The organism is Arthrobacter sp. ATA002 (genome assembly GCF_026898095.1).
GTDB lineage: Bacteria > Actinomycetota > Actinomycetes > Actinomycetales > Micrococcaceae > Arthrobacter_B.
On sequence record NZ_CP114015.1, the window covers coordinates 2,974,055 to 3,031,725 of the forward strand.

Annotated in this window: 47 protein-coding genes and 6 pseudogenes (2 of these 53 running past the window's edge); 27 read left to right on the forward strand and 26 right to left on the reverse strand. The window is 65.4% G+C overall.

All coding sequences use genetic code 11. The features are described from left to right. From OL239_RS14690 to OL239_RS14705, 4 genes are all read left to right on the forward strand, one after another. A protein-coding gene (locus OL239_RS14690) for an acyl-CoA carboxylase subunit epsilon (RefSeq protein WP_268909527.1) crosses the window boundary here: on the forward strand, positions 1-45 show its final stretch. It extends 216 nt beyond the left edge of the window; 45 of the gene's 261 nt are visible here — the last part of the coding sequence; its start codon lies beyond the left edge, outside the window; it ends in the stop codon at positions 43-45. Between the two features lie 205 nt (positions 46-250). Then, complete coding sequence (locus OL239_RS14695; protein ID WP_268911781.1) at positions 251-1,945, forward strand: DUF885 domain-containing protein; 1,695 nt, start codon at positions 251-253, stop codon at positions 1,943-1,945. A 273-nt stretch (positions 1,946-2,218) separates the two neighbouring features. After that, a complete protein-coding gene (locus tag OL239_RS14700; RefSeq protein WP_268909528.1) occupies positions 2,219-3,601 on the forward strand; it encodes a dicarboxylate/amino acid:cation symporter in 1,383 nt (460 codons plus the stop codon). Between the two features lie 284 nt (positions 3,602-3,885). Further along, a complete protein-coding gene (locus OL239_RS14705; RefSeq protein WP_268909529.1) occupies positions 3,886-4,518 on the forward strand; it encodes a Maf family protein in 633 nt (210 codons plus the stop codon). Between the two features lie 162 nt (positions 4,519-4,680). Here OL239_RS14705 and OL239_RS14710 read toward each other — a convergent pair whose 3' ends face one another. Next, complete coding sequence (locus OL239_RS14710) at positions 4,681-5,448, reverse strand: hypothetical protein (RefSeq protein WP_268909530.1); 768 nt, start codon at positions 5,446-5,448, stop codon at positions 4,681-4,683. Positions 5,449-5,824: 376 nt separating this feature from the next. Here OL239_RS14710 and OL239_RS14720 point away from each other — a divergent pair. Further along, positions 5,825-7,688 (forward strand): annotated as a pseudogene (locus tag OL239_RS14720) (acetyl/propionyl/methylcrotonyl-CoA carboxylase subunit alpha). 140 nt (positions 7,689-7,828) lie between these two features. Here OL239_RS14720 and OL239_RS14725 read toward each other — a convergent pair. Then, positions 7,829-9,232: an MFS transporter gene (locus OL239_RS14725; RefSeq protein ID WP_268909531.1), complete on the reverse strand. Its 1,404-nt coding sequence runs from the start codon at positions 9,230-9,232 to the stop codon at positions 7,829-7,831. A gap of 658 nt (positions 9,233-9,890) precedes the next feature. After that, positions 9,891-11,293, reverse strand: a pseudogene (locus OL239_RS14730) (NAD(P)H-quinone dehydrogenase). Between the two features lie 115 nt (positions 11,294-11,408). Here OL239_RS14730 and OL239_RS14735 point away from each other — a divergent pair. Both OL239_RS14735 and OL239_RS14740 read left to right on the forward strand, forming a co-directional pair. Further along, positions 11,409-12,209 (forward strand): purine-nucleoside phosphorylase, encoded by an 801-nt coding sequence (locus tag OL239_RS14735; RefSeq protein ID WP_268909532.1) that lies wholly within the window; start codon positions 11,409-11,411, stop codon positions 12,207-12,209. Positions 12,210-12,251: 42 nt separating this feature from the next. Continuing rightward, a complete protein-coding gene (locus OL239_RS14740) occupies positions 12,252-14,012 on the forward strand; it encodes a phospho-sugar mutase (RefSeq protein ID WP_268909533.1) in 1,761 nt (586 codons plus the stop codon). 28 nt (positions 14,013-14,040) lie between these two features. Here OL239_RS14740 and OL239_RS14745 read toward each other — a convergent pair whose 3' ends face one another. From OL239_RS14745 to OL239_RS14755, 3 genes are all read right to left on the reverse strand, one after another. Further along, entirely contained in the window at positions 14,041-15,669 is a 1,629-nt protein-coding gene (locus OL239_RS14745; RefSeq protein ID WP_329609243.1) for a putative bifunctional diguanylate cyclase/phosphodiesterase, read from the reverse strand. Continuing rightward, positions 15,662-15,958 (reverse strand): STAS/SEC14 domain-containing protein, encoded by a 297-nt coding sequence (locus OL239_RS14750; RefSeq protein WP_268909534.1) that lies wholly within the window; start codon positions 15,956-15,958, stop codon positions 15,662-15,664. Before OL239_RS14750 ends, OL239_RS14745 begins: the two co-directional genes overlap by 8 nt. A 343-nt stretch (positions 15,959-16,301) precedes the next feature. Then, the gene (locus OL239_RS14755; RefSeq protein ID WP_268909535.1) at positions 16,302-17,261 is read right to left on the reverse strand and encodes a hypothetical protein; all 960 of its coding nucleotides are present in this window, start codon (positions 17,259-17,261) and stop codon (positions 16,302-16,304) included. Positions 17,262-17,492: 231 nt separating this feature from the next. Between OL239_RS14755 and OL239_RS14760 the strand changes: the two genes are divergently transcribed. From OL239_RS14760 to OL239_RS14775, 4 genes are all read left to right on the forward strand, one after another. Next, positions 17,493-17,627 carry a hypothetical protein gene (locus tag OL239_RS14760; protein WP_268909536.1) on the forward strand — a complete coding sequence of 45 codons (135 nt, stop codon included), beginning with the start codon at positions 17,493-17,495 and terminating at the stop codon, positions 17,625-17,627. A gap of 115 nt (positions 17,628-17,742) precedes the next feature. Beyond that, positions 17,743-18,417, forward strand: a complete 675-nt coding sequence (deoC, locus tag OL239_RS14765) for a deoxyribose-phosphate aldolase (RefSeq protein ID WP_268909537.1) — start codon at positions 17,743-17,745, stop codon at positions 18,415-18,417. A gap of 39 nt (positions 18,418-18,456) precedes the next feature. Next, on the forward strand, positions 18,457-18,708 hold the full coding sequence (locus tag OL239_RS14770; protein WP_268909538.1) for a hypothetical protein: 252 nt from the start codon (positions 18,457-18,459) through the stop codon (positions 18,706-18,708). Between the two features lie 202 nt (positions 18,709-18,910). Further along, a complete protein-coding gene (locus OL239_RS14775; protein WP_268909539.1) occupies positions 18,911-19,054 on the forward strand; it encodes a hypothetical protein in 144 nt (47 codons plus the stop codon). A gap of 32 nt (positions 19,055-19,086) precedes the next feature. On the opposite strand, the gene mfd is transcribed toward OL239_RS14775, so the two are convergent. Continuing rightward, entirely contained in the window at positions 19,087-22,719 is a 3,633-nt protein-coding gene (gene mfd / locus OL239_RS14780; RefSeq protein ID WP_268909540.1) for a transcription-repair coupling factor, read from the reverse strand. 537 nt (positions 22,720-23,256) lie between these two features. Continuing rightward, complete coding sequence (locus OL239_RS14785) at positions 23,257-24,660, reverse strand: M28 family peptidase (protein WP_268909541.1); 1,404 nt, start codon at positions 24,658-24,660, stop codon at positions 23,257-23,259. A gap of 713 nt (positions 24,661-25,373) precedes the next feature. Here OL239_RS14785 and OL239_RS14790 point away from each other — a divergent pair. From OL239_RS14790 to nhaA, 4 genes are all read left to right on the forward strand, one after another. Beyond that, positions 25,374-26,072: a hypothetical protein gene (locus OL239_RS14790; RefSeq protein ID WP_268909542.1), complete on the forward strand. Its 699-nt coding sequence runs from the start codon at positions 25,374-25,376 to the stop codon at positions 26,070-26,072. 179 nt (positions 26,073-26,251) lie between these two features. Further along, complete coding sequence (locus OL239_RS14795; protein ID WP_268909543.1) at positions 26,252-26,755, forward strand: DUF2505 domain-containing protein; 504 nt, start codon at positions 26,252-26,254, stop codon at positions 26,753-26,755. Between the two features lie 3 nt (positions 26,756-26,758). Next, on the forward strand, positions 26,759-26,908 hold the full coding sequence (locus tag OL239_RS14800) for a hypothetical protein (RefSeq protein WP_268909544.1): 150 nt from the start codon (positions 26,759-26,761) through the stop codon (positions 26,906-26,908). Between the two features lie 138 nt (positions 26,909-27,046). Then, complete coding sequence (gene nhaA, locus OL239_RS14805) at positions 27,047-28,447, forward strand: Na+/H+ antiporter NhaA (RefSeq protein ID WP_268909545.1); 1,401 nt, start codon at positions 27,047-27,049, stop codon at positions 28,445-28,447. Positions 28,448-28,466: 19 nt separating this feature from the next. On the opposite strand, the gene OL239_RS14810 is transcribed toward nhaA, so the two are convergent. The 5 genes from OL239_RS14810 to OL239_RS14830 all read right to left on the reverse strand — a co-directional run bounded on the left by OL239_RS14810 (position 28,467) and on the right by OL239_RS14830 (position 31,977). Then, positions 28,467-29,069 carry a hypothetical protein gene (locus OL239_RS14810; protein WP_268909546.1) on the reverse strand — a complete coding sequence of 201 codons (603 nt, stop codon included), beginning with the start codon at positions 29,067-29,069 and terminating at the stop codon, positions 28,467-28,469. Next, positions 29,066-29,956, reverse strand: a complete 891-nt coding sequence (locus OL239_RS14815; RefSeq protein WP_268909547.1) for a hypothetical protein — start codon at positions 29,954-29,956, stop codon at positions 29,066-29,068. The genes OL239_RS14810 and OL239_RS14815 overlap by 4 nt, the downstream gene beginning before the upstream one ends. A gap of 41 nt (positions 29,957-29,997) precedes the next feature. Further along, positions 29,998-30,768 (reverse strand): signal peptidase I, encoded by a 771-nt coding sequence (locus OL239_RS14820; RefSeq protein WP_268909548.1) that lies wholly within the window; start codon positions 30,766-30,768, stop codon positions 29,998-30,000. Between the two features lie 115 nt (positions 30,769-30,883). Then, positions 30,884-31,336 (reverse strand): hypothetical protein, encoded by a 453-nt coding sequence (locus OL239_RS14825; protein WP_268909549.1) that lies wholly within the window; start codon positions 31,334-31,336, stop codon positions 30,884-30,886. Positions 31,337-31,425: 89 nt separating this feature from the next. Continuing rightward, positions 31,426-31,977 (reverse strand): alternate-type signal peptide domain-containing protein, encoded by a 552-nt coding sequence (locus tag OL239_RS14830; RefSeq protein WP_268909550.1) that lies wholly within the window; start codon positions 31,975-31,977, stop codon positions 31,426-31,428. Between the two features lie 275 nt (positions 31,978-32,252). Between OL239_RS14830 and OL239_RS14835 the strand changes: the two genes are divergently transcribed. The 4 genes from OL239_RS14835 to OL239_RS14850 all read left to right on the forward strand — a co-directional run bounded on the left by OL239_RS14835 (position 32,253) and on the right by OL239_RS14850 (position 35,804). After that, positions 32,253-32,828 carry an arsenate reductase/protein-tyrosine-phosphatase family protein gene (locus OL239_RS14835; RefSeq protein WP_268909551.1) on the forward strand — a complete coding sequence of 192 codons (576 nt, stop codon included), beginning with the start codon at positions 32,253-32,255 and terminating at the stop codon, positions 32,826-32,828. After that, positions 32,828-33,340 carry a VanZ family protein gene (locus tag OL239_RS14840; protein WP_268909552.1) on the forward strand — a complete coding sequence of 171 codons (513 nt, stop codon included), beginning with the start codon at positions 32,828-32,830 and terminating at the stop codon, positions 33,338-33,340. Before OL239_RS14835 ends, OL239_RS14840 begins: the two co-directional genes overlap by 1 nt. Before the next feature lie 270 nt (positions 33,341-33,610). After that, positions 33,611-33,973 carry a hypothetical protein gene (locus OL239_RS14845; protein WP_268909553.1) on the forward strand — a complete coding sequence of 121 codons (363 nt, stop codon included), beginning with the start codon at positions 33,611-33,613 and terminating at the stop codon, positions 33,971-33,973. A 121-nt stretch (positions 33,974-34,094) separates the two neighbouring features. Beyond that, entirely contained in the window at positions 34,095-35,804 is a 1,710-nt protein-coding gene (locus tag OL239_RS14850) for a sensor histidine kinase (protein WP_268909554.1), read from the forward strand. On the opposite strand, the gene OL239_RS14855 is transcribed toward OL239_RS14850, so the two are convergent. From OL239_RS14855 to OL239_RS14865, 3 genes and pseudogenes are all read right to left on the reverse strand, one after another. Then, positions 35,801-36,193, reverse strand: coding sequence for an MBL fold metallo-hydrolase (locus tag OL239_RS14855; protein ID WP_268909555.1), 393 nt, complete (start codon positions 36,191-36,193; stop codon positions 35,801-35,803). The genes OL239_RS14850 and OL239_RS14855 overlap by 4 nt on opposite strands. Continuing rightward, on the reverse strand, positions 36,139-36,528 hold the full coding sequence (locus tag OL239_RS14860; RefSeq protein ID WP_268909556.1) for an MBL fold metallo-hydrolase: 390 nt from the start codon (positions 36,526-36,528) through the stop codon (positions 36,139-36,141). Before OL239_RS14860 ends, OL239_RS14855 begins: the two co-directional genes overlap by 55 nt. Before the next feature lie 126 nt (positions 36,529-36,654). Next, positions 36,655-37,565: pseudogene (locus tag OL239_RS14865) on the reverse strand (response regulator transcription factor). Positions 37,566-37,685: 120 nt separating this feature from the next. Here OL239_RS14865 and OL239_RS14870 point away from each other — a divergent pair. Next, entirely contained in the window at positions 37,686-39,353 is a 1,668-nt protein-coding gene (locus OL239_RS14870; protein WP_268909557.1) for a sensor histidine kinase, read from the forward strand. Between the two features lie 35 nt (positions 39,354-39,388). On the opposite strand, the gene OL239_RS14875 is transcribed toward OL239_RS14870, so the two are convergent. The 3 genes and pseudogenes from OL239_RS14875 to OL239_RS14885 form a co-directional block, all read right to left on the reverse strand. Then, positions 39,389-39,802, reverse strand: a complete 414-nt coding sequence (locus OL239_RS14875; RefSeq protein WP_268909558.1) for a hypothetical protein — start codon at positions 39,800-39,802, stop codon at positions 39,389-39,391. Between the two features lie 578 nt (positions 39,803-40,380). Next, positions 40,381-40,852 (reverse strand): annotated as a pseudogene (gene sufU / locus OL239_RS14880) (Fe-S cluster assembly sulfur transfer protein SufU). After that, positions 40,853-41,209: pseudogene (locus OL239_RS14885) on the reverse strand (aminotransferase class V-fold PLP-dependent enzyme); the annotation flags it as partial. It lies immediately after the preceding pseudogene. Between the two features lie 247 nt (positions 41,210-41,456). On the opposite strand from OL239_RS14885, the pseudogene OL239_RS14890 reads away from it, so the two are divergent. Continuing rightward, positions 41,457-42,769: pseudogene (locus tag OL239_RS14890) on the forward strand (UDP-glucose dehydrogenase family protein). 24 nt (positions 42,770-42,793) lie between these two features. After that, positions 42,794-44,425: a glycosyltransferase family 39 protein gene (locus OL239_RS14895; protein ID WP_268909559.1), complete on the forward strand. Its 1,632-nt coding sequence runs from the start codon at positions 42,794-42,796 to the stop codon at positions 44,423-44,425. On the opposite strand, the gene sufU (OL239_RS14900) is transcribed toward OL239_RS14895, so the two are convergent. From sufU (OL239_RS14900) to OL239_RS14925, 6 genes are all read right to left on the reverse strand, one after another. Then, positions 44,403-44,867 (reverse strand): Fe-S cluster assembly sulfur transfer protein SufU, encoded by a 465-nt coding sequence (gene sufU / locus OL239_RS14900; protein WP_268909561.1) that lies wholly within the window; start codon positions 44,865-44,867, stop codon positions 44,403-44,405. The two genes, OL239_RS14895 and sufU (OL239_RS14900), sit on opposite strands and share 23 nt — an antisense overlap. After that, positions 44,864-46,183, reverse strand: a complete 1,320-nt coding sequence (locus tag OL239_RS14905) for a cysteine desulfurase (RefSeq protein ID WP_268911783.1) — start codon at positions 46,181-46,183, stop codon at positions 44,864-44,866. Before OL239_RS14905 ends, sufU (OL239_RS14900) begins: the two co-directional genes overlap by 4 nt. A 122-nt stretch (positions 46,184-46,305) precedes the next feature. After that, complete coding sequence (locus OL239_RS14910) at positions 46,306-47,097, reverse strand: hypothetical protein (RefSeq protein WP_268909562.1); 792 nt, start codon at positions 47,095-47,097, stop codon at positions 46,306-46,308. After that, complete coding sequence (locus OL239_RS14915; RefSeq protein ID WP_268909563.1) at positions 47,094-47,663, reverse strand: glycerophosphodiester phosphodiesterase; 570 nt, start codon at positions 47,661-47,663, stop codon at positions 47,094-47,096. Before OL239_RS14915 ends, OL239_RS14910 begins: the two co-directional genes overlap by 4 nt. Before the next feature lie 115 nt (positions 47,664-47,778). Continuing rightward, complete coding sequence (locus OL239_RS14920; protein WP_268909564.1) at positions 47,779-49,137, reverse strand: O-antigen ligase family protein; 1,359 nt, start codon at positions 49,135-49,137, stop codon at positions 47,779-47,781. Continuing rightward, entirely contained in the window at positions 49,134-50,600 is a 1,467-nt protein-coding gene (locus tag OL239_RS14925) for a polysaccharide biosynthesis tyrosine autokinase (protein WP_268909566.1), read from the reverse strand. Before OL239_RS14925 ends, OL239_RS14920 begins: the two co-directional genes overlap by 4 nt. Positions 50,601-50,933: 333 nt before the next feature. Here OL239_RS14925 and OL239_RS14930 point away from each other — a divergent pair, with 333 nt between their 5' ends. The 5 genes from OL239_RS14930 to OL239_RS14950 all read left to right on the forward strand — a co-directional run bounded on the left by OL239_RS14930 (position 50,934) and on the right by OL239_RS14950 (position 55,856). Further along, positions 50,934-52,100, forward strand: coding sequence for a glycosyltransferase (locus tag OL239_RS14930; protein ID WP_268909567.1), 1,167 nt, complete (start codon positions 50,934-50,936; stop codon positions 52,098-52,100). Beyond that, positions 52,097-52,852 (forward strand): oligosaccharide flippase family protein, encoded by a 756-nt coding sequence (locus OL239_RS14935; protein WP_268909568.1) that lies wholly within the window; start codon positions 52,097-52,099, stop codon positions 52,850-52,852. Before OL239_RS14930 ends, OL239_RS14935 begins: the two co-directional genes overlap by 4 nt. Continuing rightward, positions 52,756-53,586: an oligosaccharide flippase family protein gene (locus OL239_RS14940; protein ID WP_268909569.1), complete on the forward strand. Its 831-nt coding sequence runs from the start codon at positions 52,756-52,758 to the stop codon at positions 53,584-53,586. Before OL239_RS14935 ends, OL239_RS14940 begins: the two co-directional genes overlap by 97 nt. Positions 53,587-53,603: 17 nt before the next feature. After that, positions 53,604-54,602 (forward strand): glycosyltransferase family 2 protein, encoded by a 999-nt coding sequence (locus OL239_RS14945; RefSeq protein WP_268909570.1) that lies wholly within the window; start codon positions 53,604-53,606, stop codon positions 54,600-54,602. A gap of 303 nt (positions 54,603-54,905) precedes the next feature. Then, positions 54,906-55,856 carry a right-handed parallel beta-helix repeat-containing protein gene (locus OL239_RS14950; RefSeq protein ID WP_268909571.1) on the forward strand — a complete coding sequence of 317 codons (951 nt, stop codon included), beginning with the start codon at positions 54,906-54,908 and terminating at the stop codon, positions 55,854-55,856. 155 nt (positions 55,857-56,011) lie between these two features. Here the strand turns inward: OL239_RS14950 and OL239_RS14955 are convergent, their stop codons facing one another. Continuing rightward, positions 56,012-57,671 carry the 3' portion of a PKD domain-containing protein gene (locus OL239_RS14955; protein WP_268909573.1) on the reverse strand. It continues 506 nt past the right edge of the window, so 1,660 of the gene's 2,166 nt are visible here — the last part of the coding sequence; its start codon lies off the right edge, out of view — the gene reads right to left on this strand; the stop codon is at positions 56,012-56,014.

Here is a 57,671-nt window from a genome sequence, read left to right on the forward strand (position 1 = left end):
GCGCCCAAGCCGGGGCCCGGTTCCTGGCGGCGCAGCTTCCGCTGACCGCGCAGCTTCCGCTGACCGCGCCCCGCCGCTGACCGCGCAACGGCGGGAGCGGCGGGCGCGGCGGGAGCGGCGGGCGCGGCGGGAGCGGCGGGCGCGGCGGGCGCGGCGGGCGCACGTTACACCACCGGCTGCGAACGCGAGATGAACGCCGGGTTCGCGTTAGGCTTCACCTGTGACCCAACAGACTCCTTCCTCAGATCCCCTGTCCTTCGCTGGTTCGCACAACCGCCAGCCGACCGCCATCGACGCCGTTGCCGATGCCTTCACCGAATCACTGCTGCAGCTGGATCCATCCCTCGCCACCTCGCTGGGTATCCCCGGGCGTGAGACCGAATACGCGGATTACTCCCCCGCAGGCCTGGAATCCGTCGCGGAAGCCATCCGGGAAACCCTGGAGCGGCTCGACGGGCTCCAGCCGGCCGACGACGTCGACAGCGTCACCCTCGATGCCATGCACGAGCGGCTCGGCCTGGAACTGGAAATCCACGAGTCCGGCTGGAACCTCTCGGACCTGAACAACATCGCCTCGCCCGCCCAGGAGATCCGGTCGATCTTTGACCTCATGCCCACCGCCACGGTGGAGGACTGGCAACACATCTGCGGCCGGCTGCACAACGTCTCCGACGCCGTATCCGGCTACATGACCTCTCTGCGCGCCGGCAGGGAACGCGGACTGCTGCCCGCGAGCCGCCAGGTGCAGATTGTCATGGAACAGACCGCCAAGTACGCCGAGGACGGCGGCTTCTTTGACGACTACACCGCCAAGGCCGCACTGCCCGACGGCGGGGCCCTCCCGGAGAGCCTCACCGCCGCCCTGCGGGCCGGCGCCGACTCCGCCCGCGCCGCCTACCGCAACCTTGCCGCATTCCTGGAAACCGAACTGCTGCCGGGGGCTCCCGAAAAGGACGCAGTGGGCCGGGAGCGTTATGCCCTGATGTCCCGCCGTTTCCTCGGTTCCGCCGTGGACCTGGAGGAGACCTACCAGTGGGGCGTGGAGGAACTTGACCGGATCATCGCCGAGCAGGAAGCCGTAGCCGAGCAGATTCGTCCCGGAGCCTCCGTCGAAGAGGCCATGCGCCTGCTGGACGAGGATCCCGCCCGGCAGCTGCACGGCACGGACGAACTTCAGGCCTGGATGCAGGGCCTGGCTGACCGTGCCGTGGCCGACCTCGCCGGTACGCACTTTGACATCGACGGGCCCATGCGTGAGATCGAGTGCATGATCGCCCCCACGCAGGAAGGCGGCATCTACTACACCGGCCCCAGCGACGACTTCTCCCGCCCGGGCCGCATGTGGTGGTCCGTTCCCGCCGGCGAGGACACCTTCACCACGTGGAAGGAGACGACCACCGTTTACCACGAGGGCGTTCCCGGACACCATCTTCAGATTGCAACGGCGACGGCGGCCCGCGGACTCCTCAACAACTGGCGCCGCAACATCTGCTGGGTGTCCGGCCACGGCGAAGGCTGGGCACTGTACGCCGAACGGCTGATGGACGAACTGGGCTACCTCAGCGACCCCGGGGACAAGATGGGCATGCTCGACGCGCAGCGCATGCGGGCCGCCCGCGTGGTCTTCGACATCGGCGTGCACCTGGAACTGGAGGTTCCCGAGCGCTGGGGCTCCGGCATCTGGACGGCTGAGAAGGGCTACGAGTTCCTGAAACAGAACCTTGCGATCTCCGAGGGACAGCTGAACTTCGAGTTCACCCGCTACCTCGGCTGGCCGGGCCAGGCCCCGGCCTACAAGCTGGGCCAGCGCCTGTGGGAGCAGATCCGGGACGAGGTCCGCAGCCGCGAGGGCGAGAACTTCGACCAGAAGGATTTCCACACGCGGGCACTTTCCCTGGGTTCGGTCGGCCTGGATACCCTCCGGCGGGCACTGCTGGAGGCTTAGCCGGCGGGGCAGGGCCGCAGCGCTCACCGGCAGCCCCAAACCGGACCCATCCGCGCGACATTCCTCACAGCAGGATCCGGAATAACCCCCGGAACGGGCCATTCACCGCCACGTTCCGGGGTTTCGCCTGCTCGGCGCGAAACACCCAGTTTTCTTGACGTAACATTTCGCAACCGACGGTCGAATCTGGTAAGAGTCCGGCACTACTATCTTCAAGTGACCACACAGACTCCCTCCCCTAAGACTTCCTCCGGCCGCAGGTTGCCGCGGTGGATGACTGCATTCGGGCCGCAGATCATCATCGCTCTCATTGTTGGCCTGCTGCTGGGCCTGCTGGCCAAGAACATGGGCACCGTCGGCGACGGTGAGCCCAACTGGCTGACGACCACGCTGAACACCATCGGCACGAGCTACGTCTCGCTGCTGAAGGCCGCCGTCGTCCCCCTGATCTTCACCGCCGTCGTGAGCTCGATTGCCAACCTGCGCGAGGTGTCCAACGCCGCCCGCCTGGCCTGGCAGACACTGCTCTGGTTCGCCATCACGGCGCTCATTGCCGTGGTGATCGGCATCCTGCTGGGTGTGATCATGCAGCCCGGCGCCAATGCCGACGCCGAGCCGCCCGCCGAGTACGAAGGCGGCACCGGAAGCTGGATGGGCTTCCTGACCGGTCTGATCCCGGCGAACTTCATGGGCCTGACAGCCTCTTCCACCGCCGTCGACCCGGAAACCGTCACCACGGCACTGAACTTCAACGTGCTGCAGGTACTGGTCATCGCGATCGCCGTCGGCATTGCCGCCCTGAAGGTGGGCAAGCCCGCTGCTCCGTTCCTGGCCCTGAACGCCTCTGCCCTGGCCGTCATCCAGAAGGTCCTCTGGTGGATCATCCGCCTGGCCCCGCTGGGTACCGTGGGTCTGATCGGCCGCGCCGTGGCCACCTACGGCTGGGACACCATCGGCTCGCTGGGCATGTTCGCGATCGCCATCTACGTTGGCCTGGCCATTGTCCTGTTCGTGGTTTATCCGGTACTCATCAAGGCCCACGGTCTGTCCATCCGCCAGTGGTTCTCCGGCGCCTGGCCGGCCATCCAGCTGGCCTTCGTTTCGCGCTCTTCCGTGGGCACCCTGCCGCTGACCCAGCGGGTGACCGAGCGGAACCTGGGCGTATCCCGGGCCTACGCGTCCTTCGCCGTGCCGCTGGGTGCCACCACCAAGATGGACGGCTGCGCCTCGATCTACCCGGCCATCTCCGCCATCTTCGTGGCGCAGTTCTTCGGCATTGACCTGGGCTTCACCGATTACCTGCTGATCGCCCTGGTGTCCGTACTGGGTTCGGCCGCGACCGCCGGAACCACCGGCGCCGTCGTCATGCTGACCCTGACGCTCTCCACTCTGGGCCTGCCGCTGGCCGGCGTGGGCCTGTTGCTGGCCATCGACCCGATCCTGGACATGGGCCGCACCGCCGTGAACGTGGCGGGTCAGACCGTGGTCCCCGCGATCGTCGCCAAGCGCAACGGCCTGCTGGATGCGAACATGTACAACGCCAAGCGCACCGGTGATCCGTTCGCGGACGACTCCTCCGAGATCGCCGACGAAGTGACCGAGGCCGTCGAGGACACAGTGCCCGCCACTGTTCCCGCCGCTCCCCGGACGCGCTGATTCACGCGGAGCGCTGAGCGAGGCGGAGCACTGAGTGACTCGTTGCTGCTGAGTGACTCGTTGCTGCTGAGTGACTCGTTGCTGCTGCCGCGAGGGCCGTCCCGGATATCCGGGGCGGCCTTCCGCGTTCGGCGGGCTATTTCCGGCGGGCTGCTCCGGCGGGGCCGGCCCGGCGACGCGTCCCGGCGGGACTTCCCGGCGGGACTTCCCGGCGGGACTTCCGGCGGGCCGGTGCATGGGCCCCATGCACCGGCCCCATACACGGGCCCGGCTAGGCTTGAGGGGTGACTGACCTGAATCTCATCCTCGCTTCCGCTTCCCCCGCCCGCACCAAGCTGCTGACCAACGCCGGAATCACGCACAGTGTCCTCGTGTCCGACGTCGACGAAGACGCCGTCACCGCCCGCTACGGCACCTCGGACCCGCATGACACCGCCCTGCTGCTCGCCCGGGCCAAGGCCGAAGCCGTGGCCGGGCTGCCCGAGGCCGAGGGATCCCTGGTGATCGGCTGCGACTCGGTTTTCGAGTTCGACGGCGAAGCCCACGGCAAGCCCTGGGAGCCCGAAGTTGCCCGCGAACGCATCCGCCGGATGAGCGGAAACGTGGGAGTGCTGCATACCGGGCATTGGCTGGTCGACTGCCGCGACACCGAAGATGACGGTTCGGGTGCGACGCTCGGCGGCGTCAGCTCCGCGTCCGTGCATTTCGCGAAGCTCACCGACGAAGAAATCGATGCCTACGTTGCCACCGGTGAGCCGCTGCAGGTGGCCGGTTCGTTTACGATCGATTCCCTGGGCGGGGCCTTCATTGAGAAAGTCGACGGCGATCCGCATGCCGTGGTCGGGCTTTCCGTGTCGATGCTCCGCGAGCTGCTCGCAAGCGCCGGCGTGAAGATCACGGACCTCTGGGACCGGTAAGACATCCTCCCCGGCATCCGTTGTACAGATAACGGGCCCATCCCGGCTCCGGCGGCATCCGTTGTACAGATAACGGGCCCATCCCGGCTCCGGAACCCCGTTATCTGTACTAGCGATGACTCCGGGAAAAGGAATGACCCGTTTAGGACGGGCGCCAACCTGCTATGGCCAGGCCACGGCGCACCTTTGCGCTAACAGCGCGGTGCCCCGAGCCAGATCCGTTTTGCTGATTTTCACCTGCACCCAGCCGAGCTCAGCCGTCTTCAAATCCCGATAGTGGTCCCGGGCCTGCTGCTCTGCGGTGAGATGGTGCGCGCCGTCGTACTCCAGACAGGTCCGATATTCGTTACAGCCCAGGTCCACCCAGACCTGCGCTTTTCCGCCCTTGTCACGAATGGCGACGTTAGGTACGAATTCCGGCATGCCCGGATCTTTCGACAGCATGAGCCGCAGCAGGGTTTCGCGTGGCGAGTCCACCCCCACACGAAGACAGTCCAGCGCCGACAGGCATTTACGCAGATGGGCAACACCTTTCCTGCCCTCTATAAAGGCCCGGAGGTCTTCCAAGGGGACGAGTGCGTGCCGCGGCGGACCGAAACCCCGATGGTGCTCGCTTACTATCTGATCGCCCGTGACAATGAGCTCTTCCACAGACAGCAGTCCGGCAAGGTCGAGCCAAGTACGCGCTATCCCGGTCACGGCCAGGCCCGCAATCGTGCCCGTGTCTTCAGCGCTCAGGTCCAAACGGTGGCCTTCAACATTTCTCCTCCGAGGTGCACTCTTCCCAGGCCCGCGGCTCAGGTGCAGCACGGGTTCTTCCTCCAGCCGCCGCGGCAGCACCAGGCCGTGGAGCCTTGCCGCGGTGGAATGGCTGATGACTGCATCCGGCAGCAGGTCCAGGTACGGCCGGCAGCTCATTGCAAGGTTCACCGCCGCGCCCCGCGGAATTCGGATGGAACGGCTCGGAGTGCGGAGATCGGAGGCACGAAGCCGATCAACCCCTACCCCCAGCGCTTTAGCTTCGACGACGGTGAATGGTTGCTCCCCCAGTCGGGGAGGAAGCGCGTTCGGATGTCTCATGCATTCCATAAACCATCTTCGGCCGGGTTGACGACCGCCAATGGGTTCCGCGGTGCATAACCGGATCAACGCATCCAGCTGTGCAGGGATACCCGGACTAACCGAACCCGATTGTAGGGTCCCCACAACGAAACGCATCGTCCCACGCACAAACAGCACGCATTATGGCCGGAAACCACAAAACCGCGCTAGGCTCCGAACAGATCAAAAGGAGCCAGTGCATTCAATGAGCCAGTTCAACCCCGCGCCCGCCGGCGACCCGCAGAACCCGCAACTGACACAGCAGACGGAGCAAACGCAGCAGGTCCGGCGCATCACCAAAGTCCTGATCGCCAACCGCGGTGAAATCGCGGTCCGCGTCATCCGGGCCGCCCGGGACGAGGGCCTGGCGTCGGTCGCCGTCTACGCCGATCCGGACCGCGACGCCCTGCACGTCCGCCTCGCCGATGAGGCATACTCCTGCGCGGCAGCACAGCGGCGGAGTCCTACCTGGACATGGGCAAGATACTCGACGCCGCCCGCAAGTCCGGCGCGGACGCCATCCACCCGGGGTACGGGTTCCTGTCGGAGAACGCCGAGTTTGCCCAGCGCGTCATCGACGCCGGCCTGACCTGGATCGGACCTTCCCCGCACGCCATTTCCTCTCTCGGCGACAAGGTGCAGGCCCGCCATATTGCGGCCAAGGTCGGCGCACCGCTGGTTCCAGGTACTGCCGATCCGGTAAAGAACGCCGCCGAAGTCCTGGACTTCGCCGACGCGCACGGCCTGCCGCTGGCCATCAAGGCTGCCTTCGGCGGCGGCGGCCGCGGCATCAAGGTGGCCCGCACCCGCGAGGAAATTCCGGAAATGTACGACTCAGCGGTCCGCGAGGCCACCGCCGCCTTCGGCCGCGGCGAGTGCTTCATCGAACGTTTTCTGGATGCCCCGCGGCACGTCGAAACCCAGTGCCTCGCCGACGCGCACGGCAACGTCGTCGTCGTCTCCACCCGTGACTGCTCGCTGCAGCGCCGCAACCAGAAGCTCGTCGAGGAAGCACCGGCACCGTTCCTCACCGAGGAACAGAACGAGCGCCTCTACGCCGCGTCCAAGGCCATCCTGCGCGAAGCCGGGTACCAGGGCGCGGGAACCTGCGAGTTCCTCGTCGGCACCGACGGCACCATTTCCTTCCTCGAGGTCAACACCCGCCTGCAGGTTGAGCACCCCGTGTCCGAGGAAGTCACCGGCCTGGACCTGGTCCGCGAGCAGTTCCGGCTGGCCCGCGGCGAGGAGCTCGGCTACGGCGACCCCGAGGTCCGCGGCCACTCGTTCGAGTTCCGCATCAACGGCGAGGACCCGGGCCGCAGCTTCATGCCCGCCCCGGGAACCGTGGAGACCTTCAAGCTGCCCTCGGGTCCGGGCGTGCGCGTGGATTCGGGCATCGAAGCCGGCGAAACGGTGGGCGGAAACTTCGATTCGATGCTGGCCAAGCTAATCGTCACCGGCGCCACACGCGAGCAGGCCCTGCAGCGCGCCCGCCGGGCCCTGGCCGAAATGGAAATCACCGGCATGCCCACGGTGCTGCCGTTCCACGCCGCCGTCGTCGCTCACCCAGATTTCGCCCCGGCGGACGGGCCGTTCGCCGTGCACACCCGCTGGATTGAAACCGCGTTCAATAACACCATTCCGGCCTGGTCAGGGACCTGGCCTCACAGCACGACGACGGCGGCCGCCAGCGCGTCACCGTCGAGGTGGGCGGCAAACGGCTCGACGTCGTGCTCCCGGCCGGCCTGGGTGGCTCCGGCAACGGCAGCAACGGGGCGGCCGGGCGGGGCGCAGCCAACGGAAAGGCCCGCAAGACCTCCCGCACCCGCGGCGGAACCAACCCGGCAGCCACCGGCGAGGCCCTGACCTCCCCGATGCAGGGCACCATCGTCAAGGTGGCCGTGCAGGAGGGGGCGCAGGTCGCCGAAGGTGACCTCGTCGTCGTGCTCGAAGCCATGAAGATGGAGCAGCCGCTCACAGCGCACAAGTCCGGCACCGTGTCAGGCCTCAGCGCCCTGCCCGGCGCGACGGTTTCCGCCGGTGCCGTGATCGCCTCGATCCTGGACTAGCGGCGCCAGCCCCGCGAGGCGGAGCAGCGCGGGCCCCGGCCAGGCGGAGCAGCCCCGGCGTGCCGCGGCCCCTTTCCGGCACAGCAAAAACGGCTCGGCCCCTTCCGGGGCCGAGCCGTTGTCGTTGGAACGCCGGACCGCTAGCTGGAGTGGTTCGTGTAGTCCACGTCTTTGGTGTCCTTGGTGACGAACAGGGCGATCAGCGTCAGTACCGCCATCGAGGACAGGTACACGCCCACCAGCCACGGGCTGCCGTCCGCTGCCTGCCACAGGGCCACCGCGATGAACGGGGCCACGGCGGCACCGAGGATCGAGGAGACGTTGTAGGCGATGGCGGAGCCGGTGTAGCGGACGTTCGTGGGGAACAGTTCCGGCAGCATGGCGCCCATCGGCCCGAAGGTCAGGCCCATCAGCGTGAAGCCGATGATCAGCAGGGCCATCACGCCTACGGTTCCGCCGTCGAACAGCGGCGCAAAGGTGAAGCCAAAGAGGAAGATTGCTGCAGTCACGGCCAGCAGTGTCTTGCGCCGGCCGAACTTCTCGGCAAGCGGCCCGGAGACCAGGGTGAAGATACCGAAGAATACGACGCCGATGATCAGCATGACCAGGAAATCGTTGCGGGCATAGCCCAGTCCGGCGGCGAAGCTTTCCGGATCGAAGGTCTTTCCGGCTGACTCGGCGGCGGCGCGCGCGGCGTCCTCGGTCTTGGCGGCGGTCCCGTAGGACAGCGTGAAGGTGGTCATCAGGTAGAACAGCACGTAGGTGGCCAACATGATGAACGTGCCGGCAATCATCTGGCGCCAGCTGTACTTGAACGCGCGGCTCAGCGGCAGCTTGCTGACTTCACCGGAGTCAACGACCTTCTGGAAGGCCGGTGTCTCCACCAGCTTCAGCCGCACATACAGGCCGATGATCACCATGACGGCACTGGCCAGGAATGGAATCCGCCAGCCCCAGGAATCGAACGCCTCGGCATCGAGCTGGATGCTGAGGATCAGGAACAGCCCGTTGGCCAGGATGAATCCGATAGGGGCGCCCAGCTGCGGGAACGTTCCCCAGACGGCGCGCTTGTCCGCCGGCGCGTTTTCCGTGGCCAGCAGCGCGGCGCCGGACCACTCCCCGCCGAGCGCCAGCCCCTGGGCAAACCGCAGCACCACCAGCATTGCCGGCGCCAGGATGGTCCAGCCGTCGACGGCGGTGGGCAGGCAGCCGATCAGGAAGGTGGCGATGCCCATGGTCAGCAGCGACGCGACCAGGGTTCCCTTGCGGCCGACCTTGTCCCCGAAGTGCCCGAAGACGATCGAGCCGAGCGGGCGGGCGATGAACGCCACGCCGAAGACGGCGAAGGAACTCAGCAGCGCAGTGACGCCTTCGGCGTTCGGGAAGAACAGCCGGGGGAACACGAGGACTGCGGCGGTGGCGTAGACGTAAAAGTCATAGAACTCGATGGACGTGCCGACGAGGCTGGCAACGATCACCCGGCCCTTGGAATTGGCCTTGGCCGGTGCCGATGCCGGCACCGCGGAGGGATTCGTAGTAGACATTGGAGGTCTTTCGGAAGGTGGGAGTGAAGATACCGACCATGGTAGGTGTGCCGTTTCACCATCCGGACATCCTGTCCAGCATTTGGACACATGTGTCAGATTGCTGCTGCTCGGCAGGGGTCGATGGCGGGCCGGGACGGATCAACGACGGCGGCGGTCGCCGTCCGCGCAGCAGTTTCGCACCATTCCTGCACCCGTTGTACAGCTAACGGGCTCAACCGCGCGGGATAGGCCCATTATCTGTACAACAGAGTTCCTGCGGACCGTAACAGCGCACCCGTTGTACAGCTAACGGGCTCAACCGCGCGGAATAGGCCCATTACCTGTACAGCGGATTTCCTGCGGACCCGGATCGCGTACCCGCCACACAAAGCCCGCACCCGCGGCGGAAGTTACTCCACCGCGGATGCGGGCCGGAACCGGACAGGTGCGGCTGGGACCGAACCGGCGGGGCCGGGGCCGGACCGGACCGGACCGGCGGCAGTTTCGCACCATTCCTGCACCCGTTGTACAGCTGACGGGCTCAACCGCGCGGAATAGGCCCATTATCTGTACAACAGAGTTCCAGCGGGCCCTAACAGCGCACCGTCACACACAAAAGCCCGCACCCGCGGCGGAAGTTACTCCACCGCGGATGCGGGCCGGGACAGGCAGAAACCTACATGTGCACGTGCAGCCGGCGGGCGGCCTCGGAAATGGAACCGGTCAGCGACGGGTACACCGTGAACGTGTTGGCCAGGTCGTCCACGTGCAGCTTCTGCGTCACGGCGATGGCAATCGGGAAGATCAGCTCCGAAGCACGCGGCCCCACCACGACACCACCGATCACGGTACCGGAACCCTTACGTGAAATGATCTTCACGAAGCCCTCCTTGATGTCCATCATCTTGGCGCGCGCGTTGGTGTGCAGCGAGAGCTTAATGACGTCGCCCTGGTAGCGGCCGTCGGCGATGTCCTGCTCAGACACGCCCACTGACGCGATCTCCGGGGACGTGAAGATGTTCGAGGCGACGTTCTTGAGCTTGAGCGGCTTCACGCCGTCGCCCATCAGGTGCGCAATGGCGATCCGGCCCTGCATCGCGGCCACCGAGGCCAGATTGAACACCCCGGTGCAGTCGCCCGCGGCGTACACGCTCGGGGCCGTGGTGCGGGACACGCCGTCGACCTTGATCTGCCCGCGCTCGTCCAGCGCCACCCCGGCCTCTTCCAGCCCGATGCCGGCGGTGTTGGGTATCGCGCCCACGGCCACCAGGCAGTGGCTGCCCTCCACGACGCGGCCGTCCTGCAGCGTCACCACCACGCCGTCGCCGGTGTTCTTCACGGTTTCGGCGCGGGAGCGGTTCAGCACTGTCATGCCCCGGGCCTGGAACACGTCCTCGAGCACGACGGCGGCGTCGGCGTCTTCTCCGGGCAGCACGCGGTCGCGGCTGGAGACCAGCGTGACCTTGGTGCCCAGTCCGTTGTACGCGGAGGCGAACTCGGCGCCGGTCACACCGGAGCCAATGACGATCAGATGTTCGGGCACCTCGGTGAGGTTGTAGATCTGCTTCCAGGTGAAGATGCGTTCGCCGTCGGGCATCGAGGTCTCGAGCTCGCGCGGACGGGCCCCCACCGAAATCAGCAGGGCCTCGGCTTCCACGGTTTCGGTGCCCTTTTCCGTAACGACCTCAATGGTCTTGTGGTCCAGCAGCCGGCCTTCGCCGATCATGACTTTCACGCCAACCCGTTCAAGGGTGCGGCGGATGTCGTTGGACTGTTCCTTGGCCAGGGCCAGGAGGCGGTTGTTGACCATTTTCAGATCAGCCACCGCGGGCTGCCCGTCGTCTCGGAAGTCAACACCAAGGAGGAGGCCGAGGCGAAGCGCGTCATCACGTCGGCGGTCGCGATCAGGGTCTTGGAGGGAACGACGTCGGTCAGCACGGCTGATCCGCCCAGCCCGTCGCGCTCCACTATGGTGACGTCGGCGCCGAGGGAGGCCGCCACCATCGCGGCTTCGTATCCACCGGGGCCGCCGCCGAGGATCGCAATTTTTCGGGCAGTGAAATCAAGTTGGGTCGTCACAGTTGTCCATTCTGTCCCATCCCCGCCCGGCGCTCAAACGGTGGGACAAACGGGTTCACGGTGCCGCAGGCCCGGGGCTCCTGCAGAGCGGGCCTTCTCGCGGTAGGTTGGATCAGTGAGCAACGATCCCTTTGAACTAGCCCAGCAGGCCGCCAAGTACATTGCCGAGAAAACCGGCGTGCCCCACCACGACATCGCCCTGGTCCTCGGCAGCGGCTGGGGTGAGGCCGCCGACCTGATCGGCGAGACCACCGCCACCCTGAACGCGAGTGAGATTCCCGGCTTCTCCGCACCGGCCGTGCAGGGACACGTGGGCACCATCCGTTCTGTGCTGACGCCGTCGGGCAAGCGCGCGCTGGTCCTGGGCGCCCGCACGCATTACTACGAAGGCAAGGGTGTACGCGCCGTCGTGCACGGTGTCCGCACTGCCGCCGCCGCCGGCGCGAAGGTCATGGTCCTCACCAACGGCTGCGGCGGCCTGAACCCGCAGTGGAAGCCCGGCACGCCGGTGCTGATCAGCGACCACCTCAACCTCACGGCCGCTTCCCCGCTGGAAGGTGCCACATTCGTGGACCTGACCGATCTGTACTCCTCCCGCCTGCGCGATCTGGCCCGCACCGTGGATCCCACCCTGGACGAAGGCGTCTACGCCCAGTTCACCGGTCCGCACTACGAAACTCCGGCCGAGGTCCGCTACGCCAAGACCATCGGCGCCGATCTGGTGGGCATGTCCACCGCTCTGGAAGCCATCGCCGCCCGGCACGCCGGCATGGAAGTGTTCGGCATTTCGCTGGTCACCAATCTAGCTGCGGGCATCAGCTCCGAGCCCCTCAGTCACGCCGAGGTCCTGGAATCCGGGGCCGCAGCCGGTCCGCGGATTTCCCGCCTGCTGGCTGACATCATCGGCAAGCTCTAGCCAGCTGCCGCGTCCCACATTCCCGATCCGTAGGTACACCCCATGACGCTAAATCCCACTGAGCCTGACGAGCTCATGACCGCTGCCCTGACTTGGGCTGATGAAGATCCCGACCGGGCAACAGCCGCGGAACTGCGGTCCCTGGTCGCTGAACTGACGATCGACGGAGCCGCGGGCGCGGCTGCCGCCGAGGAACTCGAAGACCGCTTCAGCGGCACCCTGGAGTTCGGCACCGCCGGCCTGCGGGCCGCCCTGGGCGCCGGCCCGCGCCGGATGAACCGGGTGGTGGTGCGCCGCACCGCCGCCGGCATTGCCTCCTTCCTGCAGGACACCTCCGGCGACAGGTACACCCCCAGCGCCGTGATCGGTTACGACGCGCGGCACAACTCGCACGCGTTCGCGCTGGAAACCGCCGCCGTGTTCAGCGCCGCGGGCATCGAAACGTTCCTGCTCCCCTGCACGCTGCCGACGCCGGTGCTCGCCTACGCGGTCCGCGCCCTGGACACCGATGCGGGTGTCATGGTCACCGCCAGCCACAATCCCGCAGCGGACAACGGCTATAAGGTCTACCTCGGCGGCCGGACTGTGAAGGGGCCTGGCAAGGGCGCGCAGATTGTCGCTCCGTACGACGCCGAAATTGCCTCGCGCATCAATTACGCCGTGCCGCTGAACAGCATCGACACGGCGCCGGAGGGGTGGACGGACGTGTCCGAGTCCATCGTCGCCGATTACATCAATGCCGTGGACCGGCTGGTCGCCCGCGACCGCTATCCGGAGCGGGACCTGAAGATTGTCCTGACCTCGCTGCACGGCGTCGGCGGGGACACCATGAAGTCGGTGCTCAAGGATGCCGGCTTCCGCAAGGTCGTTCCGGTGGCGGCCCAGGCCCAGCCGGACCCGGATTTCCCCACGGTCGCGTTCCCCAATCCGGAGGAGCCCGGTGCGCTGGACCTGGCGCTGGAGACCGCCGTCGAGCACGGCGCGGACCTCGTGATCGCCAACGATCCGGACGCCGACCGCGTGGCCGTCGCCGCGAAGAACCCGGCCGACGGGCAGTGGTGGATGCTGCGCGGCGACGAAGTCGGTGCCCTGCTGGGCCGGCACCTCTGCCGCCGGATTACTTCCGGGCACTGGAAGGTCCGCGGCGAAAAGACCCGCGCCGGCGTCGTTTTTGCGAACTCGATCGTGTCCTCCCGGCTGCTGGCCCGCATCGCCGAGGCCGCCGGTTTCGCCCATGTGGAGACCCTCACCGGCTTCAAGTGGATTTCCCGCGTACCGCATCTGACCTACGGGTATGAGGAGGCGCTGGGCTACTGTGTGGCTCCGGGCATGGTCCGGGACAAGGACGGCATTTCCGCGGGTTTGCTCGTGGCCGAGCTGGCCGCCGCGCTGAAGGCCGACGGGCGCACCCTCTTTGACGAACTCGACGACCTGGCGGTGGAGCACGGTCTGCATTTGACGGACCAGCTCTCCGTCCGCGTCTCCGACCTGGGCCTGCTGGGTGCCATGATGGCACGGCTGCGCGCGGAGACCCCCGTGTCGTTCGCCGGCTCCCCGGTGCGGAGCGCTGTGGACCTGGCCCAGGGCAGCGCGGACCTGCCGCCCACCGACGGCCTGAAGTACCTCACCGGGGACGGCACCCGGGTGATCATCCGTCCGTCGGGCACCGAGCCCAAGCTCAAGTGCTACCTCGAGGTGATCGTTCCCGTGGAGTCCGCGGCGGATCTGCCCGCGGCCCGCGAGCAGGGGCGGGCCCGGCTGGATGCGGTGCTCGCGGATGTGAACGCCGCCCTGGGCCTGTAGCCCGCGGCGGACCTAGCCCGGGCGAGACTTAGCCCGGGTTAAGTCTCGCCGGGAGGCCGACGCCGGCCTGCGGGAGGGTGTGTCCCTCCCGCAGGATGCCGGCCACCTGGTCGGCGGGCAGCGGCCGGCTGAAATAGTAGCCCTGCCCGCTGCAGCAGCCCATTTTGTACAGCTGCCCGGCCTGGGCTGCGGTTTCGATGCCCTCGAAGACCGCTTCCATGCCGGCGGACTGAATCAGGTTGTGCACGGCGTCCACGAACCGCAGCTGGCCGTCGTCGTCGTCAATGTCCTCGATCAGCGACCGGTCGACCTTCACCGTGTCCACCGGCAGCCGGCGCAGGTAGCTGATGGAGGAATAGCCGGTGCCGAAGTCATCGATCGCCAGGCCCACCCCCAGTGCCTGCAGGGATTTAAGCGAGTAGGTTTCCACCTCTCCCCCGGTAACAAAGGCGCTTTCGGTGATTTCCAGGATCAGCGACGACGGCGGCAGCCCGGTTTCGCGCAGCGCCCGGCGCACGTAGTCCACGAGATCCATGCTCTGCAGTTCGGACGCCGCGAGATTCACGCGCATTTGGAAGCTGTCTTCCGCCGGCACCAGGTCCTGCCAGCCGGCGAGCTGCTCGAGCGCCGCCCGCAGCACCCAGCGGCCAATCCCGACGATGAGCCCGGTCTCCTCGGCCACCGGTATGAACGCGTCGGGCATGATCATGCCGCGGACGGGATGGTTCCAGCGCACCAGCGCCTCGACGCCCTGCAGCTTCCCCGTCTCCAGTTCCACAACCGGCTGATAGGCCAGCTCCAGTTCACCGCGCTCGGCTGCGTGGCGCAGTTCCCCGGCCATGTCCCGGCGCAGCTGCCGGCTGTACAGCATCACCGGTTCGAAGAACTTGATCCGCTGCTGGGCGTCATCCTTCGCCGCATACATTGCCGTGTCGGCGCGCAGCAGGATGTCGCTGGCGTCCTCGCCCGGCGCGGCCAGGTGGATGCCGATGCTCGCACGCGGCCATACGTCCAAATCGTCGAGGTTGATCCGGCGCTTGAGCGCTTCCATGATTTTGGATGAGGCGGTCCGTGACTGCTGCATCGTCGATACGGGCAGCAGCACCGCGAATTCGTCACCGCCCAGGCGCGCGACGACGGTGTCGGGTCCGGACGCTGTGACGAGCCGGGCGGCGATTTCCATCAGGACGAGGTCTCCGGCATGGTGGCCAAAGCTGTCGTTGATGTCTTTGAACCCGTCCAGGTCGATCATCAGCGCCGCGGGTCCGGGTTCGCCGTCCTTCCGGGCGCTGACCGCGGCGTCGAGTGACTGCCGGAGCGAGGACCGGTTTCCGACGCCGGTGAGCGGATCCGTCATGGCCATGTGCTGCATTTGTTCGTGGGCGTCGCGCAGCTCCCGGGTGCGGGTTTCGACCCGGTCCTCGAAGTCCGCGTAGACCTCGCTGAGCTCCCCGGCGAGCAGGTTAATGCCGGTGATGACGGCGTCCACCTGGTCCCGCGCCTTCGACGTCGGAATATAGGTGTCCAGGTCTCCGGACGCCATCCGGATAATGCCTTCGACGACCTGGCTCAGCCGGTCGTCGCGGGGCTCAACCCAGGCTCCGGCATGGGGTTCACCGTGGACTTCGGCGTCCTGTTCGTGACCCGGATCAGGCAAGGGTGCGTTTCCTCTCCAGCCACGCCAGCGCTTCCGGTTCCGCCGAGAAGTAACGCGTGGGGCAGGGCAGGGTGTTTCCGCCGAGGAGGAAGTTGGCGATGACGCGGTCCACGGGCGAGACACCGAGGACGGCGACGGCATCGAGCGAGCGAGTGGTGCCGAAGACCGTCCGTGCGCCCCGGGTTAGTGCTTCGATCCCGGTGAGGACCAGGAGCACAAGTGTTTTGCCGGTGCCGGTCAGCCTTTCCACGTCTTCGGCTGCGGCAATGGCCATCGACTCGGTGACCACCGCACCGGCCGGCAGGACCAGGACAATGTGCCCTCCGGCGCAACATAGATTTTGGGGGCACCGACCGTTGGAAGTTCTGGGATCTCGCCGGTGTCAGCCGGGCTAGACTTTTCTGGCTCGATGGAGCTGGAAAGGTCCTTGTAGTCCTGCTGTGTCATGCTTCCCCAGAAGCGTCTCGACTATCCCTGTGCGCTGACTCCGCCGTCTCATTGCGCTTCTACGTTAGCCGCGCACTCGCCGTTTCGGGAGCTGCATCTGTCTCCGCTTGTATTTCCCTGCTAGTTACCGTTGATGTTTTCTATAACACGCCTGGCCTCCGAAGCCATTCGGTGGGAGCCATGAACTATGAATACTTTTTCAGAATGGGAAGCCGCGGCCAATGCCTCATCATTCCGCCCCAACTCGTGCAAAGCAAGGGCTGCAACATATTCGACCTCGGCGAGAGTGTGATCCGGCAGTATACTTCGATGCTCAAGAATCTCATCCAACCTCTTGGCTGATTCCTCGGCCTTTCCGGTGAGAAGCAGCCAGTGCGCCCGTGCCATTGAAATCTCAAGCTGCTGAAAGGGGCTCCCCCAGTAACGGAATTTGCCAGTTCAGCACGCTCGATACACTCAAGGGTTTCCACATCGGCGATGCCCGCAGCGAGGCGTACAAGTGCCGACCCTTTGTTGAACAATGCCCATGTGTTTACGTCATTACCCGGCGCCAAATTTTCGGCTGCCAACGAATGATAACGCACACCTGCCTCGGGATTGTCCGCCAGGAACGCTACGTTACCGACAGCCCAATATGCCTTACCAGCGGTTTCCGCATCACTCCCTTCATCCGCGAGCCGAGCCATGTCCAGGGCGTATTTCCATGCCTCGGCGATCTCACCGCTCTCCGCAAGTGCTGCGACGAGACTGTGGAGCATTTCCATCTCACCGATTCCGTCATCCGTATCGCCGCCGCCCAGGGCAGCCACTTCCTGAGCCAAGACCAGCGACTCACCCACCTGGCCCAGAATGCCAAGGGCCCGGGAATAGAGCGCTTTCGCGCGGGCGAGCATCCTGGGGTCGGATTGTATGGCCGGATGTTCAGCAAGTTCCCTCGCACTAACAGCAAACTCCTGCATCAGCCCCAATTCCAATTGACATTCCGCCAACAGCAGGCTCATCCGCCAATAACCAACCGCGTCCTCGGACGTCAGTGCCTTCTCCGCAGCTGCTGCCGCATGCTCCCGGGCGGCTTGGTATTCCCGGCGTTCCCAATGCTGGCGGGCTCTGTACTCATTCAGGATTTGGTCTACGGAGTTATCCACGTTCCACGGCACCTTACTTCGCGCTCGTTGGCGGTTGTTTCACAATGCAGACTACTCCAGGTCCTGCTGAGTCGCCTGCTTGTTACCAGTCCGAAGGAATGAGAGGTTCCAGTGAAAAAATTTGTCTGTGCATACCCAAAAAACCGATCCGACGCGGTTAAATCTCAAGTTTCGTCAGTAGTATTTACGGTGTCACTGTTGAATCCGCTCACACCTACTTGGAGGACCCAAATGAAGAAACTCGGATCTGCGCTGCTGCTGGCAGCAACTATCGCTGTTGTAGGTGCCGCGGCGCTTGCGTCGGCAGCCACCCTCAATTCGGCACCCATTGTCGAGCCTGCCGGAAAGTGGCCCATCATTCTCTAACGCAGTAGCTACACAGTAAGATAACCGCCTTTTGGTCGGGGACTGGTTTCAATGCCTTCCCCGGCCATAAGTTTTCCCTCCCTGCCTCCCACCCCGCTGTGGCAAGATAGTGGGCATGTCTACCCCCATTGCGTCCTACATTGACCACACGCTCCTTAAGCCCGAGGCCAGCCGCGAGGACATCCTGAAAGTCTGCGCCGAAGCCGCGGAGTACGGTTTCAAGTCCGTCTGCGTGAACCCGCTTTGGGTCGGCACCGTGCACAACGCGCTCAAGGGCAGCGGCGTACTTACCTGCTCCGTCATCGGCTTCCCGCTGGGCGCCACCACCACCGAGGTGAAGGTCGTCGAAGCCCGCGGCGCCCTGCAGGACGGTGCCGATGAGATCGACATGGTCATTGACATCGCCGCAGCACGCCGCGAAGACCACGACGCCCTGGTCCGGGACATCGCCGCCGTGGCGGATGAAGTCCACACCGGCGGCGGCATCCTGAAGGTCATCATTGAAACCTCGCTGCTCACCGACGAGCAGAAGGTCACCGCATGCCGCGCGGCCGTGGAAGCAGGAGCTGATTTCGTCAAGACCTCCACCGGTTTCAACGGCGGAGGAGCCACGGTGGAGGACGTCGCCCTCATGCGCCGGACGGTCGGCCCCGACCTCGGCGTCGAGGCCTCCGGCGGTGTTCGGTCCCGCGAAGACGCCGAGGCAATGATCGACGCCGGAGCCACGCGTATCGGGGCAAGCTCAGGTATCGCTATTGTTAAGGGTGGGAATGCCGCGTCGGACTACTGATCCGCCGGCTACTGAACACTTTTTGAAACGGAGAACACCATGGCAGGAACACGGTCCAAGCAGCCCACGCACTCGGGTGAAGGGCACCTTGTCAGCAACCTCGTCACCTTTGTCATCTTCCTGGCCATCTTCCTGGTCGGGCTTTACTCCCTGACCTGGCTGACGCTGGACAACTTCTGGCCGATGGTCATCTGCCTGGCACTGGCCACGCTGGCCTATTTCGTTCCGTTCCTGATGGGCCGTTCCGACACCGCCAAGGTTCTGGCCGAAGGCCGCGTACCCAGCGAGTAACAGCACCAGAGCTTCATCTTCTGCGCGCAGCCGCTCCGGCTGCGCGCAGAAGTGTCTAAGCGGCGGACCTGAAATCAGGCACCTTCGCTGCCCGGGCATCACCGGACGGCAGGCAACTGAGTAGTTAGTAGGTGATCCGGTCCTTCATACGCGTACCAACTACGCTCAGCGGCCGGTAAGGCCCCCACCTATATTCGAATTCATGAGCACCATTATGTCGCGCCGCGAATGGCGCAGGGACCGGGCCGTTCAGCGGCGCATCACCCGGATCGGGTACGGGATCGTTATTGCCACCGCGGTGATGTGTGTCGCCGTCTTTATCGTGGCCCTGACCCAGCCGGTCTGACCCCGGGCAGCGCCAGGCCACCCGGGCCGCCCCTACTCTTTGAACACCGCGTCGACGACCTGCTGCGCCCAGGCCAGGATCTCGGCGTCGACCAGGTCCCGTCCGCCAATCCGGGCGGTCTTAGGCTTGGGCACCAGCACCGCATTCAGCGCCGGCTTGATTTGGGCCCCGGGGTACATCCGCTGCAGGCGCATGGTGCGGGATTCGGGCAGGTCCGCGGGAGCGAACTTGATGAAGTTCCCCTGCAGCGCCACGTCGGTCAGGCCTGCTTCGCGCGCATTGACCCGGAAGCGGGCCACCTCAATCAGGTTCTTCACGGCCTGCGGCGGCTCGCCGTACCGGTCCACCAGTTCCTCCAGGACCTCGTCGATCCCCTCGTATGTGACGGCCGAGGCCAGCTTGCGGTAGGCCTCCAGCCGCAGCCGCTCCCCCGGGACGTAGTCATGCGGCAGATGCGCGTTGACCGGCAGCTCAATCTTCATTTCCGCGGCCTTCTCCTCGGCCTCGCCGCGGTAGTCCGCCACGGCTTCGCCGACCAGCCGGATGTACAGGTCGAAACCGACGCCGGCAATGTGCCCGGACTGCTCCCCGCCGAGCAGGTTGCCCGCACCGCGGATTTCCAGGTCCTTCATCGCCAGCTGCATGCCCGCGCCGAGTTCGTTGTGCGTGGCCACTGCCTTGAGCCGTTCCAGCGCCACCTCGCCCAGTGGCTTCTCCGACGGGTACAGGAAGTACGCGTAGGCGCGCTCCCGGCCGCGGCCCACCCGGCCGCGCAGCTGGTGCAGCTGGGACAGACCGAAGTGGTCGGCCCGGTCCACGATCAGCGTGTTGGCATTGGAAATGTCCAAGCCGGTCTCGATGATGGTGGTGCACACCAGCACGTCAAAGCGCTTTTCCCAGAAGTCCACGATGATCTGCTCGAGCTTGGATTCGCTCATCTGCCCGTGCGCGACGGCGATGCGCGCCTCCGGCACCAGCTCCTGCAGGTGCGCGGCGGTGCGGTCGATGGAGGAGACCCGGTTGTGCACGAAGAACACCTGGCCTTCGCGCATGAGTTCACGGCGGATCGCGGCGGAGGCCTGCTTGTCCGTGTATGGGCCCACATAGGTCAGCACCGGATGCCGTTCCTCCGGCGGGGTGGCCAGCGTGGAGGTTTCCCGGATCCCGGTCAGCGACATTTCCAGGGTGCGCGGAATGGGAGTGGCGCTCATGGCCAGGACGTCCACGTTGGTGCGCATCTTCTTCAGCGCTTCCTTGTGCTCGACGCCGAAACGCTGCTCCTCATCCACGATGACCAGGCCCAGATCCTTGAACTGGACCTCCTGCGAGAGCAGCCGGTGCGTGCCAATGACCACGTCCACGGATCCGTTCCTCACACCTTCAACGGTTTCCTTGGCCTGCTTGGAGGTCTGGAACCGGGACAGCGATTCCACCCGCACGGGGAAGCCGGAGAAGCGTTCGCCGAAGGTTTCCATGTGCTGCTGGGCGAGCAGCGTGGTGGGCACCAGCACCGCCACCTGCTTGCCGTCCTGCACGGCCTTGAACGCGGCCCGCACCGCGATCTCGGTCTTGCCGTAGCCCACGTCGCCGGAGACCAGCCGGTCCATGGGGATTTCCTTCTCCATGTCGGCCTTGACCTCGTTGATGGTGGTCAGCTGGTCCGGAGTTTCCACGTACGGGAACGCCTCCTCCAGCTCACGCTGCCACGGGGTGTCCTTCGCGAAGGAGTGTCCCTTGGATGCCATCCGCGCCGAGTAGAGCCGGATCAGCTCGCCGGCGATCTCCTTGACTGCCTTGCGGGCCCGGGACTTGGTCTTGGCCCAGTCCGAGCCGCCCATCTTGGACAGCACCGGCGTTTCCCCGCCCACGTAGCGGGTGATCTGGTCCAGCTGGTCGGTGGGCACGAAGAGCCGGTCGCCGGGACCGCCGCGCTTGGCCGGCGCATATTCCAGCACGAGATATTCGCGCACGGTCTTGCTCGCACCGGCGCCGGTGGCGCGCTGGATCAGCTCCACGAACTTGCCGACACCGTGCTGTTCATGCACCACGAAGTCGCCTTCGTGCAGCTGCAGGGGGTCGACGGCGTTGCGCCGCTTGGAGGGCATCTTGCGCATGTCGCGGGTGGAGTAGGCACTGGCCCTGCCCAGCAGGTCGGCCTCGGTCAGCAGCCCGGTCTTGAGTCCGTCGAACACGTAGCCGCGGCCGGCGCTGGCGGTGGTGATCGAGATGATGCCGGGCACCGGTTCGGTGTCCACGGAGTCGGTGAGCGACGCCGGAATGTCGTTGTCCTTGAACAGCTCCGCCAGCCGGGCGGCCGGGCCGGGGCCTTCGGTCACGACGACGACGCGCCAGGCGTCACGCACCCGGGAACCGATGAAGTCCATCATCTCCGCAACGTCGCCCTGGTAGCCGCGGGGTTCCCGGGCGTTGATGGTCAGGGTGTCGATGTCCAGGACGGTTTCGTCGTCGGGGTTGAATGAGGTGATGGACCACCAGCCCACCGAATTCGCCAGGGCGGCGGAACGGGTGTCCGCCAGGGACCGGAAGCTCGCCGCTTCCAAATCCGCGCTGATGCCGGCGGACAGGTCCAGGGGTGCCGCACCGCCGTCGGACGCGGTGGCCCAGGCGGCGGCGAGGAACTCCTCGTTGGTGGCCGCCAGGTCATGCGCGCGGGACCGGACCTTCTCGGGCTCCACGATCACGGACAGGGAGCCGGCGGGCAGCTCGCCCATCAGCGGCACCATTTCATCCACCAGCACCGGAGCCAGGGATTCCATCCCTTCCACGGCGATGCCGCCGGCGATCTTTTCCAGCATGTCCGCTGCGGCCGGCATCTGGCTCTGCAGCTTCGCCGCGCGGCTCATTACCGAGGAGGTGATCAGGATTTCCCGGCAGGGCGGGGCATACAGCTCGGTGGGATGCGTGATGTGCGGGCCGGTGAGGGTGCGCTGGTCGGCGACGGCGAACCAGCGCATCGAGTCGACCTCGTCGCCGAAGAAGTCGATCCGGACCGGATGGTCCTCGGTGGGCGGAAAAACATCCAGGATGCCGCCGCGCACGGCAAACTCGCCGCGGTGCGAGACCATGTCCACCCGCGCGTAGGCCGCTTCCGAGAGCTGCTTGACGACGGCGTCGAACTGGCGCTCTTCCCCCACCTTCAAGGAGACCGGCCGCAGGTCACCCAGCCCGGCCACCAGCGGCTGCACGACGGCGCGCACCGGCGCCACGATGACGGAGATCGGCTGCCTTTCGGGATGGGCGAGCCGGCGCAGCACCGACAGGCGCCGCCCCACGGTGTCCGAGCGCGGGGAGAGGCGCTCGTGCGGCAGGGTCTCCCAGGACGGGAACTCCTCGATGCCGGCCAGCGGCAGGTAGGAGCGCAGGGCCGCGGCCAGGTCCTCGGCCTCGCGGCCCGTCGCCGTAACGGCGAGCACCACGGGAGGCGCGGCGGCGGCCGTGCCTGTACCGGCGCCGTCGTCCGCGCTGTCCTTGGCCGCTTCGGCGAGCCCGTCGACCATTTCCGCCAGCAGTGCCGCCCGCATGCCCTGCGGGGCGCCGATCTGCAGATCCTCGCTGCGCCGGTCGGGGGTGCGCGACGCGAGGGTTCGCACCCGTGCGTAGGACGGGTCTTCGGCCAATGCGGCGCGCAGTCCGTTCAGGCTCATGGGCAGGGGCTCTCCTTGGCTGTGGCGGTGCAGCTGGGGGCGGCTGTACCGGGAATGAGGCTAAGCAACGCAAATACCCGAAGTTCGCTAAGGAACCCCGGGGCTTTTCCTCCAGACTACCTGCTGCGCGGGGGCGAAAAACGCCCCGTCCGCTGCGGGCTGATGCCGTTCCTCGACACCGGCCACCGCGACCCGCCGAGAGTAGAGATCCTGCCGGCCAGCCCCGCCGAGTGTAGACTCCCGCCGGCCCGACCCGCCGAGTGTAGAGCTCCCGCCGGAATAACCGTCCCGGGGTTGCATGTGCCCGACAATGGATCCGCCCAAGCGGCATCATTGCGACACTCGATGAGGAGGCGACCTACGCTCGGCGCCGACCAGACACACGACGATGCCTTCCCAGACACCCGACGATGCCTTCCCTGACAAACGAAAGGCGGAAAGCCGCGTGAACGGCCTTCCGCCTCCCCCTGACACCGGGCTACACGATCCCAGGGCCCCTTTACTTCACCGCTGCTTCACCGCTGCTTCGGCGCTGCGTTACTTCAGCGCCTCATCACCGCGGAACTCGAGTTCGACGCCGGCCGGTGCCAGGCGCCGCGCCTGAACATCGGCACCGCCGCGCAGGTCCGCTTCCGTGCGGGCGAAGGTCAGCACGGCGTGGGCCACGGCGTCGGACATTTGATCCAGCCCCCGGCGGTTGATGTTCCCCAGGTCGTCGCACTCCTGGTGGTAGCAGGGATCATAGGCTTCCCCCGCAGTGCCGCCAAAGACCGCCGCTTCCTCCTCAGTCTTCAGGCCCTCGGCGCCGGAGAACAGGCCGCCGGCCGGAATGTCGTTGGATATAAACGCCGAGTAGTCCGACCGCCCGCTGAACTCGGTGGGGGCCGAGGCCAGATCCTGCCCGGCAAAGTACTCCTCGAAGACCCCCTCAATCTCGTCCGATCCCGTCGGCCGTGGAGCGGTGCTTTCAGGGAACGCAGATCCGTCGCCGTCGTACACAAAGCGGACCAGGTTCGGCGAGCCCAGCATGTCAAAGTTCAAATTCGCCAGGGTGCCGGCCAGCCCGGCTTTATCGAGCTGCGAGACATAGTAATTCGACCCCTGCAGTCCGTCCTCCTCTCCGCTCCAGAACGCGAAGCGGACCCGGTTCTGCAGTGGATTCTTTTTAGTCGTTTTGGCCAGCTGGACTGCGGTCTCCAGGACGGCCGCGCTGCCGCTGCCGTTGTCGTTGATTCCGGGGCCTTCCGGCACGGAATCCAAATGGGCGCCGACGACGACGGTGCGGTCAGCGGCTCCCGTGCGAGTGTCGGCCAAGATGTTGAATGAGTTGATGGTCTGCACGGCCGATTCGACGGTGATCCGCAGCACCGCGTCCTCGGTCCCGGCAAGAGCCTCCCCCAGCGCAAAAGTAACGCCGACGGCGGGGATCGCGGACAGTTCGGTGCCCAGGGTGCCGTTGACCAGCCCGGTGCGGTCATCGTTGGGAGCGTCGTTGCCCTGGTTGAAGATGACGACGCCGGTGGCTCCGGCCGCGGCAGCATTGCTCACCTTCAGGCCAAAGTCGCAGGTGCCGCGCTGAATCAGGGCAATGTCACCGGCGGCAAAACCGGTGAAGTCCGCGGCCTCGCAGCCCGAGGTGCTGGCCCGGTCTCCGGTGAGGTTAATGTCCACCGCCGTGACTGCGGCGGTTACGTCACCCGGCCCCGAGTAGCTCATGGTCGTGAACTCCGTGCCGGCCGTGTAGGTGGTGGGCACGGGGGAGATCTGGGCCAGGCCTTCGCTGATCAGTTCAAACTGGTCATAGGAGAAAGCCTGCCGGACCGGTTCGTATCCGGCTCGGCGAAGCTCGCCCTCGATGTACTGGGCGGAGGCTTCATACCCGGATGTGCCGGCAGCGCGGTTTCCTTCGTTGGCATCGGCCGCGTCCTGGAGCCCTTCCAAATGGTCAAAGACGTTCTTGAGCGTGACCTGCGAGCGCAGCTTCTCGCTTTCGTCCGCAACCGGTTTGCCCGGTTTTCCGGGACCCGGCTTGCCGGGCTTTCCCGGGGAGGGTTTGCCGGGCTTGCCGGGATGGTGCCCCTTTCCCCGTCAACGGTGGTCCCGTCAACAGTGGTCCCGTCGACGGGGGTGCCGGTGGCTCCGGCGGCGCCAGTGCCGGCACCACCGCCGTCGGTCTCAGCGGCGAACACCGGCCCGGCCATGCCTGCGGTGAGGACAACCGTGGCTGCGAGCGCAACCCCGCGGATAACTTGTGGTGTTTTCATGCTTCCCCTCATAAGTGCCAGTAAATGATCGCCGGCGGCCCTCCCCCCGCAGCAGCCGTGCCGCAGACGGTAGGACACGCGGCCTCCGACTGACAGCGAGGACCCGGCAATCGGCCGCAGTTGGCAACAATTCCCGCCCGGCGCCGTCGTGCGTGTTCCCACCGGTGCCCCCGCACGCTAGGGTGAAGGGTTTGCCGCGCCGGACAGCGCGAACAGCGGCAGGCGCAGGCGCGCAGGTGAACAGCCGCGGGGCCGCTCGCGCCGCCCCGGGGTGTGGCGAAGGCGCGCAAAACGCGGGCGAATCATGGATTTTCATTCCGTGCCCTGCCACGCTGGAAAGGCACGGGCACACACCGAGCTGCAGACTCCTCGCCACGTAAGGATTGCCCCATGGCACGCAAAATTCTTCTGCTGATTTCCGCGCTGACCCTCTCGCTTCTGGCCCTGACAGGCTGCAACATGGACAACGAATCCGGCGGCGACTCGTACTCGGCCGACAATGAGGAGTCGAGCCCCACCGCAACCCCGGGCCGGGACACTGCCGCTGCCTGCGACTCCGCGTCGCCGGGCAGCTCCGCGCAGGAAAGCTGCGAGGCGCAGGGCGTGCCGGGAGTCACCGAGAATCCCGACCGCTGCGGTTCCACCACCCCCAGCCCCATTGCCAGCGGCATCGTCCAGGGCACGTTCGGCCCGTACTGCGACAACGCCATCGCCAACACCTATGACGACGACGCGGTGCCCGACGGCGCGGACACCACCATCACGGTCTCCGAAACCGCTGCGGACAGCACCCTGGAGATGATCGCCGAGGGCTTCGCGCCCAACACCCAATTCATCGTCACCCTGCATGACAGCCTGTGCGGGGCGGAACCGGCGGATGCGGGTCCGGAATACACGGACGACCAAAGTTCGCAGTCGCAAAACTTGGTGCTGGACTTCACCACGGACGACGGCGGCAACTCCACCGCGAGCGTGACCGTGCCCTGGCTGCTGCCCGACGACGGTATCGGCCGCTCCCTGCTCCTCAACGCCGGCCCCGGCGGGGACAGCGTGAATCAGGCCGTGGCCTGCGTCAACCTGGAACGGTAGGGCGCGACGGCGGGAACCGGCCCGCCGTACGGAGGACCGACGGTGGACTGCCGGCCGCCCGGTCCGCCGGCGTTTCGGAACCGGGGGCCGCCGCAGATTAGGATGTTTCTGGGCCGGTGGGAGCCGTGCGCTTTTTAGCGCGGACCGCCGGCAAGACCGCATACCTATCTGGAGGACCCATGGCGCTGAACGCCTCGACCACCCTGCCCCACGACGTCCGCACGGTTACTGACACGTTCGCGAACGAGGATTTCCTGCGCCACATCAGCGAGCACGTGGGCGGCTCCCTGGTCTCGGTGACCGTGGACGGCAACACTGCCGGTGCGTTTGTCCTCACCGCCGTGCGCAACCTGCCCACCGACCGGCTGCCCGACATCGCCAAGAAGTTTGTCGGCGCCACGCTGACCGTCACGCAGAAGGAAACCTGGGCGGCACCGGCTGCCGACGGTTCCCAGGACGCCGCCGTGGAGCTTTCCGTGGGCGGCGTGCCGCTGAAGGTCAACGCCTCGCAGCGCCTGGTCGCCGTGGCCGAAGGCACCCGCGTGGATGTGGACGGCAAGGTGAGCTCGTCCATTCCGTTCCTGGGCGACAAGATCGCCAAGCAGGCCGAGCCGATGATCGGCAAGGCCCTGACCATCCAGGCCGGCCAGGCCGGCAAGTGGATCGAAAGCCGCAAGGCCTGATCCGTGGATAACGGTATTGTCCTGCCCACCGCACTCGCGGTCATCCTCATCATCGGCGGCCTGTGGTCCCTGATTGTGTGGCCGCCGTACCTGATCGAGGCCTACAAGAGCCCCAAGGCCCGGGATGAAAAGGGGCACCCACCCGGTACCTGACCGTCAACATGATGAAGGCCAGCACCTCCATGATCTTCGGATTGGTCACCATCATTGTCGGTTTCCGGGGACTCATGGGCTAAAACCCCGCCCCCGGTGCCAGAATGCGGATAACCCGTTTTCTGCAAGAGGAGTCCGATGGCACCGGAGCAGCAGCACTCCCCCAACGACGACGGCGGCGGGCCCGTCCCGCCCGCGGCTTCCGGCAGCACCGTCCTGGGCCGCGGCAGCTATCCGGAAGCCCTGCGCATCGGCGAGATCCTGCGCAAGGAAACGGTCGGCGGGATCCTGCTGCTGATCGCCACGGTGGCGGCGCTGATCTGGGCCAACTCACCGGCGTCGGGCTCCTACTTCGCTATCCGCGACTTTGAGTTCGGGTACGAGCCCTGGCACCTGTACCTCAGCGTCGGCGAGTGGGCCGCTGACGGGCTACTCGCCGTCTTCTTCTTCCTGGTGGGTCTGGAGCTCAAGCGCGAGTTTGTCGCCGGGGACCTGCGCCAGTTCAGCAAGGCGATCGTGCCGGTGGCCGCGGCGGCCGGCGGCGTCGTCGTGCCCGCGGCGATCTACGCCGTGATCAATGTGGCCACCGGCTCCGACGGGCTGCGCGGCTGGGCCATCCCCACCGCCACCGACATTGCGTTTGCCCTGGCCGTGCTGGCTGTGATCAGCTCGCACCTGCCTTCGGCGCTGCGGATCTTCCTGCTGACCCTGGCCGTGGTGGATGACCTCATTGCCATCACCATCATTGCGTTCTTCTACTCCGAAGACGTGCACCTGCTCTATCTGCTGATCATGCTGGCCCCGCTGGCCCTGTTCCTGTATCTGGCGCAGACCAAGCGGCGGTTCTTCGGTACCCGTCCCGCGGCCGCCTGGCTGATCCTGCTGCCGATCGGGGTGGCGGTGTGGGCGCTGATGCACGCGTCCGGTGTGCATGCCACGGTGGCCGGGGTGCTGCTGGGCTTCTGCATTCCGGTGCTGCGCCGCGGCCCGGACGGCAAGCCGGTGCAGCCGGAACCGGGCAGGCCCGGGCTCGCGGAGATTTTCGAGCACCGGTTCCGGCCGCTGTCCGCCGGGTTTGCGGTGCCGGTGTTCGCGTTCTTTTCCGCCGGCGTCGCGATCGGCGGAGTGAGCGGGCTGGGCTCCGCGCTGACCGACCCGGTGGCGCTGGGCATCCTGGCCGGGCTGGTGGCCGGCAAGCCGCTGGGCATTCTGGCGACCACCTGGCTCATCACCGCCGCCACCCGGGCCCGGCTGGATGCCACCGTGAAGTGGATTGACCTGCTCGGCATCGGGATCCTGGCCGGGATCGGCTTCACCGTGTCGCTGCTGGTCAATGACCTGAGCTTCGATCCCGGGACTGAGCACAACGACCACGCCAAGGTCGCCATTCTGGCTGCGTCGGTCACGGCCGCCGTGCTGGCGTCCATCCTGCTGCGGATCCGCAACCGGCATTACCGGACGGTGGAGGAAGAGGAGACCCGGGACGAGGATAGGGACGGGATTCCGGATGTTTATGAGGCCGACGACGGCGGGCGTTAGGTGCCGTCGAGTGCCCTGGTCACAATCTGTTGCAGGTGAACGAAGCGTAGTAATAGGCCGAGGCCGGCTGCGGGGCTTGAGAAGCACGGGTCTCGATGTCCGCTTCCGGAATGAGTTGAAGATTCTGTGTCGGCACAGTCTTGAGATAGGCGGTGGTAACGGTAATCGTCAGTCGCCAATTCCAGTGGAGACTACTCTCCAGCCCGCCCAACGAGACTAGTCGGACGGCGGCTGCATCCTTCAGAAAATAGGATTTCTTCCCAGCAGGCGATTCGACATCCATAATGACCGCGGCGCCACCCGGCAGCGTCGAAGGCCGGGAAGGCTGGGAGATCACGACGTTCGAAAAGAGCGGGACTCCCGACCAACCGCAGGCAGGCCTGCCGCCAAGGACCGGGAGATCCGCGCGGACCGTGGAGACACTCTGCGCCACGGTGTTCCGCTGCCCCCAGTATGCATACGCCACCGTGCTGCCGATTCCCAGCACCACTGTCAGAACAAAAGCAACAGCCGCGGCACGAAAACCGGGCTGGGCGCGCAGGCGTCCGAACCAGCTCCGAGAATCTACTGTCCCGGCACGGTTTTCATCCCCTGGTGCAGCCCCCAGCTGCTTCTTGCTCATACCGACCTATTCCGTATTCGGAGAATTATTGCGGCGGTAAAACCCACCGACATCGCTATCAGGAGCGTACCGGAGAGCGACCGGATGATCGGTTCGACGGTGCTCTGAAAACCTGCCGGCACAACCGCGGCCGGCGGCTGCTGTGCCGCCGGGACGACACCTTGGGGCGAATTTGCAGCAGCCGGAAGATCGCGCATTCCGGCCGGAAAGATGCCGCCGGAAGCTGCTCCCGGAGAACTCCCGGCTGTTCCGGGCAAGGTCACCAGGCGGGAGGGATCGTCGCCGGTGATCGCGTCTGAGGGGCTGCCCGACCCCCGTCCGGCTTCGGCAGAAGGCGCGCCCGGCATCGGGGCCGGGTCCGGTTCATTTGGAAGGGCATCACAAGCGCGGCGCGGCGCCGCATCCTTGGATTCGAGGAGGAAGACCACGTTGAAGTCCGCCGAGCGGTTCATCGTGTCATTCGATGCGTCCACGGAGAGATCTGCGATAAGACTCATCTCGAGTTCCTCCCCAGGGCCCAGGTCCCACAGGCCGGGAATATCGGTGCAGCTGCCCTGTCCGCCCAGCGCAGCGCGAACCAGACGGTCAGAGTCTATTCCAGCTGCCAAACCAAGCTTCCGGTCCAGCTGAGGGTCCGATCGAACCATGACGGCGGCCGAGGCCAGACGGGCCGCCTCGCCGCTGCTGTTGCGAATCCAGATCGTGGCACCGGTGGCTCCGCCGGGAACGTATTGGAGGTCTTCGTTGAAAATGGGTCCGGTAATCGAGGGCGTATATGCCATCCCGTCAAGACTAAATTCCAGATAGTCGCCGGCCGCGACGGCGCTGGGCGCTCCAGCCAGGGAAACGGCTGCGACAACGGCACTGGCTGCGGACGCGCCGAGCAAATGCCGGCTCCATCTCGCCGCGGGTACTCTGAACCGGTTCATTAGACGGTGGCGTATTTCCGGGGTTCGGCGCGCTTGCGCCGTTTGGAGGTGGTGTCATCGGAATGGTCGTGGTCAGGGTCGCAGCCGTCGCAGTCCGTAAGGATGGCGTCGTCGTAGGCCGGGCGGCCCGGGCTTTCCCCGGCAGAAGTCGGATGAGGAAAGTCAAAGGGATCGCTACCGGCTCCGGGGCCTTCTGCTTCACCTGAGGAGTCGTCCTCAGTGCTGTTGCGCTTCTTGGCCAGGGCACCGCGGACGAGGGTGACTACGCCGTATCCCATCAGGGCGATGGCGCCCCATTGGGCGATTGCGCCCCGGTCGGAGTTACCCAGACCGTTGGCGATAAAGCCGACAAACGGGACCGCATAAAAGAGCTTGCCCTTGACCTGGACCTCGCGCACGGGCAGTTCATCCTCGACGTCGTTGTTGTCGCCCTTCGTGGTGAACACGACTTCACCGCTTTGATCCGCACCGACGGCAGTGATGCGGTGGGTGATGACAGCCGGCGAACCGGATTCGATCTGGTAGGTGATTACGTCACCTACGCGTAGCTCGTCGTAGGGAGCGGGCTTGACCACCAGAAATGTCCCAGGTGCATATGTCGGGGCCATCGAGCTGGTGAGGACGCTGTAAGTCTGGGAGCCGGTGAGCATGGGAACAACCACGAGGGTCAGAGCGGCCAGCGCGGCCAGGCAAAGCGCAACGTAGCTGATGCCTGTGCCGATGATGTTCAGGGGGCTGGCTTTGACTTCCGCTTTCCTGCGACCGCTCATGGGTTTTCCTATCTCGTCTCTAGCCTTGGTCATCTGGAAGTAACCTGCGTCACATCGACTGTTGCCGATGCTCCGATTGCCGGACCGCCGAGCATCTGGTTGGTGGTCCCGGCACTCAACGCCGTGCGGAAGCAGAAGACCTGTTCCACATTGGCTTTTGGGGCGGCGTCGCGGCCGAAGCCTTGTAAGCAGCGGGATCTGCGGGACAGGTGCCGCTGACAGCCGTGGCTACGCCTGCCACCAGCGGCGGTGTCACCGGGTTCACCTTCACAGTGGTCGTGCTCAGGAAGGGTGATTCCGAAGTGACGTTCACAGCGCCGGCCACGCTAACGGGCGAAACCGAGGCGTTGTTCGCCGTGCTCAGGGTGACCGCCGGCAGGTTGAACTGCTGCCCCGGCGTCATCAGCGTGGGTCCGACTTTGACTCTGAAGTCGGCGGCCTGGATGGTTGCTGCGTTGGAAGGAACCACGGCGTTCCACAATGCATAACTTCCTTGAACCGTCATCAGCCCGAGCACCACGGCGGCGACAATCAGTCCTGCCGCTTTCAGTACTCTAAGGTTTTTCATCGGGTTCGCTTCCAGGGGGAACAGGCTGTGCGCAGAGCGTGTGCGCCGCGCACAGCCAGGGATTTAGAACAAGGGGCCGTTAGCCGGTGTTACTTGACGGCCTGCTGATCTAGCTTGAACGTGACCGCCTCGAATGTCGCGGCGGCGTTGGTGCTGCTCTGCTTTTGACCGACTCCCGTGTCCTTGAAGATGAACTTCGCGGAAGCGGTGACCACACCGGAGTCATCCTTAGTCAGAATCGTGTCCGACGACAGGACAGCGCCCTTACCATTGGTGATGGCGGGCAGTACTACATCTACGTCTGCCTCAGTGAATCCACCCTTGCTGAAGGCCGGCGGCGTCATGGTGAGCTTCGCAGCCATCAGGTCACCGGACAATACGACGTCCAGTTTCTGGGTGTAGGTCAGGACATCACCCGGAACAACCTTGTACTTCGTCAGATCCACGACAGTGTTAGCCGCATTGGTCCAGATGCCTTTTCCTTCATTTCCCGCAACCGGGTTCAACTGCAGGTCTCCGGCCACGATAGAGCCGGAAGCGGAAGCCGCGGTGTCGTTCCACACTGCCAGGGTTCCGCCGCCGCCGAGGAGCAGTGCCACGCCTACGCCGGTTGCCAGTGCGCCTTTGGCCATCTTGTTCATGGTGTTCCCCTTGTTCGTTTTGCTTGAAACCGTTTCGGCCCCAGGAAGGCTTTTCCTTGCCGCTGGGTTTTACTTTGCCGCCCGGTCCTCAAGAAACAACGTGTTCTTCCCGCAGGGTTCATGCAACGTTTGGCCAAAGCTCAAGGGCCGCACAAGGTAACCTCAACAACAGCGCAATGCGCCGCGGATTTGTCCACAGACCCGTTCCAGCGGCCCAAGCCAACGCAAGACACTTCCAGCGAACTCATAAGACGAGCAATCCGAAGCCCGAGGACATGAGCACCAACACCCCGTTCCGCATCCTGACCGTCTGCACCGGCAACATCTGCCGCTCCCCCATGGCCGAGCGCCTGCTCCAGGCCGGCTTCGACGCCATGGCCCCGGGCGAGTTCAGCGTGGCGAGCGCCGGCACCGGTGCGCTGGTGGGCTCCGGCATTGAGCCGCACGTGGCCGGATTCGTGAACGTTTTCGGCGGCGACTCCGCCAACTTCGCGTCCCGCCAGCTCAGCACCGACATCCTCGCCGGCCAGGACCTGGTGCTGGCCCTGAGCCGCGCGCACCGCAGCAGGATCGTGGAACTGGCGCCGGCCCTGCTGCGCCGCACCTTCACCCTGCGCGAGCTGGCCCGGCTGCTGCCCCAGATCGAGGGAGAGCCCGACGCCGGCGCCTCCGAACGCTGGAAAGCCGCGATGGCCCGGGCGCTGCGGCTGCGCACCGCCAATCCGGGCGGTCCGGACGAGGACGACGTCGTGGATCCCTACCGCCGCAGCGAGGACGTGTACCAGCAGATGGTCCACGAACTCACTCCCGCGGTGAACACGCTGCTGGCCTGGGAACGCCGGTACCGCTGATGAGCGCCGGTCCGCCGCCGCCTCCGCCAGCTGCTCCCCGAACGCCGCAAACGCCGCAGCCGCCGCCAACACACCCCTCCCGCAGGGTCCGGCAGCGCCGCACACTGGCGCTGCTGTTCTTCCTCTATATAGGGGCGGTCGCCCTGATCGTGTTCTGGCCCTCCCCTGTGGACCAGAACTCCGCCGGAACGCTCAGGGCCATCCTGGGAAGGCTGCACGGCGCCGGCGTGCCCGGCTGGATCAACTACGACTTTGTGGAAAACATCGCCAACGTGGTGATGTTCCTGCCGTTCGGAGTGCTCGCTGCCGCGTGGCTGGACCGGGAGCGCGCCTGGCTGGCCGCCGTCGCCGGCATCGCTGCGTCCTGCGCCATAGAAACGGCCCAGGCGGTGCTGCTGCCCAACCGCGTTGCCACCATTTACGACGTCACCGCCAATTCCCTGGGCGCCGCCCTGGGCTGCGTGGCCGTGTACGCCTGGCGCACCCGCACCCGGCGAAATACCCAGGCGTGAACCCTCCGCGGCAATCTTTCCCCGATCTTGCGCCTTCCCCGGGGCAGTTCCTGAGCTAACGCTGGCATTCTCGTACTCACTAACCAGCACGCCGTCCACGTGACGGTTCCCAGCGAGCGGAGGACCCCCCATGGCTTTCACCAGCTCCGCCGCGCCTGCCCCGGCAACGGCGGCCGGCTTCCCCCACGCCGCTACCCCCAGCGCCGGGCACAGCCCCGGCAGGAAAGTTGCCACTCTGAACAACCTTTTTCGCCGCACAGGATTCCTCCGATGATGGCCACCGCGGAGCACGCCCCGGATCTGGTCGCCGCCGACCAGCTGCTCGATCTGACTGATCAGCTGGGCATGGCCTCCTGCCGCGAGTTCGTCGGCAATTACGTGTCCCTGTGGCAGGACCGCTTTGACCGCCTGCGCCTGGCCGTGATGAATGACGACGACGACGCCGCCATGGACGTGGTGCTTAGCATTAAGATTGCCAGCGAGATGGCCGGGGCCCAGCGCCTGGCCGGGCTGGCCTACCGCGCACAGCAACAGCTCAGGCTCGACGGCGCTGCCGGGCTGGCCTCCATGCTCGGCAGCATTGCCGTCTGCGGCAGGGAAACGATGGCCTGCCTGCTCGCGTCCCTGGACTAGCGAAGACCCCGCCGGAAAACACCGCCGTGCACGGGCGGTCCGCCACGGCGCAAATCCTGCACCCCCGAGGCGGGTAGGCTGAAGATAGGCAGTTCGCTTACCAGGGGGAGAGTTCATCACCATGTCACGGCTCTCCGCACGCCTGCTCTCTTCCCTGGGCCTCAACCGCGACTTCCATGAGCTGACCCTGGCCCAGCGGGTCCGGATCAGCCAGGCCCCGCTGGTCATCACCGTCACCCTGCTCTGCATCATCTTCGCCACGCTGCTGCCGGAAATCCTGGCCCGGCCCCTGTTCCAAACCGGGCTGGTGCTGCTCGCGCTGATCACGGTGGCCACCGCCGTCGTCCCCTGGGACCGGCTTTGGTATCCCTCCTACTGGATCCTGCCCATCCTGGACTTTGCCGCCATCGGCTACCTGTACGCCGGCAGCCAGGGTCTGGCGACGGGCATTTACCTGCTGGCCATTTTTCCGGTGTTCTGGCTGGCCTGGTCCCGGGTTTCCGCCATCGGCGCCCGGATCCTGAGCTTCCTCGGACCGCTGGCGATCGTTTGGAACCCGGTCATCGCCTCGGACCTTCCCGTCACCGGACAGCGGCTGGCCGCGCCGATCCTGGGCCCGCTGGTCACCCTGGCCGTTGCGGTCACGGTGAGCGTCATGCGCCAGGACATGGCCGCGCAGCAGGCCGCCCTCGGGGAAAAGGACAAGCTGCTGGAGAACGCACTGAATCAGAGCACCGAGCGTTCCGAGCTGCTGGACGTGGTTCTGAACGCGATCGACGTCGGGGTGCTGGTGGTGAACGCCAACGGAAACGCCGTGCACAAGAACGAGCACATGGATGCCCTGGATGACCGGCTGCGGCCGCAGGGCATGAAACACACACAGGAACAGGACCTGCTGTTCTTCGGCGCGGACCGCACCACTGCCCTTCCCGCGGAACAGCGTCCCATTGCCCGTGCGATCAGGGGCGAGACATTCCAGGATGTGCTGATCTGGGCCGGTCCTGCCGGGGACCAGCTGGCCCTCTCCTGCTCCGCCCGCGTCCTGCGCAACGACCACGGATTCAACGGCGCCGTGATTGCGTTCAAGGACATTACTGCCCTGGCCGATGCCCTGCGCGCCAAGGAGGATTTTGTCTCCAACGTCTCCCACGAGCTGCGCACTCCGCTGACCTCGATCATCGGCTATCTGGACCTGGCCGAGGAGGAAGCCGAGCATCTGGGGCTGATCGGCACCATTCCGCACGCGGTTTCCGTCGCCCAGCGCAACAGTGAGCGGCTGCTGCGCCTGGTCTCGGACCTGCTCACCGCTGCATCCGGCAGCGTGGCACTGGATCCGCGGCCGGTGTGCCTGAATGAATTGGTGTCCGCCGGCCTGCGCTCCTCCTCGCCGCGGGCTGCCGCCGGCGGTGTGGAGCTCGTGAGCGCCTGCACCCCCGGCCTCTCGGTGCAGGCGGATCCGGTGCGGCTGGCGCAGGTGCTGGACAACCTGCTGTCAAACGCCATCAAGTATTCGCCCGACGGCGGCATGGTTACGGTTAGTGCCTGGTCCGACGGCGGCGGCACGTTCCTGGAAGTCCGCGACACCGGGATGGGCATGAGCGAGGAGGACCAGCGTGAGCTGTTCACCAAGTTCTTCCGCACCGGCGCCGTCCGGCAGGCGGGCATTCCCGGCGCCGGGCTGGGATTGGCAATCTCCAAAAACATTGTGGAGGCCCACGGCGGCACCATTTCCCTGGTCAGTGCCCCCGGGGAGGGCTCCACCTTTACCGTGTGCCTGCCGAAGTCGGTGGCCCTGCCGGTGGGCAGCGCGGACCGGAACGCTTCCGCTTAGGCTCCGGCGGCGTCGCGCGCGGCCGTCCGCACCGCTTCCTGCACGTCGACGGGGCTGCCGCGCCACGGGGCGCCGTGCCCGGGGAGCACCCAGGCTGCGCCTATGCTGGCCAGCCGGCCAAGCGATTCCAGGGCCAGCGCCGGATCGTCGGTGAACGGCGACGGCTGCAGGCCCACGGTTCCGGTCAGCACGTGCCGGGTGGTCAGGGCGTCCCCCACGAAGACGGCGTCCGCCACCGGGACATGCACCGCGATGCTGCCCGGTGAGTGGCCGGGCAGGGAAATGATCCGCGGCGCTCCGGGCAGGGCCAGCACGTCGCCGTCGGACACTTCGGTCACTTCGGTGAGATAGCTGGTGCGCCAGGCGCGCTTGCCCAGCGAGTACAGCAAAACCCGGCCACCGGGCGCAGCCTCGAGCGGCCCATGCTCAGTTTGGGCTTGTCTCCGCCGCGCGCCCGCTCCGCGTCGGCGCCGTGGATGTAGACCGGCACGCCGTGCTCGCGCCGCAGCCGCTCCGCGAAGCCGATGTGGTCGCTGTCCCCGTGGGTGAGGACGACGCCGCGCACGTCCGCGGTGCTGCGGCCCATGGCGTCGAGCTCGGCCGCCAGTTCCTTCCAGTGTCCGGGCAGGCCGGCGTCGATGACGGTGATGCCGTCCCCGGTTTCCACCAGGTAGGCGGCCACGATGTCATTGCCGATGCGGTGCAGGTGCGGGCCAAGCTTCATGGGGAACTCCTTTGCAGAGACACCGGAATGAAAAGAGCGGCAGCGCTGGTTAGCCATGATGACCATTGCGCTGCCGCCGGACAAGCGGGATAGAGCCTTTTCTCTGTTCCTCGCTGCGGAGTATGTCTAGCGGGTTGGGGCCAGCCGGTAGCCGACGCCGCGGACGGTTTCCAGCCAGCGCGGAGAGCGGGAGTCGTCGCCGAGCTTGCGGCGGACGTTGCCCACGTGCACCTCGACGGTGCGTTCATCGGCCTCGCTGATGAAGCCGCCGGCATCGTATTCGTCGCCGCGCAGCCGGCGCACCAAATCGGTCTTGGTGCGCACGCGCCGGCCGCTTTCCAGCACGGCGTGAAGCAGTTCGAATTCGGTGCGGGTCAGTTCCACCGGCCGGCCGTCGATTTCCGTGGTCCGGGTCCCGAAGTCCAGGCTTAGGCCGTTGTGCCGGAACCGTCCCGCCTCCCGCTCCTCGGCGGCGTCCCGCGCACCGGCGGCGTCCGCGGAATCGGTGCCCGAAGGCGCTACGGCCAACGGCGCGGTGGAGGAGACTGCAGCGGACGGCGTCATGGTCGCGGGTGCGGGTGCTGAGGCGGACGGCGCGTTCCCTGCGGCAGCCGGAGCCGCCGCCGTCGTCCCCTCGGCCTCGGCGGCCGGGGTGGTCTCCTCGCCGGAGCGGGGCGCCGCAGCATGGCGGAGATGCGGGCCCGCAGTTCGCGCGGGCGGAAGGGTTTGGTGATGTAGTCGTCAGCGCCGGCCTCCAGACCCATCAGGGTGTCGAGTTCTTCGGCGCGGGCGGTGAGCATGACAATGTAGGCATCGGAAAACAGGCGCAACTGGCGGATCACTTCAAAGCCGTCGATGTCCGGCAGACCCAAATCCAGCGTCACGATGGTGGGATTGTGGGTGCGGACGGCTTCGACGCCCTCGGTCCCGTTGGGAGCGGTGAAAACCTTGAAACCGGACTGCTGCAATACCGCGTTTAATAGGTCGCGGATATCTTTGTCGTCCTCGATGATGACTGCAACGCGCTGTGTTTCCATATTCTGCTGTTTTTCCGTCCTGCGAGACCTTCTGATAACCCGCTCCCCATACGGGAGATACTACAGGGTCCCCCTATAATCGGTGCCATAACCATTCAGGATCCGGGGGTCCGTTTTTCCATGTCCAGTCTCGAGCGCCGGGCCCTGGCAGTGCTGGGTATCCGCGCTCATTTTCACGAATATTCCCTGCGTCACCGTGTGGCCATTACTCAGCTGCCGCTGGTCATCTCGGTACTCATTGCCCTGCCCCTCGTGGCCGTGGTGAGTCCGGAAACGTTCCGCGAGGATCCGTTTCAGCTGGGCCTTGGGCTGCTGGCCGTCGCCACCACGGCCTCCATCGCCGTTCCCTGGGACCGGCTGTTCGTGCCGGCGTACTGGCTGATTCCGCTGCTGGACTTTGGCGTGATCTGCCTGCTGTACACCGGCGGCCGGGAGTCGGTGACCGGGCTGAGCCTGCTGTGTGTGCTGCCGGTGTTTTGGCTGGCCTGGTCCGGTGCGGCCCGCCGCCTGGCCGGGGTGCTCAGCTTTGCCGGCAGCACCGCCGTCGTGTGGTCTCCGCTCTTTGCCACCGGGCAGACCGGTTTCCAGGACCTGGCCGCCCCCATGCTCATTCCTTTTGTGATGCTGGCGATCTTCGGCACGGTGTCCATCGTGGAGCGGGACAACGTTGCCCAGCAGAAGGAGCTGCGCATTGCCGAGGCCGGGCTGCAGGAGAGTCTTGCCGAAAGCCGGCGCAGTTCCGGCCTGCTCAGCGCGGTGCTGGACACCGTGGACGTGGGGGTCCTGGCCCTGGACCGGGACGACAAAATCATCCTGATGAACAACCGCCAGCTGGTGAACCACGAACTCACCCTGCCACCGGGTACCAACAGCTTCGCCGAAGAAGAGCTGGAGATTTACGGTCTGGACCGCAAGACGCCCCTTCCGCTGGATGCCCGGCCGGCACAGCGCGCCATGCGCGGAGAGTCCTTCTCCGATTCTGTGATGTGGGTGGGCTCCGGCGAGCGCCAGCGCGCCCTGGCCGTCGCCGCCCGTCCGGTCATCGACGACGGCGGCGCCTTCAACGGTTCGGTGCTCGCGTTTTCCGATGTGACGGACATGGTGAACGCGCTGCAGGGTAAGGACGACTTCGTGTCCAACGTGTCCCATGAGCTGCGCACTCCCCTGACCTCGATCATCGGTTACCTGGATCTGGCCCTGGAGGAGGCCGAGGACCGGAGGATGACCGGCCCCATCCCGTCCGCGCTGCTGGTGGTCCAGCGCAATGCCGAGCGGCTGCTGACCCTGGTTTCGGACCTGCTGAGCACCGCCTCCGACTCCGTGAGCCTGTCCGAGTCCGAGGCAAAGCTGGGCGAGCTGATCGACATCGCGCTGGATTCCGCCGGCCCGCGGGCCGACGCCGCCGGCGTGGAGCTGCGCCGGGACCTTGCCGTCGAGCTGTCCGTGCGCGTGGATCCGGGGCGGATCCTGCAGGTGCTGGACAACCTGCTCTCCAACGCGATTAAGTATTCCCCCGACGGCGGTGTGGTCACCGTGCGCGCCTGGGCCGAGGACACTTCGGTGATCCTTGAGGTGGCAGACACCGGGATGGGGATGAGCGTGCTGGATCAACTCGAAGTTTTCACCAAGTTTTTCCGCACCGGCTCTGTCCGCAAGGCCGCCATCCCCGGCGTGGGCCTTGGCCTGGTTATTACCAAGTCCATCGTGGAAGCCCACGGCGGGAGAATTTCGTTCGATTCAGAGCTTGGTGTTGGCACAACCTTCCGGGTGGAGTTGCCGGCGCACTGACGGCATCGTGTCAGTGCGCCGAACTATCCACGCCGCTACATCTGGACGCCGGACGCCGGGTTGCGGAGCCGCATCGCCGCCGCGAGGTTGGCCGTCTCTGTCGTGTTCCACACTCCCGTGCTCCGCTCCAGGACCACGAGCCGCGGTTCAAAGGCGGGCAGCCGAAACCCGAGCTCCGCCGCAAAGCCGGCCGGCAGCTCCACCTTGGCCGCGGCGTCCAGGTCCTCGAGACTTGCGGTCCACGCCGCTGCCGCCCGCTGGATCTGCTGACGCTGATCCTGGCCGGGCAGCACTGCCGCTGAAAGCCCTGCGTCCAGCTCCTCCGCGTCGATGGGCCAGGCCAGCTCCACGGTGTAGCTGATGTCTGGATCGTCCCCTTTCCCGCCGATCTCCAGCGAGAGGCCAAACGGCTCCCGACCCCGTGCTCTCCGGTCAGCTGCTCCTCCCACCAGGAAATCAGCAGCCGGGCGGTGGACACGGCATCCACCCGGGCCACGTTCAATACGGTGCAGCGCCCGTTCAAGCCGCCGATCAGCACCGACATTCCCGGTACCCGCTCGACCAGTGAGTCGTGGGTACGCACCAGGGAGTGCAGCCAGTCCCGGTCCCGCTTCTCGCCGGAGAGCACCAGGCTGGAGTACGCGGCTCCCGGCGCCGGGGACTCCACGACGCGCAGGTCCAGGGTGTCGGCCGCCCCCAGGGCCTGGATGGGCCCTGACAGCCGGCCGACCACGGTGGCAAGCTCAGAGCGGGAGCCCGGAATGCTCACGGTGTATGTGGTGGCGGCCAGGTGTGCAGGGACAAAGGGACCGGTCCAGGTGTCCGCCGAGACCTGCGCGGCGGGCAGGCCGGCGGACACCTCCGCCTTCCAAGCTTCCACGGCGGCGGCAGCCTCGTTCTTGGCGCGTTTGCGCCCAAAGAGGCCCATCAGAAGTTATCCACTCGAAGTGCTGTTTTCATGCCGACAGCCTACGGCCCCGCACCGCCGGATGCCGGGACAACACGGCATGCTGGGCGGACCGGCCGCCTAGTTGGCCGCGAGCAGCGCTTCCTCCAGCGCGACCCACGCCAGCATCGCGCACTTCACCCGCGCCGGATACCGGGACACCCCGGAGAACGCGGCGGCGTCGCCGAGCACCTCTTCATCGGCCTCCACGCTGCCGCGGGAGCGCATCACCTCGCGGAAGTTCTCCACCAGATCCATCACCTCGTCGCGGGGCAGTCCGGCCGCCAGGTCAGTGAGGACCGAGGCCGACGCCATCGAAATTGAGCACCCTGCCCTTCCCAGCTGATGCCCTGAACCGCGGAGCCGCCGTCGTCGTCCGCTTTGGCGGCCGCCATCACCGCGCGCAGCGTGATCTCATCCCCGCAGGTGGGGTTGAGCTGGTGGCTCTCCCCGCCCTTGCCCCCGCGGGCGCCTCCACCAGGCCGGCGCCGTGCCGGGCCTTGGCGTGGTCCAGGATGATCTGCTGGTACAGCTGCTGCAGCTCGGCGCTCATTTACTTCACTCCAAAGAACGGACGCACGCCGGCCACCGCGTGCAGGAACGCGTCGACGTCGTCGGTGGTGTTGTACAGATAGGTGCTGGCACGGGTGGTGGAGACCAGGCCGAGGCGGCGGTGCAGCGGCTGCGCGCAGTGGTGGCCCACCCGCACGGCGATGCCCGCGTCATCCAGGAACTGGCCGACGTCGTGCGAGTGGACGCCGTCGACGTCGAACGCCGCCAGCCCAATCCGCTCCACTCCGGCCCGCGGGCCGAGCACGCGGATGCCCTCAATCGCTTCCAGCCCCTCGACCAGCCGCTGGCCCAGAGTGGCCTCCCAGGCGTGGATGCGGTCCATCCCGGTTTCCTGCAACCCAGCCCCCGGCCATGGCGGGGAACTAGCTGCGGTTCCGCGCAGCTGCCGGCCCATCAGATCAAATCCAGGCTCCATGTTTCATCCGGCCAGACTACGGGCGGCACCGCCGCCCGGGCGGGGCAACATGTCAGAGACAGTCTGGCTAGGCCGTGTGGCAAAGGCTGGGAAACTACCTATGCCCTAAATCCTGATCTCCCTATAGTCTCCCGTCTGGATCGGCGTAGGTTAGTACTGAGGGGAAGACATGCGTATAGCGGTAACAGGATGTGGTTACCTGGGTGCAGTTCACGCGGTCTCCATGGCCCATCTGGGCCATGAGGTGGTCGGAGTGGATGTCGATGAATCAAAAATTGCGGAGCTGAAGGCCGGCCGTGCGCCTTTTTTGAACCGGGCCTCCCGGGGCTGCTGCGGGAGGCACTCGCCGGCGGCCGGCTGACCTTCACCACCAATCCCGAGGACGCCGCTGGCGCCCAGGCCCACTTCGTCTGCGTGGGAACACCCCAGCGCAAGGGCGAATACGCCGCGGATGTGCAGTACGTCAACGCCGCCTTCGCCTCGCTCGCTCCGCAGCTTCGGCCAGGCGATGTGGTAGTGGGAAAATCAACGGTTCCGGTGGGGACCGCCGCCAGGTTGGCTGACACCCTCTTCGAGTCCGCGCCCGAAGCGGTCCTGGCTTGGAACCCGGAATTCCTGCGGGAGGGCCACGCGGTTAACGACACGCTGCACCCGGACCGGCTGGTGTACGGAGTTCCGGCCGGTGAGGATGGGACCCGGGCAACGGTTGTTTTGGACGAGGTCTACTCTGCCGCTCTGGCTGCGGAAACCCCGCGGCTGGTCATGGACTACGCCACCGCCGAATTGGTGAAGACCGCCGCCAACTCTTTCCTGGCCACCAAGATTTCCTTCATCAACGCCATGGCGGATCTGTGCGATGCGTCCGGGGCGGACGTCACCGTGCTGGCGGACGCTATCGGCATGGATGACCGCATCGGCCGCAAGTTCCTCAACGCCGGGGTGGGCTTTGGCGGGGGCTGTCTCCCGAAGGACATCCGCGCGTTCATGGCGCGGGCCGGCGAGCTGGGCGCCGATCAGGCCCTAACTTTCCTGCGCGAGGTCGACGCCATCAATATGCGGCGCCGGACCAAGGTGGTGGACGTGGTCCGCGAAGTCCTGGGCGGTTCCCTCTTAGGCCGCCGCGTCACCATTCTGGGTGCCGCTTTCAAACCCAACAGCGACGACGTGCGCGATTCTCCTGCCCTGAGCGCCGCGGCCCAGCTCCAGCTCCAAGGCGCAACAGTTACCGTCACCGACCCGGAAGCGCTGCAGAACGCTAAGGGACGTTTTCCTGAACTGCACTACGAGCCGGTCACCGAGAATGCCGTGTCCGGCGCGCATGCCGTGGTGCTGCTGACCGAGTGGCAGGAGTACTGCGCACTGGACCCGGTGAAGCTGGCCGCGCACGTCAGCGAGCGCAACATGGTTGACGGGAGGAACGTCCTTGTCCCCGAGCAATGGCGCCACTCCGGTTGGGTGTTTCGCAGTCTGGGGCGCCCCTAAGCACAGAGGAAATCAGGATGAGCCATGTCAGCCCACACACCCCGGTCCCCTGAACCCCTCGAGATTCCGACCGGCCGCAGACCCAAGCACCACAGCGCTGCCGTCCCCGCCGCCCTGCTGGGCTTCCTGGCGGCATTCCTTTCACTCATAGGGTCAACGGCTGCCTCGCTTTGGACTGACGAAGCCGCCACCATCTCCGCTGCTCAGCGGTCATGGCGGGAGCTGTGGGAGCTGCTGAACAACGTGGACGCTGTCCACGGACTGTATTACGCTCTTATGCATGTTTGGGGCGGGGCCTTCGGTTTCTCTCCTTTGGCCCTCCGTCTGCCCAGCGCGCTGGCCGTGGGACTTGCTGCCTCCGGTCTTTACGTCCTGTCACGCAGGTTGGGTGGGCCGCGGCTGGGACTGGCTGCGGCCCTGATATTCGCCATCCTGCCGCGCACTACCTGGATGGGCATGGAGGGACGGTCGTTTGCCCTCAGCACCGCCGCAGTAACCTGGCTGAGCGTGCTGCTGGCAGCCGCCGTTGAGGCTCGGGGCAGGCGGCAGCATCTTCTGTTCGGCGTTTATGCCCTACTCGCCTCATTGGGCACATGCGTCAACATCTACGTTGCCCTGGCCGTGGCCGCCCATGGTCTAGCGCTGGTTCTCCTGCCTCGGGTGTCCCGGCCCGCCCTCTTCCGCTGGGCTGCCGCGTCTGTCGCGGCCGCCGTTCTGGCCTCACCTGTGGTGGTCCTGGCCGCCCGGCAGACGGGGCAGCTCGGGTCAGCGGACTTATCACCCGGTGTCATTCTGCGCAGCGTTGCAGTGGATCAGTGGTTTCTGGGCGAAACTCCCACCAACCCGTACCTTGAGTCTTCCGGCCTGCAGCTGTGGCAGCCGGCCTCCGTCCTCTTGGCGCTGACCGGCTGGGTGATGGTCTGCTCGGCCCTGCTGACGTCATTGCCGAGCAGCCGGGCGGCCCGGCTATTGCCCCCCGGCGGGCCGGGCAGCAGGACCGCCCGCCGGCTGTTCCTCACTGCCGCGCCAATGCTGCTGTTTCCGCCCGCCGTTCTGATTGCCTTCTCCCTGTTCGCGTCCCCCCTCTACAACGCCCGGTACCTGTCCTTTGCCACTCCGGCGGCTGCGCTTCTGCTTGCACTGGGGATAGTGCGCCTGCCCCGACCACGGATGCGTGTCACCGCGGTACTGTTGCTGGTGATACTGGCGCTGCCGGTGTACGTTTCGCAGCGACAAAGCGAGGGGAAGAGCGGCTCCGACTGGGCACAGGTGGCAGCGTACGTAGACGAACAGGCGGAGGACGGGGACGCGGTCTACTTCGGACCCCGACATCCGCCGGAGGGAAATGACGCGGGACAGACACAGCGCCGGATTGCCACGGCCTATCCCAATGCATTCGCCGCTTTGAAGGATGTGAGTCTGAAGTATCCGGGGTCTTCAGACGGGTCTCTAGACGGCAGTTCTTGGCTGCTCCAGGAGTGCGGATCCGAGCTGGCAACCGTGGAGACCGTCTGGCTGGTCCGTCGCAGGGACTATCCCCGGGAACTGCTGGACGCCGAGGACAGCTGGTTGAGGTCCGAGGGCTTCCTGCCGGATGCTGAATGGACCGGCACCACCAACACGGTGACGGGCTTTAGCCGGACGCCGTCCGGTTAGCCGCCTGCACTGCTTCTTCGAGGGCAACCCAGGCCAGCATTGCGCATTTCACCCGAGCCGGGTAGCGGGCAACACCGGAAAATGCTGCGGCGTCACCAAGGACCTCTTCGTCCGCTTCAATGCTGCCCCTGGAGCGCATCACTTCACGAAACTCACCCACCAGCTTCAGGGCCTGGCCGTCCGGAAGCCCCGCCATCAAATCGGTCAGGACGGAGGCCGAGGCCATGGAGATGGAACACCCCTGTCCCTCCCAGCTGATGCCCTCAACCGTGGAACCGTCCAGCACCGCACGCAGTGTGATTTCGTCTCCGCAGGTGGGATTGAGCTGGTGGGACTCGCCTAATCTGGCCCCGAAGGGAACGAGCGCCAAACCGTCACCATGACGGGCTTTCGCATGCTCCAAAATGATCTGCTGGTATAGCTGCTGCAGGTCCGAACTCATTGCTGCACTCCAAAGAAGGGGCGAACGCCGGCAACAGCGTCCAGGAACGCGTCGACGTCGGCGGTTGTGTTATAGAGGTAGGTGCTGGCCCGGGTGGTTGATACCAGTCCCAGGCGGCGATGCAGGGGCTGCGCGCAGTGGTGCCCAACACGCACAGCTATCCCCTGATCATCCAGGAATTGCCCAACATCATGGGAGTGCACACCGTCTACGTCGAAGGCCGCCAGCCCAATCCGCTCCACGCCAGCACGAGGACCCAGTACCCGGATGCCGCTGATCTGTTCCAATCCTTCAACCAGACGCTGGCCCAGTTCCCTTTCCCAGGCGTGGACGCGGTCCATGCCCGTTTCCTTCAGATAATTGACCGCCGCGTCCAGCGCCATCGCCTGGGAGATTCTCTGGGTGCCGGCTTCAAACCTCTGCGGCGCCGGCAGGTATTCCGCCTTTTCCATGCTGACGGTGGTGATCATGGAGCCGCCGGTCAAGAACGGCGGCAGGGCGTTGAGTAGCTCGGACCTACCGTAAAGCACACCGATTCCGGTGGGTCCCAGCATCTTGTGGCCGGAAAAGACCGCAAAATCGACGTCCAGCGCCTCTAGATCCACCGGCAGGTGGGGCACGGACTGGCAGGCATCAAGAACAACGAGCGCGCCGTGTCTGCGAGCCATGGCGGTCAGAACATCTACGGGGTTGATGGTGCCCAGCACGTTAGAGGCGTGGCTGAAGCTCAGCACCTTGGTACGGCCCGAGATCAGGCGTTCGGACTCCTCAATTCGCAGCGTGCCGTCGTCGTCCACCGGGATATAGCGCAGAGCCGCCCCAGTACGGAAAGCCAGTTCCTGCCACGGGATCAGGTTGGCGTGGTGCTCCATCTCTGTCACCAGAATTTCATCCCCGGGCTTCAGGGCAAACCGTTCCGCTGCCGCTCCACCGCGCCCGAGGCTGGCATTGGAGAACGCGTAGGCCAGCAGATTCAGCGCTTCGGTGGCGTTGGACGTCCACACAATTTCCTCCGGCCGGACATTGACGAACTCGGCTACGGTTTCCCGGGCCTGCTCGTAAACTTCGGTCGCCGCCACGGCTAGGGTGTGAGCGCCGCGGTGAACCGCCGAGTTGCGCTGCTCGTAGAACTCCTGCTCAGCTTCGATCACGCTCAGCGGGTTCTGGGAGGTGGCACCGGAATCCAGGTACACCAGCGGATGCCCGTTAACCTGCTGATTGAGGATGGGGAAGTCATTCCGAATGCGCTCCACCTCGGCGTCGTCCATGGGACCAGCGGCATGGCGGAGACTGACTGGAGTAGAAACCACAGGCACGGAAGGCTCCTCAGGTGGCGATGTGATGGGCACTATTACGCAACAAACGTCTGAGCTAATCATCCCACGACTGCTTCGGGGCTGCACCTGAGCCGAGCCTTAGCTGGAGATTTCCTCCGTCTTCAGAGATCTGAACTCCACCGCCGGGGTGCCGTCGTAGTTGCGGCACAGCGAGAAGTAACCGCCCCGGTAGGTAGTGCTCTCGCTGGTAACAGTCCAGTCCTCCTCCCCCTGCCGTCCAGCCGGGAGACGGAAATGGCCGACGGCGTCACCCGCACCTCGTATTGCATCCAGATCCCGGCGACCGGTGCCACAGTGGCTACCGCCCCCAACGGGTAGCCGGACACTTCCCCGGCCTGCCGCCCAAACAGTTCCAGGGCGCCGTCCATCCGCTGGACAAAGTGATAGCCCCCAATCCTGGACGGCTCCCGCACCCGGTACGGAGAGTCGTCATTCTGGCCAAAGGCAACACCGGCGTGCTCGGTTTCCTGCGGGAGCTTCTCCGGCCAGCGCATCTCCACGAGAATGCGGTAGCCCGCCTCGCCCTCCACGGGGCACATGGAGCCCATGATGTAGCTCGCCTTGACGGGATGATCGAGCCGTACGGATGACGTTGACTGCTGGATCACCGGCTGATGCGTCCAGGCCAGGGCATAGGGCAGGTCTCCCGGAGCACGCAGGCCGGTGACATAGGCGTCCGCCTTTGCGGACGGGGCGTCCGTCATGACATAGGGAATATTCGCGCACATGATGCCCTGAACTCCGAGGTTCACCACTCGGTCCCGTTCGGAGCGGGTGTGGATTTCCCAGCAGACCACCGGTTTGCCGAAACTGACAGCACGGCGGATGTCCTGGTCCGTTGCCTGCCACTGCACCCCGATCAGATCAAAGTCCGCCACTTCCTGTTTGGTCAACCGATCGATTTCATCCTGGACGAAGTAGCCCCAGGCCGTGTAGCCGCGTTCCTCGCCGCGGGGTGCCGGTTGGACGTCCCCGACTGCTTCCAGACGAAGTGCTCCGTAGAGTCAGGGTATCGGTCCATGATGTCCAGCAGTTTGGCGGGATCACCGCTTGCTTTGTCTTCCAGGAAGACCACACTCGACGCCGCATACTGGTCCAGGATATCCGTGAGCTTGGGGATGGGCAGAACCGGGCTGCCCTGCCCCAGCCACGGCTTTGCATTGTTGGACAACTCCAGCAACTGGTCATACGTACTCTCTCGAATGAGCCTGTCGACGCCCGTCATCCGAAGGGTGCTCGCGTCATGGTGGCAAACAAAAATGCCGTCTGCTGTTTCATGGACGGAGACCTCTATTGCGTCCGACCCGGCGTCCAGTGACTGCCGGTAGGCTTCCGCCGTATGCTCGGGCCAGTTGTCCTGGGAGCCGCGGTGGGCCACGTAAAACGTAGGCTTGGCCAGAAGCCCCTCGACGGACGCGTCGGTGTCTTGTTCCGGGGCCCGGCGAGCCCCGGGCTGCACGCCGTGGCGGCGAGGCTGAGACCGGCACCAGCAAGGACCAGGATATTCCGGCGGGACAACTCCAGGGCGCGCGAAACGGGTGGACTGGTGGAACTGAAGACGGGTTGTCCAGCACTCATGAGGAAGACCCTTGCGTTGAGAGCGGTTGGTTGTTTTGCGGTGCCGGCACCGCGGGAACAGTACCCACGCCCCAGGCTGCCAGGCGTTCTGACGCCGGTACCCGTACGGATTCTGTGCCTTCGCGCCGGCGCTGGTTTTCACAGGCAACCATTGCAATGACCGTCCACAGGAGGATTCCGGCCACGGACCGGGTGGCCAGGGCGCTGTAGGTCTGCGGGATAACTATGGCCAGCAGGCCGGCAACGGCCAGTCCGCTCGAAAAGGTGCGGCGGAAGCTGACCAGCACGAGCATCAGCAGCGCCCCGAAGTAGAGGAGGCTGAAGAAAATCCCCAGGTCCACCCCGTACATGAGGAAGGAACTTTCCAGGCTTGTCCCCAGCCCTGCCTCCTCCGCGATTTGATAGCTGGAGTTCACCCCGTGCCCGGTCAGAAGAAACTGGGGCCAGTCGCTCAGGAAGGTGCTGATGGCAAAGCCTCGTGCTTCTGCGGACCCGTTGTCATCCTGCAGTCGCTCCAGCAATCCTTCAGCCAGCGGGCTGGAAAGGGCCCACGCTGTGAGGGCACCGATAACCGCTGCCATACCCACCCGGACCATGACCGGTTTGGGGTTGGCCAGGACCACAAACAGGACCACGGCGATCATGATAATCACCCCTACCCTGGACTGGCTGACGAGCACGCCCGCCCCCAGCAGGACTAGCAGGAGGACCTGGAGCCAGGCCCACCTGAGGCGAATGGTCAGCGGTGCTATGACGCAGGCGGCCATCGACAGAGCCAGCGGCTGATCAAGCAGGCCCATCCATCGGGTGCCCTCGGGATTGAACCAGTACCTCGTGGCGAAGCCGTCCTCGTAGAAGAGCACGCTACCCGTCAGCCACTGGGCCAGGCCGACAACGCAGACCAGGGCACCGAGTGCAAGGAGCCCATTGCGCAAGCGGACCACGAGCTGTGGATCAAGCGCGCTACTGCCCGTGATGAACAGGAAGAACAGCGCCGGGGCAACGATCTGGTCGGTCAGGAGGACCGTCCCGCCGTCCACTTTGCTGAAGATGGTGCTGAGTACGGCGGATCCGAGCACCGTCAGGAGGAGCACCACAACGTAGATGTGTGCTGCCACGGCGCCTGCCATGACGGAAGGTGCGACTATCAGCTGTACTCCGACGAGGGCGAAAATCAGCCAGGTTGCGGCATGCAGGGAAAGCGATCCGCTGTCCTGTCCGGTCAGCAGATAGCTGCCCGCGGCGGGCACCGTGAACCAGATACCCAGCACCAAAAGAGCGGCGGCAGCGGGCCGTCGGCGGAGCAGGAGGGCGGCAGCGGTGCAGGCGAAAAGCCACAAGACAAGCTGCATCATGGCGTGCTTCGCCTGCTCCAGAAACCGGGTTCAGCGCCGCTAACCTGTAGCATCAGCGTGCTGTTCCGGATTTTTGACGGCATGTGCAGGGGCTGCCTTGGTTTTGGCGCCCTTGCTGCCGCCCCGGGGGTAGTCTTCCCCGTCCGGGAACGGGGTATGGGCAGCCGCTGCCACCAGCGCCCGTCGGAAACCAGGTTGTAGACCGTTCCGAGCACCAGGGAACGCACCGCGCCCAGGGATCGGAGAGCCGTCACCAGGTCGGTGCGGGATGTCCGTCCGTGAGCGGCCACCAGGATCGTGCCGTCAGCGGCGGCGCACACGAGCGAGGCATCTATACACTGAATGAGCGCACCGGCGTCCACCACCACGACGTCGTACATCCCCCGCAGCTGGACCATCAGCTCTGGCAGGCGTTCATCCGAGAGAAGCGCCGTCGGATTCGGAACTTTCAGCCCCGCCACCAGAGCGTCCAAGTTGTTCATATGTCTGATCGCGTCTGCGACCCTTACCTCTCCCCTCAACACCTCCCCCAGGCCGGGGCCAGCCGTCTGTCCAAGAGCAGAGGCCAGCGAGGGTGCCCGCAGATCTGCTTCCACGAGCAGAACACGCCCGTTGGCTTCCGCGAAGGCCTGCGCAAGGTGGAAGGCCGTTGCGCTCTTCCCTTCCCCTGCCGCGGCCGATGTCACGGCAAACACCTGTGCGGGAGCTGCTCCGGGATAGAACAGAAGACTGGTGCGCAGACGGCGCAGCGCCTCCAGATAAGGCCCGTTGAGCCGTTCGGTCCTCCCGTTTACGGCGGCCTTGGAACTGACCGGGATGGAGGCCAGGATTGGTAGCGACGTTTCGTCTTCGAGGTCCGCTTCGCTGCGGACCTTCTTGTCTCCGCGCACCCGGGAGATCACTGCCAGGACCCCTGCGGAAAGGCCGAGCAAGGCGCCGATGGCCAGATTCACCTTAGGCCGCGGGCGTACAGGCTGCTCCGAGACGGAAGGGCCGGAGACCACGTTGAGCACAGTCTCAGCGGCGGTTCCGTTTTCCATGTCATTGACCATCTTGCCGAAAGTGCCGGCGATCTGGTTGGCGATTTCCTGCGTTGTTTCCCGCTCCGGATCTTTGACGTTCACCGTGAGCGTCAGCGTCTCCGGATCGCCAAATGCCGAGATGCTGTTCTTCACCACGGCGGATGAGAGCGGGATGCTGCTCGCGCTGACCACCCGGTCCACGAACTGTTCGCTGGTGAGCAGCGCCGCGTACGCGGTGATCCGACCGCGGACGAGCTCGTCAGACTGCAGGGCACTCTGGCGTTCCGTTGACGGTGCCACCACATAAAAGGTGACGGTGCTCTGATACAGGGGCTGAATAAGAGCGGTGACGCCCAGCGCGCCTGCCACCCCGAGCAAAAAGCAGAGGAGCACGACCCACCAGCCGCGCACCAAGGCATGTGCGTAATCGGAAAGTTTCATAACTGAGACCAATCTCCAAACAGTAAGGAAGCCCTTGACGGGCTCTCCGCAGGACTGTGAGCCGGGTTCCAGCGTCTTCCCCTCCCTGCTCACCGCAATACCTATCACGCATCCCCTACCTAGTTGGGGGTGGGCAATACTGCTCTTTTGGGGCGGCTACCTGATTAGTACTGGATCTTCAAACCACTGTGGACGGGCCGGAAGCGGGCACCTAGTCTGCCTCGCGAAGTCTGATTTTCGGTCTCAACCACAGTGCTGTTCGTCTGCCATGCAGCGTCCGGCTGCGGTTATGCCGCTTGCGAATCATGAGGGGATTCGAGCGCCGTGCAAAAAATGTCAATTCTGATGGCCCATCCAAGCGCCGAGCTCTATGGCAGCGACAAGATGTTTCTGGAGAGCGCAGCCGGTTTGTCCGCCTCCGGCCACTCCGTGACCGCAACGCTGCCGCAGGCCGGCCCGCTCGGTGCCGCACTCCGACGGGTCGGCGTGTCCGTTGAACTCTGCCGCACCCCCGTGCTGAGAAAAAGCCTGCTTTCACCTCGCGGAGTGCTGGTCCTGGGACGGGACTCCGCCCGCGGTGTCCTTCAGGCATGGTCATTGCTCAACCGCCTGCGCCCGGACATCCTCTATGTCAGCACCCAAACCATTCCCTTGTGGAATCTCGTGGGACGGCTGAAGCGACTGCCGGTGCTTGTCCACGTTCACGAGGCCGAAGGAAGCGCCCCTGCCATCTTCCGCCTTGGCCTTGCCTTGCCGCTGGCTGCGGCAACGGCCGTAGTGGCTAACAGCTACTACGCGGCCGGTGTGCAGGAACGCAGCTTCCGCCCTTTGAAGGGGCGGCAGAGCGTGGTTTACAACGGGGTGGCGGGGCCCGCGCACGACGTCGAGCCCCGGGTCAAGCTCCAGGGCACCATCCGCCTGGTGTACGTCGGACGACTCTCGGAGCGCAAAGGGGTTGATGTGGCCGTCCACGCAGTGCTGCTGCTTCACGCCCAAGGCGTCCCGGTATCGCTTGACGTTGTTGGTGCGGTGTACCCGGGCTATGAAGCCTTCGAAGCCCGGCTCCGGAACACTGTCTCAGAGTCCGGGGCGTCCGATTCAGTCACCTTTCACGGCTTCCAGACCGACGTCTGGCCCTTCCTTGCGAACGCGGACATTGCCCTGATCCCGTCGCAGCGGGACGAGCCCTTCGGCAATACGGCAGTGGAGGCCATGCTTGCTGCACGCCCCGCTGTAGTGAGTAATACCTCCGGCCTCCGGGAGGCAGCGGGCGGATACGGGTCCGTTGTTTTCGTGGAGCCGGGCCATGCGCAGGAAGTGGCCCGTGCGGTGCGGCGGATCCGTGAGAACTGGGAACAGTACCGGGACTCGGCGTTGACGGACGCCGTCACGGCAGCCGTCCGGCACAGCAGCAAAACCTACGTGAATGCTGTGGCCAAGCAGCTGGACGCCGCGGTTGTCTCCGCTGGACGACCGTGCGCCCGCGGACCTGCACTATGAGCAGTACCGGCAGCGTTCAGAGCAGTGAAACCAGTGATAGCGGCAACAGCGGCTCGCGCTCGGCCAGCGGCGTCCGCTGGAGCCTGCTGGCGGTGCTCGCCAAACAGGGGTTCCAGATGCTCTGCGCCGTTGTTCTGGCCCGAATCCTCGGTCCGGATAGCTACGGCATTGTCAGCGTCGCCAGCATCTTCATCCTGTTTGTGGCCCTGCTGCTGGATCAGGGCCTTTCCTCGGCACTCATCCAGCGGCCCGATCTGTCCCGGAAAACAGCCGGAGCCACGTTTACGCTGAATCTCCTGCTCGCTGTAGTGATCGCGGTCCTCACCTGGGTGACCGCACCGCTGATGGCGGCTTTCTTCAACGTGGCGGAACTAGTCCTGGTCCTGCAGATTCTGGCCGTTGCGCTGCCTCTCAAAGCACTGAGCATCACTCCGCGAGCGCTTCTGGCCCGTAATCTTCGGTTCCGCGGGATCGCCGCCGCCGACATCAGCGCCGCCGTCGTCGGAGCCGCTGCGGGGATTACTGCCGCTCTGATGGGGGCCGGATACTTCGCGATTCTCTATCAGGCGATTCTTACGGATCTGGTGACCGCCGTCGTGCTCCTGGGCTGTACCCGCGGGCCGGTGCCAATCTGCACCTGGGCGCCGTCAAGCCGTTGCTTGCCTTCAGCCTGGGGGTTTTTGCCACCAACGGGCTGGCGTACTTTTCCCGGAATATCGACAACATCCTGGTGGGACGGTTCCTGGGAGTAGCATCGCTGTCCCTGTACGGAATGGCGTACCGGGTGCTGGTAGTGCCGGTCCAGTTGATCGGTCAGACGGTCAACCGGGTCATGTTCCCCACCTTCTCCCGGATTGCCTCGGATAAGGAGCAGGTTGCCTCGAAACTGAAAGCATCCATGTCCCTGCTTGGGCTATGCGTCATTCCCCTCATGGCCTACGTGGCGTGCGCCGCACCGGCCCTGGTCCAGTTGGTGCTCGGGGATGACTGGCGCGCCGCCGCACCGCTGATGAGCGTCCTGGCCGTTGGCGGGGCGCGGGAGACGATCTTCTACATAACGCCCACCCTCATGAAGGGCATGGGACGGGCAGGGCTGAACCTCAAGTATGAGCTGGTCGCCACTGCCGCCCAGGTGGGAGGAATCCTCATAGGCCTGCAGTTTGGGCTGCTTGGAGTGGCGGTGGGATACGCGGTGGCCGGTTTTGCGCTCACTCCCGTTCTAATGGTGCTGCAGTCCCGTCTGTGCGGCCTGACCGTCGCCGAACAACTGCGGATCCTGTGGCCGCCGATTCACGCGAGCGTCTGGGCCAGTGGAGCCTGCCTCCTCCTGGGGCAGGCACTTCCCGGGACCGTCCTCGAACTGGCACTCGGGCTGGTCCTCTTCCTGCTGGTGACAGCACTGGTGCTGTTCCTCTTCCACCGAACGGCCCTTCACTCATTTTTGGGTCAGCTGCGCCGACTTGCCCGTCGGAGCACTCCCGCCTAAAGCCCCTGGAGCCCTACATGATTTCCGCTTCCCCTCGCCCAGAATCCTCCGCCGGCAGCCGGGCCGCCGCTCATGCTCCGCTCGTCATTGCCGTCCTCACCTACAAGCGGACCGCGGACCTGGCCGTAGCCCTGCCGCGGCTTCTCCATCAGGCGCGCACGGCACCGATCCCCGCCCAGGTCCTGGTCATCGACAATGATCCCGACGCCGGCGCACGGGACGTGGTGGAGGGCCGGAAAGACCCGGCGCTCATCTACGTCCACGAACCACGGCCGGGGATTGCGGCAGCCCGCAACAGGGCGTTGAAAGACGCAGGCACCAGCTCCCGACTACTGGCGTTTATTGACGACGACGAAGTGCCCTCCGAGCATTGGCTGCAGCAGCTCGCAGAGCTGCAGAAGCGCACGGGAGCAGCTGCCGTGGTGGGCCCGGTGCTGTCCGAATACGCAGTCGCCCCGGACCCCTGGATAGCGGCCGGTGAATTCTTCAAGCGTCGGCGCCTGGAGACAGGGTCACGGATCACCGTTGCCGCCACCAATAACCTGCTCCTGGATCTGGGACAGATCAGGGACCTGGGGCTGGAGTTCGACGAGCGTTTCGGGCTGAGCGGAGGATCGGACACCTTGTTCACGCGCCAGCTGGTGCAGGCGGGGGCAGTGATGCTCTGGTGCGATGAAGCCGTGGTGGTGGACCGGGTCCCGGAATCCAGACTGACTCGCGCCTGGGTGCTGCGCCGCGCCTTCCGCAGCGGCAACTGCCATTCCCGGGTGCGCTTGACCATGATGTCCGGTCGTGGACCTAAGTTTTTGGCTCGACTTCAATTAGTGGCGCCCGGAGCAGCCCGGTTGGGGGGCGGCGCCGCCCAGGCCTTGACGGGCATCGTCACCGGGTCCCTGCGGTTAAAGGCGAAAGGATTGCGGACGGCTGCCCGCGGAGCAGGAATACTCACCGGCGCCGTCGGCTATGTGTTCAGCGAATACAAGCGCTCCGGCCACCGGCACGTCTTCAGAGCCTAATTGGACAGATGACCACAATTCGGTATACTCGCCCCCATTGTGTGGAGCAGCCACAATTAACCGCCTGCACCGCACAATGATGGGGGTTTTGCAAACACCGGTCTGCCGTTCTTTGGGTGTTCGCAGCTAATGATCAATCCACTCACAAAGGCAGATATGAATTTTTTCAACCATTTTGCATCGCCCACCCCCCGCCGGTGCCGTCTTCGAGGAGTAGTTTGTTCGGCCGCGGCCGCCGTTTCCTTAGCCCTCACCGGATTCACTGTGACCGGCCCGCCGCTGCATACCGCCGAGCAGTCTGCCATGGCGTTGGCCGCCACGAACACTCTCGCCAACCGGACGGCGCAGGTTCCCGGCAGCTACAAGCCCGCTGCGGCCACTACCGGGGTGATCGCCGGCACCAAGCTCGCCAAGTACAACCAGTCCGGGACTGATCTGGTGATCACCAGGGACAACACTGTTCTTGAGAACCTTGAGATTTACGGCGACATCAAGGTCAGGGCAAAAAACGTGGTCATCCGCAACAGCCTACTGCGCGGCGGAAGCGGAGCTCCGGCCAACCCAACAGCCGTTGTGGATGCCACCGGCTCCCAAGTGGTCAATCTGCGCATCGAGGACTCCACCATCCGCCCGGACCGCCCGCACTACAACCGAGACGGCATCAAGGGGCACGATCTCGCTGCTCGGCGGAACAACATTTCGGGCACCACGGATGGAATGGGAATCTTCAACCGTCCCGGCGGCAGCGTGGCCGCGAACGTGACAGCCGAAGCGAACTACATCCACTCCCTGACATACTTCGACTACTCGTCAGCGCACAGCGACGGCACCCATAATGACGGAATTCAGGTCCAAGGCGGCCAGAACATCCGCATTGCCGGCAACACCATTGTCGCCAATGCGGTAGTGGGATCGGGAAGCCGGCCAGGCCCGTACGGACCGCACGCAGGGCTGGGGATCATGCTTCAGCAGAACGTTTCAAAGCTTGCAAACGTTGTGGTGGAACGGAACTGGGTCGATAACGGCACCACGAGCATCAACATCGATAACGGGAAATATTCAAACATCACCGTGACCGTCCGGGAGAACCTTTTGGGGCGGAACCAGTACAAATTCAACGCTAAAAGCACCTACCCCATCCGCATCATCAATAGGAGCGCCAGCACGGTTACCGGGCTGAATACCAATAAGTGGGCTGATACGGGGGCCCTGTTGAGCCAGACCGTTCCCTCCGGCATTCAATACAACAAGTAGGAATTGATCGCCCAGGCTGTTGCCGTAACTGTGGTTGTTACGGCAACAACCTGGGCAGAAGCCTGGGCCATGCTGCAAGAGTCCCGGGACCCGCCGGGACCGTAGAGCTAAGTGGGAATTACAGCTAAGGCTTGAGGTCAGGTCCCGGTCTTTTGTCAATCGTTGGTCCTGCCATCACCCACGCTCAGGTTATCGAAGCTGACCTTCACCGGAAGGTTCGTTGTACTGCCCGAAAGGTAGCCCGTCAGGGCGATCCAACCCGGTTGCTGCAGTTCAGGTGCGGCATCAGTGACGGCGGCGTTCCAGGCCGCCGGCTCCGGTGAGCCTGCAGGCCACACCTTGATGCGAAGATCCGACGTGCCGCTTCCGGTGGCCTCGAACCGCACGGCCAACTGGCTGTCCGCCCGATACACGAGATTGGTTACGTTCCTGGTCGCGAGCTTGGTGGAGGTTCCTCCCACCACCCGCACAAGATCTACTGTCACTCTGCCGGCAGCAGATATTTTCACCACGCCCTGATATTCGCCCTGCGCTGTCTTACGCGCAGCGGCTGTGAGATAGACCCCGCTGCCGTTCGCCACCTTGTCCAGGGCCGCATCCACCCGAAGCGAAGTATCCCGGCGGCTGGCCGCCGGGAGCTGGGCTGTCAAGCCGAGCCCGCCGCGGTTCAGGGTCATGTTTCCCGCGCCGTCCACAGACCATAGTGTTGCCGAGCCGCTGTGGCTCCAATTACCGCCGACGCCGGCGGTACCCCATTTTCCTGATCCAGTCCTGTCGAAATCATCCGAAAAGCTGTCGGGCACGGGTTCCGGCTCCGGCAGAGGAGCTCCGGAAAGAACGTCTACCCTCACCACGTCGCTTCTGGCAACGTTGCCCAGCGGATCACTGACGAACAGCCGATATGTGTGGGGCCCGGCGGCAAGCCCCGTATCGGTGAACTCGAGTGTAGGCCGGTCATAGAACCTGGAACTCTTGGTTTCAGTGTATACGGGAGTGGCAGCGCCGTCCCGGAACAGCTGATAGCTCAGAACTTCGTTGTCGCGGTCCCAGTTGGCACGCCAGGAAACCCTGACGGTTCCCGGTGACTGGTAGTTCAGGGCCGGGTTCGCGTTGGCTCCCGTGACTCTCGGACCGTCTGTGTTAGGTGCCAGCTCCCTGACCGCGAACCGAACCAGGCCCTGCTGCGGTTTGCCGCTAACATTGCGGAATTCACCGGCCATTGCTACATACTCGGCATTCCCGGAGACTGCCCAGGGGCCCTGGCTCTGGCCGCTGGCCGTACCGGTATCCATGTCGGGGAACCAATTGAGCAGGCTCGGCGAGGCTACGCCTGTGAAAGAGGGATAACCGTGGATGTCCTTTGTCATCACGCCGGTGGCAGCCTTGCTGAAGGCCACTGCACGGTGCCAGCTCCGGGGCTGGGTTTCAGGAAAACCGCCGATATTCCCGCAGTAGTGGGGGTGCCCTGCCAGATAAACTGCAGTTGGCGAGGCCCAGACCCCGTAGCTGTCTCCATGGCAATCCTCAACCCACCTCAGATTGCCGTCAGACCAGTTTCCGGAAAAAGAACCCTCCAGGTTCCCGCCGCCGCCATAGATGTAGCCGGTGCCGTAGAAACTCGTCCCGTCGGAAGAGAGCGAGAGAATCGCCGAGTCCCTTCCCGCGTTACGGACCGTATTGTTGACGCCCAGAGACAACGAGGCACCGGTCACTGCATCCACCCGCCCGAGGCCGTACCCGGGACGGGAAGACCCGTTGAGCGTCGTAAAGGCGCCCCCAACAACAACCTGCCGGAAATCCGGCGACAGGACCAGC

What these genes read in the sequence shown, in the direction of transcription:
- OL239_RS14700 (WP_268909528.1), top strand. Translation starts at nt 2,219, where the DNA reads ATGACTGCATTCGGGCCGCAGATCATCATCGCTCTCATTGTTGGCCTG.
- OL239_RS14760 (WP_268909536.1), top strand. Translation starts at nt 17,493, where the DNA reads ATGAAGAAACTCGGATCTGCGCTGCTGCTGGCAGCAACTATCGCTGTT.
- OL239_RS14770 (WP_268909538.1), top strand. Translation starts at nt 18,457, where the DNA reads ATGGCAGGAACACGGTCCAAGCAGCCCACGCACTCGGGTGAAGGGCAC.
- OL239_RS14740 (WP_268909533.1), top strand. Translation starts at nt 12,252, where the DNA reads ATGACGCTAAATCCCACTGAGCCTGACGAGCTCATGACCGCTGCCCTG.
- OL239_RS14870 (WP_268909557.1), top strand. Translation starts at nt 37,686, where the DNA reads ATGTCCAGTCTCGAGCGCCGGGCCCTGGCAGTGCTGGGTATCCGCGCT.
- sufU (WP_268909561.1), bottom strand. Translation starts at nt 44,867, where the DNA reads ATGAGTTCGGACCTGCAGCAGCTATACCAGCAGATCATTTTGGAGCAT.
- OL239_RS14920 (WP_268909564.1), bottom strand. Translation starts at nt 49,137, where the DNA reads ATGATGCAGCTTGTCTTGTGGCTTTTCGCCTGCACCGCTGCCGCCCTC.
- deoC (WP_268909537.1), top strand. Translation starts at nt 17,743, where the DNA reads ATGTCTACCCCCATTGCGTCCTACATTGACCACACGCTCCTTAAGCCC.
- OL239_RS14810 (WP_268909546.1), bottom strand. Translation starts at nt 29,069, where the DNA reads ATGAGCAAGAAGCAGCTGGGGGCTGCACCAGGGGATGAAAACCGTGCC.
- OL239_RS14845 (WP_268909553.1), top strand. Translation starts at nt 33,611, where the DNA reads ATGATGGCCACCGCGGAGCACGCCCCGGATCTGGTCGCCGCCGACCAG.
- OL239_RS14830 (WP_268909550.1), bottom strand. Translation starts at nt 31,977, where the DNA reads ATGAACAAGATGGCCAAAGGCGCACTGGCAACCGGCGTAGGCGTGGCA.
- OL239_RS14950 (WP_268909571.1), top strand. Translation starts at nt 54,906, where the DNA reads ATGGCGTTGGCCGCCACGAACACTCTCGCCAACCGGACGGCGCAGGTT.
- OL239_RS14725 (WP_268909531.1), bottom strand. Translation starts at nt 9,232, where the DNA reads ATGTCTACTACGAATCCCTCCGCGGTGCCGGCATCGGCACCGGCCAAG.
- OL239_RS14775 (WP_268909539.1), top strand. Translation starts at nt 18,911, where the DNA reads ATGAGCACCATTATGTCGCGCCGCGAATGGCGCAGGGACCGGGCCGTT.
- OL239_RS14825 (WP_268909549.1), bottom strand. Translation starts at nt 31,336, where the DNA reads ATGAAAAACCTTAGAGTACTGAAAGCGGCAGGACTGATTGTCGCCGCC.
- nhaA (WP_268909545.1), top strand. Translation starts at nt 27,047, where the DNA reads ATGGCACCGGAGCAGCAGCACTCCCCCAACGACGACGGCGGCGGGCCC.
- OL239_RS14860 (WP_268909556.1), bottom strand. Translation starts at nt 36,528, where the DNA reads ATGAAGCTTGGCCCGCACCTGCACCGCATCGGCAATGACATCGTGGCC.
- OL239_RS14925 (WP_268909566.1), bottom strand. Translation starts at nt 50,600, where the DNA reads ATGAAACTTTCCGATTACGCACATGCCTTGGTGCGCGGCTGGTGGGTC.
- OL239_RS14945 (WP_268909570.1), top strand. Translation starts at nt 53,604, where the DNA reads ATGATTTCCGCTTCCCCTCGCCCAGAATCCTCCGCCGGCAGCCGGGCC.
- OL239_RS14895 (WP_268909559.1), top strand. Translation starts at nt 42,794, where the DNA reads ATGTCAGCCCACACACCCCGGTCCCCTGAACCCCTCGAGATTCCGACC.
- mfd (WP_268909540.1), bottom strand. Translation starts at nt 22,719, where the DNA reads ATGAGCCTGAACGGACTGCGCGCCGCATTGGCCGAAGACCCGTCCTAC.
- OL239_RS14930 (WP_268909567.1), top strand. Translation starts at nt 50,934, where the DNA reads ATGTCAATTCTGATGGCCCATCCAAGCGCCGAGCTCTATGGCAGCGAC.
- OL239_RS14790 (WP_268909542.1), top strand. Translation starts at nt 25,374, where the DNA reads ATGGCACGCAAAATTCTTCTGCTGATTTCCGCGCTGACCCTCTCGCTT.
- OL239_RS14835 (WP_268909551.1), top strand. Translation starts at nt 32,253, where the DNA reads ATGAGCACCAACACCCCGTTCCGCATCCTGACCGTCTGCACCGGCAAC.
- OL239_RS14840 (WP_268909552.1), top strand. Translation starts at nt 32,828, where the DNA reads ATGAGCGCCGGTCCGCCGCCGCCTCCGCCAGCTGCTCCCCGAACGCCG.
- OL239_RS14850 (WP_268909554.1), top strand. Translation starts at nt 34,095, where the DNA reads ATGTCACGGCTCTCCGCACGCCTGCTCTCTTCCCTGGGCCTCAACCGC.
- OL239_RS14820 (WP_268909548.1), bottom strand. Translation starts at nt 30,768, where the DNA reads ATGAGCGGTCGCAGGAAAGCGGAAGTCAAAGCCAGCCCCCTGAACATC.
- OL239_RS14795 (WP_268909543.1), top strand. Translation starts at nt 26,252, where the DNA reads ATGGCGCTGAACGCCTCGACCACCCTGCCCCACGACGTCCGCACGGTT.
- OL239_RS14935 (WP_268909568.1), top strand. Translation starts at nt 52,097, where the DNA reads ATGAGCAGTACCGGCAGCGTTCAGAGCAGTGAAACCAGTGATAGCGGC.